Consider the following 55,620-nt stretch of genomic DNA (forward strand, 5'->3'; position numbering starts at 1 on the left):
GGCCCGGGTGCACGACCGGAGGCGCACCCGGAGGCACGGCCCGGCGCACGCCAGGGCGAGCCCCGGGCCGTGCCGGTCGGCACGGCCGCCCCGAGGGCGGCCCCCGCCGCCCCGCAGCAGATCCCCCCGGCGGCCGCCGACCGGAACGCGCGGCTGAGCTTCCGGGAGCGCCACGCCGCCGCCATCGCCGCGGGACGGAAGGCACCCGAATCCGCCGCGGCACCGCAGGACGGCGGCGTAGAATGGGACGACTCCTTCGTGCCCAGCTCGGACGACGAGGCGCTCGAGGACTCCACCCTCTACGGCCGCGCCGCGATCGAGCGGATCCTCGGCGGCATGCTGATCGAGGAGCGCGATCTCCACACCGGGGAGTGAGCCGGGACGCCCCACGCACCGGCACCCCGGTGACGCCGTGGCCGAGGACGAGCAGGAGGGCCGCGCACCGGCCCGGAAATCGAGGGAAACGTGTACGAAGGCGCCGTTCAGGATCTGATCGACGAGCTGGGCCGGCTGCCCGGCGTGGGACCGAAGTCCGCGCAGCGGATCGCGTTCCACCTCCTCGACGCCGACAAGGAGGAGGTCCGGCGCCTGGCCGACGCCATGACGGCCGTCAAGGACAAGGTGAAGTTCTGCCGGATCTGCGGCAACGTGTCCGAGCTCGACGAGTGCGCCATCTGCCGCGACGCCCGCCGCGACGACAGCGTCATCTGCGTGGTCGAGGAGTCGAAGGACGTCATGGCCATCGAGCGCACCCGCAGCTTCCGCGGCCGGTACCACGTCCTCGGCGGGGCCATCAGCCCCATCCAGGGCATCGGTCCCGACCAGCTGCGCATCCGGGAGCTCATGACCCGGCTCTCGGGCGACACCGTGCAGGAGGTGGTGCTCGCGACCGACCCGAACCTGGAGGGCGAGGCCACCGCCACCTACCTCTCCCGCATGCTCAAGACGCTCGGGATCCGCGTGACCCGCCTGGCCTCCGGGCTGCCCGTGGGCGGCGATCTCGAGTACGCCGACGAGGTGACCCTCGGCCGGGCCTTCGAGGGCCGGACGGTCGTCGCCTGAGCGGGTCGCGCTACCATGTCCTGGTGCCCTGCCGCGGGGAGCGGGCGCACGGACCGGGCCGACCGTCGGAGCCCGGCCACCCTCGACCACAGGAGTTGAACCCATGAGCCTGATCGTGCAGAAGTTCGGTGGATCCTCCGTCGCGGACGCCGACGGCATCCGCCGCGTTGCACGGCGGATCGTCGAGACGCGCAACCGGGGCCACGACGTCGTCGTCGTCGTCTCCGCGATGGGCGACACCACGGACGAGCTCCTCGACCTCGCCCACGAGGTCACCCGCAAGCCCCCGGCTCGTGAGCTCGACATGCTGCTCACCGCCGGCGAGCGCATCTCGATGGCGCTGCTGGCGATGGCGGTGTCCGGGATGGGCGCTCCCGCCCAGTCCTTCACCGGCTCGCAGGCGGGGATGGTCACGGACGGCGCCCACGGCGCGGCCCTGCTCGTGGAGGTGAACCCGCAGCGCGTGCGCGAGTCCCTCGACCAGGGCAACATCGCGATCATCGCCGGGTTCCAGGGCGTGCACCGCTCGACCAAGGACATCACCACCCTGGGCCGCGGCGGCTCGGACACCACCGCCGTGGCGCTGGCCGCCGCGCTGGACGCCGACGTGTGCGAGATCTACTCCGACGTGGACGGCGTGTTCACCGCCGACCCCCGCATCGCGCCCAAGGCGCGCAAGCTGGACGTGGTCAGCAGCGAGGAGATGCTCGAGCTCGCCGCCAACGGCGCGAAGATCCTGCACCTGCGCTGCGTCGAGTACGCCCGCCGCTTCGGCGTGAAGCTGCACGTCCGCTCGTCCTTCACCCAGAACGAGGGCACCTGGGTCATCCCGGGCCCCGAGGACGCTTCCCATCCCAAGAAGGAGATCCCGTTGGAACAGCCGCTCATCGCCGGCATCGCCCACGACCGCAGCCAGGCGAAGGTCACCGTCGTCGGGGTCCCCGACCGGCCCGGCATCGCCGCCCGGATCTTCCGGCTGCTCGCCGAGGCGAAGGTCAACGTGGACATGATCGTGCAGAACATCTCCACCGGGGACGACCCCCGGACGGACCTCTCGTTCACCCTGGACGAGAGCCAGGGCGACCTGGCCATGAGCCTGCTGCGCGCCGCCGAGGAGAAGATCGGCTACGCGGACCTCGAGTACGACGACCAGGTCGGCAAGCTCTCCCTGGTGGGCGCCGGCATGAAGTCGAACCCCGGCGTGACGTTCACGTTCTTCGAGGCGCTCGCGAACGCGGACATCAACATCGACATGATCTCCACCTCCGAGGTGCGGATCTCGGTGGTCACGGCCGCCGACCGGCTCGACGAGGCCGTGCGCGTGGTGCACAGCGCGTTCGGCCTGGACTCCGAGGAGGAGGCCACGGTCTACGCGGGAACCGGCCGCTGATCCCCGTGCCCCGCTCCACCGGCCTGTCGACGACGGGGCGGGTCCCGTGACCCGCCCCGTCGTCGTCCTGCCCCGCGAGGAGTGGGCAGCGCGGGCGGACGCCCACGAGCGGCGCGCGGCGCGCTACGCCGACCCCTTCGTGGCCCGTCGCCACCGCGGGCAGAAGCACCCGGTGGAGGACTTCCTGTTCACCTACTACACGCTCAAGCCCGCCCAGCTGAAGCGCTGGCACCCCGGGGCCGGCAGCGTGCTGCTGGAGGCCGCCGAGAGGGCCGGGGACAAGTTCTACCGGCCGCTCACCGGCCCCGAGCTCGAGGACCTCGGCCTCTCCGCCCGGGACGGGGCCGTGGCCGTCGACGACGACGCCGTCCGGGACCGGCGGGCCCCCGCGATCGACTTCGCCCGGGCGGTGCTGGGCGCGCACGCGACCAACCCGGGCTTCTTCGGCTGCTTCGGCCTCCACGAGTGGGCGATGGCCTACCGCTCGGAGGACAACGACATCCGCCACGAGCAGCTGGAGCTGCGGCTCGGGGCGGCGGGCACGGACGCCGTGGTGGAGTCGGCCAGGATCCGGTGCACCCACTTCGACGCGTTCCGGTTCTTCCAGCCGCAGGCCGTGCCGCTCAACGAGCTGCGGCCCACCCGGGAGTCCCAGCGCCGGATGGAGCAGCCGGGCTGCCTGCACGCCACCATGGACCTCTACAAGTGGGCGTACAAGCTGGTCCCGGCGATCCCGTCCGAGCTGCTGCTGGACTGCTTCGAGCTGGCGTGGGACGTGCGGGCGACGGACATGCAGGCCGCACCCTACGACCTCGCCGGGTGGGGCTACGAGCCCGTGCGGATCGAGACCCCGGAGGGCAAGGCCGAGTACGTGCGCCGGCAGCGGGAGTTCGCCCGCCGCGCGGAGCCGCTGCGCCGGCGGCTCGGCGCGGCGCTCGAGCGCCTGGACCCTGCCCGCACCACCGACGGCGCCGCGGCGTGAGCGGCCCCGGGGAGCCCACGGGCGGCTGGGAGCGGATCGTGGCGGCCTCCGCCGTGCCGGCACCGCACGACTTCGTGACGGCCCCCTCCAGCACGGGGCAGGTGCTCGTCACCCGTGACGCCGAGGGCGCCCTGCACGTGCTGCGCAACACCTGCACCCACCAGCAGGCCACCGTGTGCCGGGAGGCGGCCGGGCGCGCCGAGACGTTCGAGTGCCCCAACCACTTCTGGGTCTTCGCTCCGGACGGGCGGTTCGTGGGGTCCCGGCTGGCCCTCGCCGCCGGCCGGGAGGCCCCGCCGGATCCCGCCAAGGACCTCCCCGCGGCGTCGGTCGACGTGGTCGACGGCTGGGTCGTGGCCCGCTTCCGCTGAGCCGGGCCCGACCCGCGCCCGCCGCGGGGTGCACCCGCTCAGGAGCCGCGGTGCAATCCGTCCTCCAGCACCCGCCGCAGCGCCTCCAGGTCCTGGCGGTTGGCGCGGCGGATCTGCGCCGCGAGCACGCGCGCGCCCAGCCGCGCGAACCCGGCCGGCTCGCCGCTGTTGCGCAGGGTCATCCTGGTGCCGCCCGGGACGGGCTCCCACGTGTACGTGGTCTCCATGGGGAACGGTCCCTGCGCCGTCCGCATGACCAGCCGCTCCCCCGGGACCAGTTCGACGACCTCGTACTCGTACTCGAGCCGCCGGCCGAGGAAGTGGGCCACGAAGCCCGCCCTCGCCCCCGGCCGGAGCCCGGGTCCGGTCCTCAGCTCCACGGAGTCGATGTTCCGGTACCAGTCCGGGGCGTGGGCCGGGTCCGCGGCGTAGGCGGACACGACGTCGACGGGCCGGGCGATGACGACCTCGGTCAGCACGTCGACGCGCGCGCCGCCGGCCCGGTCGTGGCCGCTCACGGCTGCTCCGGCGCGGGCGCGCCGTCGTCGTCGCGCCGCTGCCGCCCCGCGAGCCAGGCCTCGACGTCCGAGCGCCGGACCCGGCGGTGGCTGCCCCGGTACTGCACGGGCAGGACGCCCTCCGTGGTGAGGTTGCGCAGATAGGTGGCCGAGATCCCGGCGAGCGCCGCCGCCTGCGAGGTGGTCAGCAGGTCCGCCGGGGAGGTGGCGGCAGACCCGTCCTCGCCCTGGCGCGCGAGCCAGGCCTGGACGTCCGAGCGCCGGATCCGGCGGTGGCTGCCCCGGTACTGCACGGGCAGGACGCCCTCGGAGGTGAGGTTGCGCAGATAGGTGTGGGAGATCCCGGCGAGCGCGGCCGCCTGGGAGGTGGTCAGCAGCTCCTCGGAGCCGGTCGGCGGCACGACGGCGGACGTCACCGTGACGGCCTCCCCGCGGGTCAGCCGGGACAGGAGGTCCACGACGGCGTCGCGCGCCCCCTCCGGCAGGCGCAGGGAGGTGCCGTCCACGAAGATCGTCACGTCCCAGGACGCGAGGGCGTCCGCCAGTCGCTCGGCCTCCCGGCCGCTGAGTCCGGGGGTGGTCGTCGGAGGGTGCTGGTTCATGGGCCCATTGTTCCAGCACCGCCCGAGGTCCTCCCGCCCCTCCGCCGAACTCACCGCGACGCCCCGACCCGGCGGCGTGAAGGCGCCTCCCTCGGGCAGGCCCGGTGGGTTCGGCGTGGAGCGGTGCGCTCGGGGAGGAGCGGTGCGCTCAGGGAGGGGCGGCGCGCTCGGGGAGGCCGCGGACGGTGGACCGCTCAGGCCGCTCCGTGCCGCCAGCGCAGGACGGCGAGCCAGAGCAGCACCCCGGCCAGGCCCATCGTCGCGGGCACGAGCACGGGAGACGGTCCGACGGCTCCGGTGGTCGCCGCCCACAGCTGGGCCGCGCCCGGCATCGAGTCCCAGACCCCGTCGTACCGCGGGTCCACCGGACCGGCCCGCAGGTTCGCCAGGACGTGCTCGTAGACGCCGTAGGCGCTGCCGAGCACGGAGACGACCGCGGCGACCCGCACGGTGCGGGCCGTCCCGGCGGTGCGCCGCACCAGCCAGGCCACGGCGCCGACCAGGAGCACGGCCAGCACCGCCCACGGGACCAGCTGGGCGGGTCCCTGCCAGTGCCGCAGCATCGCCAGCTCGGTCAGCGCACCGAGGACGGTGCCGATCCCCACCAGCGTCAGGACCCGGCGGTAGACCGACACCAGCCGCGCGTCGTCGGAGGGGGCGTTGGAGGTGTGGGACACGCTGCTCATGCTCCTCATGGGACCACGACCGCCCGGGACGTGCCTGCATTCGGCCTGGGACGTCCCCGACCGGCCGAACTCACCGCGTCGGCCCGAGAGCCGGAGGTCCATGCCCCGGTCTCGGGTCGACGCGGTGAGTTCGGCGTCGTGCGGGGGCGGGATCCTTCCGCGGCGGTGACTCCTACCACACCCGGCGGGCGGTCCGGGCCCGGCGCGACCGGTGTGCCCGAACCGATAGAATGGCTGACGTTCGCCGGATCCCGGCCCGCTGCTCGACCCTCAGGAGTTCCCCGATGGCCCGCATTGTTGTCGACGTCATGCCCAAGCCCGAGATCCTTGACCCGCAGGGCAAGGCGATCGCCAACGAACTGCCCCGCATCGGCCTGGACGGCTTCGCCGGTGTCCGGCAGGGCAAGCGCTTCGAGCTGACCGTCGACGGCGAGGCCACCGAGGACGCGCTGGCACAGGCCCGTGAGGCCGCCGAGAAGCTGCTCTCCAACCCCGTCATCGAGGACGTCGTGCGCGTGGCCGTCCTCGACGAGACCGAGGAGAACTGAGCATGCCCGGCCTCGAGACCCCTCTGATCGCGGACCTCTCCGGCCCCGCGCCGGACGCCGCGCTCGCCGGCGCCCGCGTCGGCGTCGTGACCTTCCCCGGCACCCTCGACGACCGCGACGCCGCACGGGCCGTGACGCTGGCCGGCGGCACCCCGGTGTCCCTCTGGTACGCCGACGAGGACCTGCAGGACGTCGACGCCGTGATCCTGCCCGGCGGCTTCTCCTACGGCGACTACCTGCGCGCCGGGGCCATCGCCCGGTTCGCCCCGATCATGGACCGGATCATCGCGGGCGCGAACGCCGCGGGCACCTCCGGGTCCGCTCCGCTGCCGGTCCTGGGGATCTGCAACGGCTTCCAGATGCTCACCGAGTCGCACCTGCTGCCGGGCTCGATGATCAAGAACGAGCGCCTGAAGTTCCTCTGCCGGGACCAGCGCCTGCGCGTGGAGAACAACGCGACCGTGTGGACCACGGAGTTCGAGCAGGGTCAGGAGATCGTGGTCCCGCTCAAGAACCAGGACGGCCAGTACGTGGCGGACGAGCGGACCCTCGACGCCCTCGAGGCCGAGGGCCGCGTGGTGTTCCGCTACGTCGGGGGCAACCCCAACGGCTCCCGCCGGGACATCGCCGGGATCTGCAACGGACGCGGCAACGTGGTGGGCCTCATGCCGCACCCGGAGCACGCGGTCGAGCCGGGCTTCGGCGCGGACTCCTCCGCCTTCGGCGAGGTCGGCATGCGCGACGGCACGGACGGGCTGGGCCTGTTCGTCTCCGCCCTCAAGGCACTGGTCAAGTAAGGGACACAGAACACTCCATGAGCGAGAAGCACTTCAACCTGGACACCGTCGAGCACGCGACGGCCACCCCCGACACCGAGCTGCCCTGGGCCGAGCTGGGCCTCAAGGACAACGAGTTCGAGGAGATCAAGAAGATCCTCGGCCGCCGGCCCACGGCCGCGGAGCTGGCGATGTACTCGGTCATGTGGTCCGAGCACTGCTCCTACAAGTCCTCCAAGGTCCACCTGCGCCAGTTCGGCGAGAAGGTCACCGAGGAGATGAAGAAGGACCTGCTGGTCGGCATCGGCGAGAACGCCGGCGTCACCGACCTCGGGGACGGCTGGGCCGTGACCTTCAAGATCGAGTCCCACAACCACCCGTCCTACGTGGAGCCCTACCAGGGGGCCGCCACGGGCGTGGGCGGGATCGTGCGCGACATCATCTCGATGGGCGCCCGGCCCGTGGCCGTCATGGACCCGCTGCGCTTCGGGGCGGTCGACCACCCGGACACCGCGCGCGTGGTGCACGGCGTGGTGGCGGGCGTGGGCGGCTACGGCAACTCCCTGGGCCTGCCCAACGTGGGCGGGGAGGTCGTCTTCGACTCCTGCTACCAGGGCAACCCGCTCGTCAACGCGCTCGCCGTGGGCGTGATGCGCCACGAGGACATCCGCCTCGCCAACGCCTCCGGCGTGGGCAACAAGGTGGTGCTGTTCGGCGCCCGCACCGGCGGCGACGGCATCGGCGGCGCCTCCGTGCTCGCCTCGGAGTCCTTCGACGACGCCAAGCCGTCCAAGCGGCCGGCCGTGCAGGTGGGCGACCCGTTCGCGGAGAAGGTGCTCATCGAGTGCTGCCTCGAGCTGTTCAAGGGCTCCCTCGTGGAGGGCATCCAGGACCTGGGGGCGGCGGGCATCTCGTGCGCCACCTCGGAGCTGGCCTCCAACGGCGAGGGCGGCATGCACGTGGACCTCACCCAGGTGCTCCTGCGGGACCCGACCCTGACGCCGGGCGAGATCCTCATGTCGGAGTCCCAGGAGCGCATGATGGCGGTCGTGACCCCCGAGAAGGTCGAGGCCTTCGAGGCCGTGATGGACAAGTGGGACGTCGAGCACTCCTGGATCGGCGAGGTCACCGGCACCGGCCGGCTCGTGATCGAGTGGGACGACGAGGTCATCGTCGACGTCGACCCCCGCACCGTCGCCCACGAGGGCCCCGTCTACGACCGCCCCTATCACCGCCCCGCGGACCAGGACCGGCTCCAGTCGGACCGCTTCACCGGCTCGCCCGCCGACGCCTCCCGCCCCTCGGGGGCGGAGCTGCGCAACGCCGTCCTCGAGCTCATGGCCTCCCCGAACCTGTGCGCCAAGGACTGGGTCACCGACCAGTACGACCGCTACGTGCAGGGCAACACCGCGATGGCCATGCCCGACGACGCCGGGGTGGTCCGCGTGGACGAGGAGACCGGCCTCGGCGTGGCCCTGTCCACCGACTGCAACGGCCGCTACGCCTACCTCGACCCGTACGCCGGCGCGCAGCTGGCCCTGGCCGAGGCCTACCGCAACGTGGCGACCTCCGGCGCCCGCCCCGCGGCCGTCTCCGACTGCCTGAACTTCGGCTCCCCCGAGGACCCGGAGACCATGTGGCAGTTCGCCGAGGCCGTGCGCGGGCTCGCCGACGGCTGCCAGCAGCTGGGGGTGCCCGTGACGGGCGGCAACGTGTCCCTCTACAACCAGACCGGCGGGGTGGCCATCCACCCGACGCCCGTGGTGGCGATGCTGGGCGTGCTCGACGACGTCCGGCGGCGCACGCCGTCGGGCTGGCGCGAGGACGGCCAGGCGATCTACCTGCTCGGGACCACCCAGGACGAGCTGGACGGCTCCGAGTGGGCGAACCTGCGCGGGCACCTCGGCGGGCTCCCCCCGGCCGTGGACCTCGCCCAGGAGAAGCTGCTCGGGGACCTGCTGATCAACATGTCCCGCGACGGCATGATCGACGCCGCGCACGACGTCGCCGAGGGCGGCCTCGCGGCGACCCTCGCCGAGATGGCGCTGCGCTTCGACACCGGCGCGCGCATCGGACTGGGCGAGGTCTGCGAGCGGGACGGCGTGGACCTGTTCACCATGCTCTTCTCCGAGACCCAGGGACGGGCCGTGGTGGCCGTGCCGCGCAGCGAGGAAGTACGGTTCAAGGACATGTGCACCATGCGCGCCTATCCGCACACGCGGATCGGCGTGGTGGACACCGAGAACCGTGCGCTGGACGTGCAGAGCGAGTTCGGCATCGGCCTGGACGAGCTCCGCACGGCGCACCAGGGCACGCTGCCGAAGTACTTCGGCTGATCCACCGGGGGCGGCGGGGAGCCGCCCCCGGGCACACCGTTCCGCCCGGATCCCATCCGTCCATCGCCGGCACCCGCGCCTCCCGCGCACGCAGAAAGCAGCACCAGCATGACTGAGGACCTCGAGGCCCTGCGCCCCGCACCCGTCCTGGAGACGGAACGACTCGTGCTCCGCCCCTTCACCGCCGAGGAGCTCGACGCCGTGGCCGCCGGCGAGCAGACGCCCCACTTCGCCCACGGCTTCCCGACCGCCGAGGACATGGACTTCGCCCGCGAGTCCCTCATGGCCGGGGGCTACTTCTTCACGGAGTCCGTGTACGCGCGGATGGCCGTCGTGGAGAAGTCGACCGGGGAGATCGTCGGCACGGCCGGATTCGTGGGCCCCCCGATCGACGCCGAGCTCGAGATCGTGGGGTCCCTCGCCGCGGACCGCCGCAACCGTGGCTATGCCCAGGAGGGCATCACCGCGCTGCTCGGGGTCGCGTTCACGGACCCCACCGTCACGGCGGTGCGCGCCAGCGTGCCCGGGGACAACGCCCCGGCCGAGCAGGTGCTCATCGCCGCGGGCTTCGTCCGCCGGGAGACCCCCGGCCCGGAGACGGACTACTTCCGGCCGCGCCCCGCGTAGGCCGCGCCCCTGCGCGCGGCGGCGGATATCTAGACTGGCGAGGTGACCCCGGCCGTGTTCCCGCTCAGCAGTGTCGCGGACCTCCTCCCGGAGCCCGCGACGCTCATCGTCCTGGTGCTCGGTCTGCTCATCAACGTGGTGGCCCTGGGCTGGATCCCCCACAACCGGCGGCCCTCCGTGGCCCTGGCCTGGTTGCTCGCGATCTTCCTGCTGCCGTACGTGGGGGTCGTGCTGTTCCTCGCCATCGGCTCCGCGAAGCTGCCGAAGAAGCGGATGGCCATGCAGGCGAAGATGAACGACGTCATCCGCGAGAACACCCCCGACTCCCACATCATGGGCAACACGGACGAGCGGCTGCCCGAGTGGGTCGACTCCACCGCGGCCCTGAACTACAAGCTCGGCGCCCTGCCCATGGTCGGCGGCAACTCCTTCGAGATCCTCACCGACAACCACGAGGCGATGCGGATCATGGCGGACGCGGTGGACCGGTCCCAGGACTACGTCCACTTCGAGTTCTACATCGTGGCCATCGACGACGCCTCACGCCCCCTGCTGGAGTCCCTCGTGCGGGCCCACCGTCGGGGCGTGCGGGTGCGGGTGCTCATCGACCACCTCGGCTCCGTGGGCTACCCGGGGTACCGGCAGATGATCAAGCGCTTCGACGAGGCCGGGCTGCCGTGGCAGCGCATGCTGCCCGTGCGCCCGTGGAAGGGCGAGTGGCAGCGGCCCGACCTGCGCAACCACCGCAAGATCCTCGTGGTCGACGGCACCCTCGCCTGGACCGGCTCGCAGAACATCATCCACCGCTCCTACAACAAGCGCCGGAACCGCCGGAAGGGCCTCGAGTGGAAGGACCTGATGCTCGAGTGCACCGGTCCCGTGGTCGCCGAGCTCAACGCCCTCTTCACGAGCGACTGGTACTCCGAGACCGGTGACCTCCTGCTCGACGAGGCCACCCGCGACCTCCCGGACATCGAGGGTCCGGTCTTCGCCCAGGTCGTGCCCTCCGGCCCCGGGTTCGAGACGGAGAACAACCTGCGCCTGTTCAACCACCTGATCTACAACGCCAACGAGCAGATCATCATCGCCAGCCCGTACTTCGTCCCGGACGAGTCGCTGATGCACGCGCTGACCACCGAGGCCCAGTCCGGGGTGGACGTGCAGCTGTTCGTGGGCGAGACCTCGGACCACTTCCTCGCCTACCACGCCCAGAACTCCTACTACCAGGAGCTCGTCGAGGCCGGCGTGAAGATCTACCGGTACCGCTCCCCCACCGTGCTGCACGCCAAGTTCGTGCTCGTGGACGACTACGTCTCCGTGATCGGCTCGTCCAACATGGACGAGCGCTCGTTCGCCCTGGACCTCGAGGTCTCCGTGTACATCGCGGACCGGGACTTCCGGCGGCGGATGGACGCCGTGGTCGCCGAGTTCCACGAGGCCAGCACCCTGCTGGACTTCGACGCGTGGAACCGGCGGCCGCTGTGGCACAAGTACGCCGACAACGTGGCCCGGCTGACCTCGGCCCTGCTCTGAGGGAACCGGCCCGCGCTCAGGCCTCCAGGACGCCGCGCACGATCGAGTCCCCCGAGTGCGTCGGGTCGCCGTCGATCGGCTCGTTCGAGACGTCCACGACAGGGAACTCCCCAACGTCCAGGTTCTCGGGCAGCACGAACACGGCCTCGTCCCCGGCCATCACCCCGAGGCTGACCATCCGCTGCGCGTCGGGGGCGAGCAGCCAGACCTCCTTGAACCCGTCCACGTCGGCGGGGTCGGTCCGCACCACCAGCTGACGCGTCCCGTCCGGCCGCTCGTCCACCTCGGCCGAGCCGCGGGCGGTGTAGCCGGCCAGGGGCTCCAGCTCGGCGGTGGCCAGCACCGTGGGATCCGGCTCCAGGCCCAGCCGCTGCGCGCCCCAGACCGAGACGCCGCCCAGGACCAGGGCCGCGGCGGCGGCGGCCGCGGCCAGCGGGTACGGCACCCCGCGCCGGGGCCTGTTCCGGCGGGCATCGAGGTCGACGACGGTCGCCCCGCCGCGCCCTGCGCCGTCGCCGGCCGGCGTGCCGGTCCCGTGCCCCGTGGCGTCCTCGGGTGCGTCGTCCGAGGTGTCCTCCGCCGTGTCGTCCGGGGCGTCCTCGGGGGCGCAGTCCCGGGAGTCGGCGAGCGGGTCCGCCGCGACGTCGGCGGACAGGCCCAGCTCGGCGTGGATCGCGGCCCAGACCCCGGGGCCGGGGGCCGTCAGGGCAGGCTGCTCGGCCCGGCCGGCGCGCACGACGCGCTCCAGGGACGCGAGCTCGGCCGCGCAGTCCGGGCAGGCGGCGACATGCTGCTGGTCCTGGGGGTCGACGGCGTCACCCAGAGCCAGGAGCGTCAGCGTCTCCTCACTCAGGTGTGCCATGACCGTCTCCCAATCGTGTTCGTAGGTTCGTGAGGCCGCGCCTCAGGTGACTCTTGACCGTGCCGAGGGGCAGGTCCAGGTGCTGTGCGATCTGCTGGTGCGTGAGCTCCTCGTAGAAGGCCAGCGCCATGATCGTCGACTTCGGGGGCCCGAGCCGCTCGACCTCGGCCCGCACCACGAGCCGGTCCACCAGCAGGTCCGACTCCTCGTGCCGCGGCTCCCGGTCGGTGCGCACCGCGTCCGCCTGGCGCCGCTCCGCCTCGCGGCCGGCGGTCCGCGCGGCGTCGGCGATGCAGTTGCGCGCGATGCCGATGAGCCAGGCGGGGGCCGAGGAGTGCTCGGGCCGGTAGCCGGAGCGGTACTTCCAGGCCCGGATGAAGACCTCCTGCACCACGTCGTCCGCGCCCGCGTCGTCGCGCAGGGCCCGGACGGCGAGACCCCGGATGACCCCGGCGCAGTGCCGGTACGCGGCACTCAGGGCCTGCTCGTCCCCCGCGGCGAACGCGGTGTCGAGCTCGGGTCCCCAGTCCGGGGGCGGCGTCGGCATCGTGGGCGGGCTCCTCGTGGGCCGGAGGTCATGGTGGCGGGCGGTCGAGCGGGGTGCGGGCGTCCGCATCGTGCCCAGCCTAGTGGACACCGGCCATCCGGTCATGCGCCTCTCGCCTCCCTCCGCCGCTCAGGGCACCGGGACCGCCCGCAGCACCACGTTGTCCTCGTAGTCCCCGATCTCCTCGAGCCACTCCCCGCCGCACGTCACGAGGTGGAGCACCGGCTCGCCGGTCCGGCGGAACAGGTCCGCGTCCGCGAGGGACTTCTTGCGGACGTGCTGGACGGACTCGGTGCGGTAGCGCTGGACGCTGCCGTCCGCGCGCTCCACCCGGACCTCCGCCCCGACCGGCACGTCCTTCAGCTGCGCCATCGGCGTGACCTCGGTGAGGGTGTCGACGTGGCCTGCGACGACCGCGGCGCCCTCGTCCGCCCCGGGGGACGGACCGTACCGGTACCAGCCCAGCTCCACGTGGTTGTCCGGTATGGTCATGGCGCCGTTGTCCTCGACCCCCACCGGGACCACCGGCATGTCGATCGGCGATCCGTCCACGACCACCCGGACCGGTGCGGGGATCTTCTCGGCGGGCGCCTGGGTGGCGGGAGCCACCGGGATCTCCGCGGGGGCCGCGGTGGACTGCGCCGCGCCCCCCGCGGGGACCGGACGGTCGGGGCCGGCGAGCGCCGGGACCGCGTCCTCGCCCGGGTAGGGCCCTGCCGCCAGGGAGTACGCGGTCGGCGACCCCCCGTTCTCCGGGAGAGCGGTGACGGCCGCTGCCGCGAGCAGGGACACCGAGGCGACCGCCCCGGCACCCACCGCCGCCAGACGACGACGGGTGCCGGGAGCTGTTGGTCCGGGTGCGCGGTGGGCCGCAGCCCGCCGCGCACCCGGACCGGGCCTGTCAGGACGGCTCACTACCGGCGGTTCCCCGCGAGCACCCGGCGGGCGCCGTACGCCGCGCCGATCAGCCCGAGCGCACCGGCGGCCGCGAGGCCGGCGGTCAGCATCGTGCGCTGCTCCTGGGCCGCGAGACCGGACTGGCCGCCCGGCACGGCCTCGGGCGCCTGCTCCATGCCCTCCAGGGTCTGGACGGCGAGGGCCAGGTTCCCGGCCTCGAGGGAGCCCCACGCGTACACGATGTTGTGGGTGCCCTCGGCCAGCTCGAGGTCGGCCGGGCCGATGACCGGCTCGGTGGTGCCCGCGGCGGCCACGGACGCCGAGACCGTGCCCGCGTCGACCGGCAGGGTCTCCTCGTTCGGGTTCTCGAGCCCGGTGATGACCGGCTGGCCGCCCGCGAGGACGTCCACGGCCGGGGCCGCGGCCACGTGCCGCACGGTGAGGCGCGACTTCCCGGCCTCGATCTCGGACATGTCGTTGGTGAACAGGGCGGCGGTGGGGTTGCCCTCGGCGTCCAGGTGGGCCGCGGCCGTGTAGCTCATCCCGGTCTGCAGGTCCGCGGTGACGGGCCCGATGATCGGCTCCGAGGCGTCGGCGGCGTCGGGGGCCGTGATGGCCAGGTCGTAGCTGCCGGCGGGCAGCTCCAGCGGTCCGGCCAGGGTGCCCGGCTCGAAGTCGTCGAGGGTCAGCTCGCCGTTGACGTACACGTCCACGACGGTGTCGGGCACGCCGTGGAGCACGGACAGCTCGGCGTGCTCGGCGGCGAACGCCGGGCTCATGCTGAGGGCACCGGCACCGAGGCCGAGGACTGCTGCGGCGGAAAGGGTCTTGCGCATGGTAACTGCTCCTTGAACGGGCTCCCTGGCGGAAGCGGAATCGACCTTGCACCCGTACTACCGGCGTGGACCCCTCCGTGGATGCAGCAGGTCACATTTTTTTCGGGAAGTTCTTCCGGGCCCGTTCCGCACCACAATGAAGAGGGCGGCGCCGCGGCTCGCGCGGCCCGCCGGAGCACCCCGTCGGATCTCCAGGAGGAACCGTGGACACCCAGCGCTTCACCGGCCGGACCGCCGTCGTGACCGGGGCGGGGTCGGGCATCGGGCGCGCCACCGCGCTGCGGCTGGCCGCCGAGGGCGCCACCGTGGTGGTGGTCGACCTGTCGGCGCGCCGGCTGGAGACCCTGGTGGCGGCGGAGCCCCGCCTGCCGCTCTTCCCCGTGGTCGCGGACCTCACGGACGAGGACGCGGTGGGCCGCGTGCTGGCCGCGGCCGAGGGGCGGCTCGACGTGCTGGTCAACAACGCCGGGATCATGGACCGCTTCGAGTCCGTCGCCGAGGTCGACGACGCGACGTGGGACCGGGTCTTCGCCGTCAACGTCGGCTCCGTGATGCGGCTGACCCGCGCGGCGATCCCGCTGCTGCGGGTCTCCGGCAGAGGGGCGATCGTCAACGTGGCGTCCGAGGCGTCGCTGCGCGGCTCCGCCGCGGGCGCGGCCTACACCGCCTCCAAGCACGCGGTGGCCGGGCTGACGAAGAGCACGGCCCTCATGCACGCGGCGGACGGCATCCGCACCAACGCGGTGGCCCCGGGGGCGACCGCCACGGCGATCGAGGCGCCCATGGGCTCGGACCTGTTCCCGGGCCGGATGGCGGCGTTCATGCAGAACATCCCCTACACGGCCACTGCGGAGCAGGTGGCCGCCGTGATCGTCTTCCTCGCGAGCGACGACGCCTCCAATGTCAACGGCGTGATCATGCCCTCGGACGGGGGCTGGTCCGCCGTGTGACGCCCGCGCGAGGGCGTGCGCCCTCGCGCGAGCCCCGGCTCACTCCTCCTCGAGCGTGGACGTCTCCTGCGGCTCGTCGAGGACGACCTCCTGGTCCTGCTCCACGAGGTCGTCGGGATTCGCCTCGAGGGAGGACGCCTCCGAGCGGTCGTGCTCGTGCGCCGGAGCCTCGTCGTCCTGGTCGTCCAGCTCCGGCCGCTCGGCGTCCATCGACTGCTCGAGCCGGTCGGCCTCGTCGTACTCGGGGACGTCGCTCATGCCTGCCTCCTGCGTCGTGGGACCAACGGGACCACCGGTCGCGCGACCGGTCGTGTGCCTCCGACCCTACTCGTTCGGCCGTCTGTTCCCAGCCCCCTGACGGTCGGATAACGTGGTCTGTACCACAGGAAGCACCGCTCAACAGCAGGAGTTGTCCACCATGACGAGCCGATTCCACCGCTACGCCGAACTGTTCAAGAGCAAGGGCCCCTGGTGCACCGTCTACACGGACATCAGCACGGGGACCGTCGACTCGTTGCACGCCATCGACGTCCTTCCCGAGAACATCTGCCGAGAGCTGGAGCGCCAGGGCGCGAGCAAGGCCGACCTCACCGCCGTGGAGGCCGCCGTGCGGCCGGCCGAGGGCGTGCCGGACCCGGTGTGCCGGTACCTGCTGGTGCGGGGCGGCACCGTGGAGATCGACGAGGTCCTTCCCGGCCCCCGCGCCGGCCGCGGTGTCATCCAGGTGGAGGAGGTCCCCGACCTCACTCCCCTGTTCCGCCACCGCCCGGACGACTTCCCCTACGTGGTCGCCGAGGTGGGCCGGGACGGCGGCGAGATCTGCCTGCAGTACGCCAGCCGTGTCCGTGCCACGGACGAGCAGCAGATCGAGGGCGAGACCGAGCACCTGAAGAAGTTCCCCGGCGGCGGCTGGTCGCAGGGACGCTGGCAGCGGCACACCGAGGACGTGTGGCGGCGCAACACCGAGCAGGTGGCCGACCAGATCGACAAAGTCGTCGCCGAGAGCGGGGCGCAGCTCGTGGTCCTGGCGGGGGACATGCGGGCCCGGGGTCTGGTCGAGGAGCAGCTGTCCAAGGCGAGCCGGGCGATGCTGAGCGTCGTCGACGCGAACACCCGCGCAGAGGGCAGCCAGTCCGCCGACTTCGACCACCAGGTCGAGGACCGCGTGGCGGAGGTCGTGGCCCACCGCCAGCAGGAGCTGCTCGAGCGGCTCGCGGAGCAGCAGGGGCGGCCCGATCCCACCGCCGTCTCGGGGATGGGACCCGTCGTCTCGGCCCTGCAGCAGGCGCAGGCGGAGACGCTGCTCATCGACGACACCCACCTGGACACGGAGCAGGAGCTCATCGCCCTGGACGCCGAGCCGTGGATCGCCGTGCAGGAGTCGGAGGCCGTGGGCGCCGGCGTGCTCGGCCGGGTCTCCGCCGACGCCGCGCTGGTGCGCGCCGCCGTGCTGACCGACGCCCGCCCCGTCTTCGTGCCGCCGGGGGCGCTGCCCCACGGCACGGACGTGGCGGCCCTGCTGCGCTGGGGCGCCACGCCGGCGTCCTGACCAGGACCGGACGAGGGGCCCCCGCCGGCGCGGGGGCCCCTCGTCCGTGCCCGGCCCCGGAGCGGGCACCGTGGCGCCGGCAGGGCTCCGGGGTCACGGCCCCCGGTTCAGGTACAGGGGCCGTGGCTCAGGAGATCAGTTCGCGGGCCGGAGTGTCCGCGGCGGAGGGCTTGCCCGCGTAGGCGCCGCGGTACGCGGCGGCCGGGTGGGTGCCGAGCACCTTGGTCTGCCCGGCGCCGTAGAGGTTCTCGCGCAGCGTGGTGCCCTCGTACCCGGTCCGGTAGCGGCCGCGCTTCTGCAGCTCCGGCACGACCCACTCCACGAAGTCCTCGAACGAGCCCGGGGACACGTGGTAGGCGAGGTTGATGCCGTCCAGTCCGCCGTCGTCGATCCACCGCTCGAGCTCGTCGGCCACGGTCTGCGGGGAGCCGACGATCGGCACGCCCATGCCGCCCATCGAGATGTGCTTGGCGACCTCCTTGACCGTCCACTTCTTGTGCGGGTCCGCCGTGGTGAAGGGGGTGAGGAAGGACTGGATCGAGTCGGTCTTGATGTACTCCAGCACGTCGTTCTCGTCGTAGCGGCCCAGGTCCACCCCGGACCAGCCGCCCACGAGGCCCAGCGCGCCGTCGGTGTCCGCGTACCGCTCGTAGTCGCGGCGCTTCTGCTCGGCCTTCGCGTCGGTCTCGTCGACGATCACGTGCAGCATGGCGAAGATCTTGAGGTCGTCCCGGCCCCGGCCCTGGGCCTCGGCCTCGTCGCGCAGCTTGTCGGTGACCACGCGGGTGAGGTCCGGGCGGATGCCGCCCACGAACACCGCCTCGGCGTGGCGGCCGGCGAACGCGCGCCCGCGGGACGAGGCCCCGGCCTGGAAGATCAGCGGCGTGCGCTGCGGGGAGGGCTCGGTCAGCCCGATGCCCGGGACGTCGAAGTACTTGCCGTGGTGCTGGATGGGGTGGACGAGTGCCGGGTCGGCGAAGACCCCGTTGACCCGGTCGCGCTTGACCGCGCCGTCCTCCCACGAGCCCTCCCAGAGCTTGTAGCAGACCTCCATGAACTCCTCGGCGATCTCGTAGCGCTCGTCGTGGGAGATCTGCTCCGTCAGCCCGTGGTTCTCGGCCGCGGACTTCAGGTAGGACGTGACCACGTTGAAGCCCATCCGGCCCTTCGTCAGGTGGTCCAGGGTCGCGAACTTCCGGGCCAGCGGGTACGGCTGCTCGTAGGTGATCGCGCTGGTCACGCCGAAGCCGAGGTGCTTCGTCACGGCCGCCATCGCGGAGATCTGCATGAAGGGGTCGTTGACCGGGATCTGGGTGGCGTCCCGGATCACCGGGGCCGCGGAGTTCTGGTAGACGTCGTAGTAGCCGACGACGTCCGCGAGGAACAGCGCGTCGAAGAGCCCCTTCTCCAGGACCTGGGCGACGTCCGTCCAGTACTCGAGGGTGTTGTACTCGTCCGCCCGGGAGCGGGGGTGCTTCCACAGGCCGGGGGCCTGGTGGCCCACGCAGGTCATGTCGAAGGCGTTCAGGGCGATGCGCTTGCTCATGGGTGTTCCTCCCGGGTCGATGCCGACCCGCGCCCGTGCGTCGTGGAGACCTGCTCGCGGGTCCGACGCACTGCTGGGCGCCGTACTTGCCGCGGAGCGTGTGCACCCGCGGCCCGATGTTCATCTGGGGCACCCCGCTACGGGAGAGGGTTGCCGCCCGACCAGCCAGAGCTTCGCGTCGGGACTCGTCATCGTCGTCGGGGAACAGCTTAGCGGGTCGCCCCGGACCCGGCGCAAGCCTGTCCGCCCAGGCCGGTGCCGGCCCGGGCGGGCGGCTCAGGCGGGCGGGGCGAGCGGCGGGGTGCGGCTCGGGTCCAGGGTCCAGCCCCTCCGGAGCAGGGCGCGGAGCTCGATCAGGGGGCAGGTGTCCATGACCACGTCGAGGCCGGCCCGCTCCGCCCGGGCGGCCGCGTCCTCGTCGACGACGCCCAGCTGCAGCCACACCGCCGCGGCGCCCGCGGCGATGGCCTGGTCCACGACCGCACCCACGCGGCGGGAGTTGACGAAGCAGTCCACCACGTCGATCGGTCCCGGGACCTCGGCGAGCGTGCGGAAGCCGGGCTCACCGTGCACCGGCTCGCCCTTCGGGTTCACCGGGACGATCGTCATGCCGAGGTCGTCCCGGATCTGCTTCGCGACCGAGTGCGCCGGACGGGTCGTGGTGCCGGTCAGTCCCACCACGGCCCACCGGCCGGGCCGGGTCATGAGGCGCTCGATGACGGCGGGGTCGTTGCGGGTCATGGCACCAGCCTGGCACGGACCCCGTTCCTCCGCACGGCCCCTCCCCCCTTCCGCCCCGAAGTCGCACGTGTCGGCGACCTCGGGCGAGGTCGCCGACACGTGCAACGTCGCGGGAAGAAAGCGTCACGGGAAGAAACAGCGGAGAGAGAGCAGAGGGTCAGGAGAAGAGGGGCAGGAGGTCCGCGTGCGCACCCAGCTCCGCGCGCTCCTGGGCGGTCAGCTCCGCCCGGCCGGTGCCCACGCGCGCGAAGTGCTCGTCGCTCCAGTGCTCGAGCGGTTCCCGCTCCCACAGGTCGGTGAGGACCCGGCGGACCTCGGCGAGCCCGTCCACGGCGGGGCCCGGGGAGCCGTCCAGGTGCTGGATCAGGTCCAGGTGGTGCACCGTGGCCTCCACCGTGAGGGTGCTCAGCAGGTCCTCGACGCGCAGCACGTGCCCCTCGGTGCGGACCGCACCGCCGCCGCCGCAGTGCTGCGCCGCGTGCACGAGGGCCCGGGAGGTCTCACGGTAGAGCTCGCGCACCGGCTCCCAGTCCAGGACCATGGACGCGGCCACGCGGGCGCGGCGCCGCTCCTCGGCCGCCTCCACGGGGTCGCCGCCCCAGTCCGTCCAGTAGGTCGCGGCGTCCCGGTCGGGGCGGGCGGTCGTGGGCGTGTGCAGGGCGACCAGCCCCCGCAGCGCGTCCGTCGTGCAGTGATGGGTGAGGTCCCGGACCGACCACCCCGTGCACCCCGTGGCGGCCCAGGAGTCGTCGTCGCCGAGCCCGTCGAGGACCGCGCCGAACGCCGCGCAGGCGTCGCGCACCAGGTCCGCCCGGGCCGGGGGTCTGCGGCTCGTCATGGGTCCATGGTGAGGCACGAAGGGCTCCCGTGCCACCGATGTGTCGCCACGACCGCGGATGCGACGGATTTGCCAGGGAACAGGCCGAGGACGTTCAATGGGCGCGTAACCATCCGGAGCGGCTGAGAGACCTGGCTCGTCGACGTCGCAGCAACCGGCACGGATCCGTCTGATCCTCCGTGCGAGGTGCTAATGCCAGGACCGATGGAGTTGATCATGAGCACTTCTCAGCTGAGCCCTGCGCCGCCCACCGCCCCGGACACCTCGAAGCGCGCCTTCGCCGTGGCCTTCGAGCACGTCGGCAAGGCCTTCCCGGCCGGCCGCGAGACGCACCACGTCCTGCAGGACGTCGACGTCACGGCCCGGCCCGGCGAGGTCCTGGCGATCCTCGGGCCCTCGGGATGCGGCAAGTCCACCCTGCTGCGGGCCGCGGCGGGGCTCGACACCGCCTCGGCGGGCCGGGTGCTCATCGACGGCACCCCCGTGGCCGGGATCGACCCGCGCTGCGCGGTCGCGTTCCAGGAGCCCCGCCTGCTGCCGTGGCGCTCCGTGCGCGAGAACGTCCGGCTGGGCCTGCCCCGCGGACTCCCCCGGCCCGAGGGGGACGCCGCGATCGACGACCTGCTGCGCCTGGTCGGGCTCACCGCGCACGCGGACCACCGTCCGCGCGCGATCTCCGGCGGCATGGCCCAGCGCGCGTCCCTGGCCCGGGCGCTGGCCCGCAACCCCGGGGTCCTGCTGCTCGACGAGCCCTTCGGCGCGCTCGACGCCCTGACCCGCCTGCAGATGCAGGACCTCCTGCTCACGATCCACGCGGCCCAGCCCACCACCGTCCTGCTCGTCACCCACGACGTCGACGAGGCGCTGCAGCTCGCGGACCGGATCGTGGTCCTGGGCCGGACCGGGCCCACCGCTCCCGCCTCGATCAGCACGGTCCTCGCCGTCCCCGGCGAACGCCCCCGGGACCGGGCCTCCGAGGTCCTCGCCGAGCTGCGCGTGCAGCTCCTCGGCCACCTGGGCGTCGACGCCCACCACCCCGCGACCCGCTGACGCGGCCCGCAACCGTCCTCCTCCCGCTCCGACCACCGGAGCGGTGGCGGCACCCGCCCGCGCCGCCCGGCCCCGTCCGCTCACCACGAAAGGCTCCTCCATGCCCCTGTCCCACCGTTCCGTCCGCACGATCCCCGCGCTCGCCGCCGTCCTGGCCCTCGGCCTGACCGGGTGCATGGCCGGTGAGGGCTCCGGCGAGGCCCCCGCCGAGGCCGCCGGTGGCGGCACCGTCCGCGTGGACTGGGCCACCTACAACCCGCTCTCCGTGGTGATCAAGGAGAAGGGCTGGCTCGAGGCCGCGTTCGCCGAGGAGGGCACCGAGGTGGAGTGGGTGCAGTCCGCCGGGTCGAACAAGGCCAACGAGGCGCTGCGCGCGGAGGCGGTCGACATCGGCTCCACCGCGGGCTCCGCGGCGCTGCTGACCCGCAGCAACGGCACCCCGATCCAGGTGATCGACCTCTACTCGCAGCCGGAGTGGTCCGCCCTGGTCACCACCCCCGGCACCGGGGTGCAGGAGGTCACGGACCTCGAGGGCCGCACCGTGGCCGCGACCAAGGGCACCGACCCGTACTTCTTCCTGCTCCAGGCCCTCGACGAGGCCGGGGTGCCCGCCGAGGACGTCACGATCCAGAACCTGCAGCACGCCGACGGCCGCGCCGCCCTGGAGAACGGCCAGGTGGACGCCTGGGCCGGGCTCGACCCGATCATGGCCGCCGCGGAGGAGAACGGCGCGGAGCTGTTCTACCGCAACGTCGACTTCAACACCTACGGCTTCCTGAACGCCCACGAGAGCTTCCTCGAGGAGCGGCCCGAGGCCGCCCAGACCGTGGTGGACGTCTACGCCTATGCCCGGGAGTGGGCGCAGGAGAACACCGCGGAGACCGCGCAGCTGCTGTCCGAGGCGGCCGGGATCGAGCTGTCCGTGGCCGAGGCGGTGCTCGAGCGCACCAACCTGGACATCAACCACGTGCCCGGCGACCAGCAGCTGACGGTCCTCGAGAAGGTCGGTCCGATCTTCGTCGAGTCCGACGACGTCGCCGACCAGGAGCAGATCGACGAGGCGCTCGCGAGCATCGTGGAGAGCTCCTACGCGGAGAACGCCGACGCGTCCCGCGGGGCCGAGCTGGTCGGGGGCCAGGAGTGAGGCAGCCGCTGCCCCCCGCCGAGGAGGCGGAGCGCGCCGACGGCGCGCCCGCCCCCGCCGTGGCGGCGCCCCGGCGGCGGCCGCTGCTGCGCGCCGTGCTGGGCCTGCTGCTGCCCGCGGCGCTGCTGGTGCTGTGGCACGTGCTGTCCACCGCCGGGGTCTTCAGCGCCGTGCAGCTCCCGGCCCCGCTCGCGGTGCTCGAGGCCGGGATCGGCCTGCTGGCCGGCGGGGACCTCTGGACCCACGTGGGCATCTCGACCCAGCGGGTGCTGATCGGCTTCGTGGTCGGCGCCGGGCTCGGACTCGTGGCCGGGTCCTTCATCGGCCTCTCCCGCTGGGGCTCCACGCTGGTGGGCCCCACGATCGGGGCGTTCCGCGCGGTGCCGTCCCTGGCGTGGGTGCCGCTGCTGCTGCTGTGGATCGGTCTCGGCGAGGACTCGAAGGTCACGCTGGTGGCCATCGGCGCGTTCTTCCCCGTCTACACCACCGTCTCCGCGGCCCTGCAGCACGTGGACCGCAACCTCATCGAGGCGGCGCGGGCCTTCGGGCTCCACGGGCTGCGGCTGCTCACCACGGTGCAGCTGCCGGCCGTCATGCCGTCGGTCATCTCGGGGCTGCGCCTGGCCCTGGCCCAGGCGTGGCTGTTCCTCGTGGCCGCCGAGCTGCTGGGGGCCTCCATGGGTCTGGGCTGGCTGCTCACCGACTCGCAGAACAACGGTCGCACCGACCGCCTGCTGCTGGCGATCGTCCTGCTGGCGGTGCTCGGCAAGATCTCGGACGCGCTGCTGGGCGTGTTCGAGAAGTGGGCCGTGAAGAAATGGGCCTGACACGTGCGCCTGGCACAGTGGACCCGTCGTCCGTGCCGGCAGGAAAGGACCGCAGCACCGTGAGCTTCAGCTGGAGCAACCCCTTCTCCCCCACCCCCGACCCCGCACTGGTCTCCGACGAGGCCCGGATCGCGTTCTGGGAGGGTCAGGCCTCCCGGTTGGACTGGGCCGCGCCGTGGACGACGGCCCACCGTTTCGAGAAGCCGCGGCGGATCGGCGAGGACGAGGAGCGCAACCCCACCTGGTCGGTCCCCGAGATCGCGTGGTTCGAGGGCGGGAAGCTCAACGTGGCCCACAACTGCGTGGACCGCCACGTCGAGGCCGGCCGCGGCGCCCACGTGGCCCTGTACTTCGAGGGCGAGCCCGGGGACCAGCTGGTCTACACCTACGCCGACCTGCAGCGGGAGGTCTCCCGCGCCGCCAACGCCCTGCTCGCGCTGGGGGTGGAGCAGGGCGACCGGGTGGTGATCTACCTCCCCGTCATCCCGGAGACCGTCATCATCACGCTGGCCTGCGCCCGCATCGGCGCCGTGCACTCGCTGGTCTTCGGCGGGTTCTCCGCCGAGGCGCTGAGGTTCCGCGTCGAGGACACCGGCGCCAAGGTCCTCGTGACCACGGACGGGCAGCACCGGCGCGGGGCCGTGGTGCCCGTGAAGGCCGTGGCCGACGAGGCCTGCGGCGGCGACAACGCGATCGAGCACGTCGTCGTCGTGCGCCGCACCTCCCGGCCCGGCCGCACGGACCTGCCCCGGGGCACCCGGGGAACGCATTCCAAGGACGAGGACGCGGTCCCGTGGACCCGCGGGCGCGACGTGTGGTGGCACGAGCTGATCGCCGAGCAGTCCGACGTGCACGTGGCGCAGGCGTTCGACGCCGAGACGCCGCTGTTCATCATCTACACCTCCGGGACCACGGGGAGGCCCAAGGGCCTGGTGCACACGATGGGCGGCTACCTCGTGCAGACCGCGTACACGCACGCCCTGCTCTTCGACCTGCTGCCCGACGTCGAGGACGCGGACGGCGAGCTGCGCCCCGACGAGCTGGCCACCGTCAACGACCCCGCGAAGGTGGACTCGACCGTCCACTGGTGCACCGCCGACCTCGCGTGGGTCACCGCGCACACCTACGAGATCTACGGTCCCCTGGTCAACGGCGTCTCCGAGGTGATCTACGAGGGCACCCCGAACACCCCGCACTGGGGCCGGCACTTCGAGGTGATCGAGCGCTACGGCGTCACCACCTACTACACGGCGCCCACGCTGATCCGCTCCCTCATGGGCGCGTTCCCGAAGGGTGTCCCGCCGCTCTACAACCTCAACTCCATCCGGCTGCTCGGCTCCGTGGGCGAGTCGATCAACCCCGAGGCCTGGCGCTGGCTGCGCGCGCAGCTGGGCCGGGACGAGGTCCCGTTCGTGGACACGTGGTGGCAGTCCGAGACCGGCGCCACCGTGATGTCCCCGCGTCCGCACGACCCCCAGTTCGCGCCCCCGGGGACGTTCGACGACGGAGCCCCGCGCACCGCGCTCAAGCCCGGCTGCGCGACCCGGGCGGTCCCGGGGATCTCCACCCGCGTGGTGGACGAGGCCGGGGAGACGGTCCCGCCCGGGGTGCAGGGCTTCGTGGTGGTGGACCGGACCGGCCCCTCGATGGCCCGCACCGTGTGGGGCGACCCGCAGCGCTACCTCTCCTCCTACTGGCAGGCCTACGCCGAGCAGGGCTGGTTCCTGGCCGGGGACGGCGCCCGCTACGACGAGGAGGGGGACATCTACATCCTGGGGCGGGTCGACGACGTCATCAACGTCTCCGGGCACCGGCTGTCCACCATCGAGATCGAGTCGGCGCTCGTCACCCACCCGTGGGTCCTGGAGGCCGGCGCGGCGCCCGTGCGCGACGAGCTGACCGGGCACGCGGTGCTCGCCTGCGTGGTGCTGACCCCCGAGGCCGCGCGGGTCCCGGCGGAGGAGCTGACCGCGGCGCTGCGCGAGCACGTGGCGCACGAGATCGGCCCCATCGCCAAGCCGCGGGCGGTCGTGGCGGTCCCGGACCTGCCGAAGACCCGGTCGGGGAAGATCACCCGGCGCCTGCTCGCGCAGCTGTGGGAGGGCACCCCCCTCGGTGACCGGTCCTCGCTGCAGAACGAGGAGGCGCTGGAGCACATCGCCGCGGTCCTGGCCGCGCGGCGGTAGACCCCGCCGCGAGGGGTCGCTTCCGGTCGGAATGAGCTGCTCACACCGGCGGGAAACGACCCCTCGCACCGGCGAGGAGGCCGGCGCGGAGGCCGGTGAAGGCCGAGAACGACCCCTCGGCGCGGCTCCGTGACGGTCCGCAACCCCCTCCGCAAGGACGTTGAGACTTGTGACGTCCCAGTCCGCACCGCCCCTAGGATGAATGCCGTGAACGTGTCCCCCCGCCCCGCCGGCACCGCCCGCCCCGCGCCGGACGGGCTGCTGCCTGCCCTGCCGAACACCGACCTCAAGCTCGCGATGGCCGGCTCCGGCGCCCTGTTCTCGGGCTACGTGCTGGTGCACCTGCTCGGGAACCTGAAGGTCTACCAGGGCGAGGAGAAGTTCGACGCCTACGCCGCGTTCCTCCGCACCGCCGGCGCGCCCGTGCTGCCGCACGGCACGGTGCTCTGGACGGCACGCGGCGTGCTCGCCACCGGCCTGGTCGTCCACGCGGGCGCCGCCGCGGTGCTCACCGCGCGGTCCTGGGCGGCGAACGGGACGCTGCTGCCGCGCACCGGCCGTCGCCCGCGGGGGCGCCGGCGCTCCCCGTGGGAGGTGGCGAAACGCTCGATGCGCAGCACGGGCGGCGTGCTCGGACTGTTCACGGTCTTCCACGTCCTGGACCTGACCCTGGGCGCCCGGCCCGCCGCGGCCCGGGGGTTCGAGCACGGCAGCGCCTACGCCAACCTCGTGGCCAGCCTCTCCCGGCCGCCCGTGGCCGCGGCCTACGCCGTCTCCATGGCGGCGCTGGCCGCCCACTTGGTGCACGGCATCCCGGAGATCGCCAACGACGTCGGCGTGAGCGGCGACCAGCGGTTCCAGCGGCGGCTGCGGGTCGCCGCGAACGCCTTCGGCGCCGCGGTGGCCGCCGGCAACACCACGATCCCGGTGGCCGTGCTGACCCGCGCGGTGCGCTGACCCCGTGGTGGCCCTCCCCCGGCGTCGGGACGGCCGTCCTCCGGACGACCTGCTGCGGGCCGGCCTTCTGCGAGACGACATCCTGCGAGACGACCTTCTGCGAGCCGACATTCTTCGAGACGACAAGGACCCGAGCGAGTGAGCACCTTCTCCCTGACCGTGGACGTGTGGCGCCAGCCCTCCCCGGAGGAGCCCGGGGACTTCACGGCCTACGACGTCCCGGACGCGAGCCCGGAGATGACCGTGCTCGAGCTGCTCGACCGGATCAACGCGCAGCTGGCGGCCGCCGGCGAGGGCCCGGTGGTCTTCGACGACGGCTGCCGCGAGGGGATCTGCGGCAAGTGCGGAGTGACGGTCGACGGCGTGGCGCACGGCCCCGAGCGCAACGCCGCGAGCTGCATGCAGCACCTGGGGGCCTACCGGGACGGGGACCGGGTGCGCATCGAGCCGCTGCGGGCCTCGTCCTTCCCGGTCAAGCAGGACCTCTCGGTGGACAAGAAGGCGCTGCGCATGGTGACGAAGGCGGCCAAGTTCCCGGTGGGCATGAAGGCCCTCGCCAACGGCGGCTGCATCAGCTGCGGGGCGTGCGTGGCCTCCTGCCCCAACGGCTCCGGCCAGCTCTTCGTGGGCACCCTGCTCAAGGAGCTGCCCCCGCTGGCCACGGACGACGCCGAGCGCCGGGAGCGTTCCGCCAAGGTGATCGACGCGGCCGAGGAGCAGTTCGGGCCCTGCTCCCTGCTCGGCGACTGCGTGGAGGTCTGCCCCGCCGGGCTGCCGATCGAGAACCTCTCCGCGGTGGCGCGGGAGAACCTGCGCAACCGCTTCCCGCGCCGGAGCGGGGACACGCCGCGCCCGCAGTGACTCCGCCCGGCGTACCTTGCCGCCCGGGGGCGTGACTGCTACTTTTCGGGCACGTCCTACAGACCCGTGAGGTGGATCACATGAACGAGCGCCCCGGCAGGATCGTCCCGGAGCAGGGCGAGTTCGACTACGAGCCGGAGGACCGCGAACCCCCCCGTCCCGCGGGGAAGACCTGGCTCTTCCGCGGCCTCGGCGTGCTCCTGGCCCTGCTCGTCTGGTTCCTGCTCGGCGGCGCGGACGTCTCGGCCGACGCCCGCGTGGTGGGCGCGGTCGCCGCGCTGATGGCGGTCTGGTGGATGACGGAGGCGGTGCCGCTGTCCATCACCTCGCTGCTGCCGATCGTGCTCTTCCCGGTGCTCACCGCGCTCGAGGTGTCCGAGGTCACGGCGCCCTACGCCAATCCGATCGTCTTCCTGTTCCTCGGCGGCTTCCTGATCGCGATCGCCATGCAGAAGTGGAACCTGCACCGCCGGATCGCGCTGCTGACCCTGCGCCGCGTGGGCACCCACCCGCGGCAGATCATCCTGGGCCTGATGATCTCCACGGCCTTCCTCTCGATGTGGGTGTCCAACACCGCGACCACGCTGATGATGCTGCCCATCGGGCTGTCCGTGCTGACCCTGGTGGTCGAGAACAGCCGCAACGCCGGCACCCGGGCGGAGACCGAGACCATGGGCGACGACATCCGCTCCGGCAAGGCCATCAGCGACGTCATCGACGACCGCGACGTGCGCCTGTTCGGCGTGGCCCTGGTCCTGGCGATCGCCTGGGCCGCCACCATCGGCGGTCTGGGCACCCTGCTCGGCAGCCCACCCAACGCCATCGTGGCCGGCTACATCAGCGAGGAGCTGGGCCGCACCGTGGGCTTCGCGCAGTGGATGATGCTCGGCGTGCCCATCGTGATCGTCTTCATCGGGCTCGCGTGGCTGATCATCACCCGCGTGGTCTTCCGGTTCCACCTGGACGAGGTGCCGGGCGGCAAGGAGCTCATCAATGAGGAGATCGCCGCCCTGGGGCCGATGAGCAAGGGCGAGAAGACGGTCCTCGCCGTGTTCGTCACCGCGGCGTTCTTCTGGATCGTCCCGGGACTGCTCGCCGGCATCGGCGACATCGGCGAGCAGCTGCCCTGGCTGGACCTCTTCGACGACACGGTGGTCGCCATCGGCGCCGGCGTGCTGCTCTTCCTGCTCCCCGGCGACAAGCAGGGGAACATGACCCTGGAGTGGAACGACGCCGAGGAGGGCCTGCCCTGGGGCGTGCTCCTGCTCTTCGGCGGCGGTCTGTCCCTGGCCGCCGCCGTGGCCGGCACCGGTCTCGACGCCTGGTTCGGCGCACAGGTCAGCGGACTCGGCGCCCTGCCGATCGTCCTGCTCCTGGCCGCGGTCGTGCTGATCGTCCTGCTCCTGACCGAGATCACGTCCAACACCGCCACGGCCGCCACGTTCATCCCGATCCTGGGCGGGGTCGCCGTCGGGATCGGGGTGGACCCCATGACCTTGCTCATCCCGGCGGCGCTCGCGGCCACCTGCGCGTTCATGCTCCCCGTGGGCACCCCGCCCAACGCCATCGTCTTCGCCACCGGCCAGGTCAAGATCGCCGAGATGGTGCGCGGCGGCGTCGTGCTCAACATCGTGGGCGTCATCCTGATCACGATCTTCACCGTGCTCATCGGGCCGTTCGCGCTGGGCCTGGTGATCTAGCGGGCCCTCCGGCGCCGGGACCAGCGGCGGACGAGCTTCTCCGCCTCCACGACGACCAGCACGCTGGAGCCGACCAGCACGGCGAGCAGCCATTCGGAGGCGTCCAGGGGCGCCAGCCCCATGAGCCCGGCCGAGACCGGCCACGCCAGGACGCCCCAGTGCAGCGCCAGGGCGGCGAACGAGGTGAGCACCAGGGGCTTGTTGCCCAGCAGGTCGAGCTGGAACAGGGACTTGTGCTCGGCACGGGCACTCATGACCTGGAAGAAGCTGAACAGCACGAACGTGGTCAGGGCGAGGGACCGGGCGTGGACCTCGTCGGCGCCGGTCCCCAGTGCCGCGCCGAAGACGGCCAGCACGCCCAGCGCCATCCACACGGCGGTGATGCCCGCCCGGAACCACAGGGTGCGGGACAGCACGCCCTCGGACCGGGGCCGGGGCGGCCGGGCCAGCTCGTCGCCCTCCGCGGCTTCGAGGGTGAGCGCGATGTCCTGCACCCCGTTCGTGACGAGGTTGATCCACAGCAGCTGGACGGGCAGGAAGAGCAGCGGCTGGTCGACCACCACGCTCAGCGACACCGCGAGCAGCGCCGCGGCCCCCGTGGAGAGCAGGAAGAACGTGGCCTTGCGGATGGCCGCGAACGTGACCCTGCCCTGCCGCACGGCGTGGACGATGGTGACGAAGTTGTCGTCGGTCAGCACGAGGTCGGCTGCCTCCCGGGCCACGTCGGTCCCGGACCTGCCCATGGCCACGCCGATGGAGGCGGCCTTCAGGGCGGGGGCGTCGTTGACCCCGTCGCCGGTCACGGCCACGACGTGGTCCCGGTCCTGCAGGACCTGGACGATGCGCAGCTTGTCCTGCGGGGCGACCCGGGCCGCCACGCTGGTCTGCTCCAGCCGGGCGGCGAGCCCGTGGTCGTCGAGCCCCGCCATCTCGGCTCCGGTCAGGGCGGCGGCGTCGGTGGGCAGCCCCAGCCGCTCGGCCACGGCCATCGCCGTCACGGGGTGGTCCCCGGTGATCATCTTCACCTGGATCCCGGCCCGCAGGCACTCCGCGATGGCCTCCGCCACCCCCGGGCGCGGCGGATCCGCCATGCCCTCCATGCCCAGCAGCAGCAGCCCGCTCGGCGGCGGCAGGGGATCGAGCAGCTCCTCGTCGTCGTCGAGGACGCGGACGCCGGTCGCGATGACCCGCAGCCCGTCGCGGCCCATCTCCTCGTTGGCGGCCAGGACCAGGTCCTCGTCCAGCGGCCCCGGCCCCCCGGCCCGGGCGAGCGCCACCGAGTGCTCCAGGACGGCCTCGGGGGAACCCTTGACGTGCAGGATCCGCCGGCCCTGCGCGTCGCGGCGGACCGTCTGGCAGTACCGCAGGTGCGGTTCGTACGGCTGGTGCGCCACGGGCGGCGTCCCCCGCTCCTCCTCGGTGAGCGCGCCGAGGGACACGGCGACCGCGGCCATGGCGGCGTCGACCGCGTCCCCGACGTACGCGGAGCCGCCGTCCCCGTCCGCGGCCCCGGCCCGGGGCACGGCCTCGTTGGTCAGCGCCCCGGTCCGCAGCACGGCGCGGAGCAGGTCGGAGTCCACCCCTCCGGGTTCCTCCTCGACGAGGTCGGCCCCCGCGTCCGCGGCCCAGAGCCGTTCCACGGTGAGCCGGTTCTGGGTCAGGGTGCCGGTCTTGTCGGAGCCGATCGTGCTCGTGGAGCCCAGCGTCTCCACCGCCGGCAGCGTGCGGACGATGGCGTGGTGCCGGGCCATCCGGGAGACCCCGACGCTCATCGCCACGGTCAGCACGATCGGCAGCGACTCCGGGACCGTGGCCACCGCCAGCGCCACCGCGGTGCGGAACATCTGCGACGGCTCGTTGCCCAGGAGCAGCCCCACCAGGAAGACCACGACCACGGACACCAGGACCACCAGCCCGATCCGGCGCTCCAGCGAGTGGGTGAGCACCTGCAGCGGGCTCTGCCCGGAGGGCCCCTGCACGAGCTCGTTGATGGCCCCCAGCTCGGTCCGTTGCCCGGTGGCGACGACCACGCCCCGGCCGCGGCCGCTGGTGACGAAGGTGCCGCTGAACGCCATGTCCGTCCGGTCCGCCGTTCCGGCGGCCTCCGGCACCGGCTCCGTCCGCTTGGTCGCGGCGTGGGACTCCCCGGTGAGCATGGACTCGTCGACCTGCAGGCCGTTGGCCTCCAGCAGCCGCAGATCGGCCGGCACCCGTTCACCGCTCTCCAGCAGCACGACGTCCCCGGGCACGACGTCCGGGCCGGGCACCGTGTGCTCCTGCCCGTCCCGCAGCGCACGGCAGGACGGGGTGGACAGCGAGCGCAGGGCGCGCACGTCCCGCTCCGCCTTGCGCTCCTGGTAGAACCCCAGGGACGCGTTGACCAGCAGCACCACGAAGATGGCGCCCGCGTCCACCCAGTGCCGCTGGACCGCGGTGACGGCCCCGGCGAGCAGGAGCACGACGATGATGGGGCTCACGAACTGGCGCAGCAGGACCGCCCACCACGGCGCCGCCTCGGTGACGGGCAGGACGTTGGGCCCGAACTCGGCCAGCCTCCCGGCCGCCTGCCCCGCGCTGAGTCCGCCGGCCGGGGCCGACAGGCCCTCCAGGACCTCGCGGGCGCTCAGCGCGTGCCACGGAGCGCTCCGCGGCGTGCCCGTCCTGGCCGGTCGTGGGGCGGAGCGCATGACGGACCTTCTCGTCGTCGGGGAGGCTGTCCTCCCAGTCTAGAGACGCCACGCCCGGTTGGCGCGGGGCGGCCCGGGGCAGCACAATGGGAGGCAGCCATCCCGAGCGGCCGAGAGACCTGGATCGACGACGCCGCAGCAACCGTGGTCGACGTCGCAGACCGCACGGTGCTACCGCCAGGACCGATGGAGCAGCGCACCCCCGGCCCGCTCGCCCGGGTCCGTCTCCGCCCGGGACCGTCCAGCGGCACCACTCGCACGAGGAGTTCTCCCCATGGCCGACCACCAGTTCGGGTTCCGCACCCGCGCCCTGCACGCCGGGGGCACCCCCGACGCCGAGCACGGCGCCCGCGCGGTGCCGATCTACCAGAGCACCTCGTTCGTCTTCAAGGACGCCGACGACGCCGCCAACCTGTTCGCCCTGCAGAAGTACGGCAACATCTACTCCCGCATCGGCAACCCGACGGTCGCGGCGTTCGAGGAGCGCATCGCCTCCCTCGAGGGCGGCATCGGCGCCGTGGCCACCGCCTCCGGGATGTCCGCCGAGTTCCTCGTGTTCGCCGCGCTCGCCCAGGCCGGGGACCACATCGTGGCCTCTGCCCAGCTCTACGGGGGGACGGTCACCCAGCTGGACGTCACCCTCCGCCGCTTCGGGATCGAGACCACGTTCGTGCCCGGCACCGACCCCGCCGACTACCGGGCCGCGGTGCGCCCGGGTACCAAGGCCGTCTACACGGAGGTCGTGGCCAACCCGTCCGGGGAGATCGCCGACCTGGAGGGCCTCGCCGCGGTCGCGCACGAGGCCGGCGTCCCGCTGGTCGTCGACTCGACCATGACCCCGCCGTACCTGATCCGTCCGTTCGAGCACGGGGCGGACATCGTCATCCACTCCGCCACCAAGTTCCTGGGCGGCCACGGCACCACCCTGGGCGGCGTCGTCGTCGAGTCCGGCCGTTTCGACTGGGCGAACGGCAACTTCCCGTCCATGACGGAGCCGGTGCCGACGTACAACGACGTCACCTGGTGGGGGAACTTCGGGGAGTACGGGTTCCTGACCCGGCTGCGCACCGAGCAGCTGCGGGACATCGGCCCCGCCCTGGCCCCCCAGTCCGCGTGGAACCTGCTCCAGGGCGTCGAGACGCTGCCGCAGCGCATGGACGCGCACCTGGCCAACGCGCAGGTCGTCGCGCGGTGGCTCGAGGAGGACCCGCGCGTCTCCTACGTCAACTACGCGGGCCTGCCGAGCCACCCCCACCACGACCGGGCGCGGAAGTACCTGCCCCTCGGCCCGGGCGCCGTGTTCGCGTTCGGGGTCTCCCCCACGGAGCGGCTCGGAGGGCGGGAGGTCGGCGCCCGCTTCATCGAGAACCTGCAGCTGGCCAGCCACCTCGCCAACATCGGCGACGCCCGCACCCTCGTCCTGCACCCGGCCTCGACCACCCACCAGCAGCTGTCAGCCGAGCAGCTGCTCCGGGCCGGGGTCCGGGAGGACCTCATCCGCCTGTCGGTGGGCCTCGAGGACGCCGAGGACATCCTCTGGGACCTGGACCAGGCCCTCACCGCGGCGACCGGGCTCACCCGGGAGTCCGCCCCGACCGTCGAAGGAGCGCTCCGATGACCGCCGAGACCCGCACCTGGACGGGGCCGAGCGCGCCCGAGCGGCTGCGCATCCTGCACGGCACCGAGTCGATCGCCATCGTGGGCGCGTCCGACAAGCCGTCCCGCGCCTCCTACTTCGTCTCGACCTACCTGCTGTCCTCCTCGCCGTACCGGGTGTACTTCGTCAACCCGGTGCTGGACGAGATCATGGGCCGGCCCGTCTACCCGTCCCTCGCGGACCTGCCGGAGGTCCCCGACCTCGTCGACGCGTTCCGGCGCCACGAGGACCTCCCCGGTGTGGCCCGCGACGCCGTGGCCGTCGGGGCGAGGACCCTGTGGCTGCAGCTGGGCTCCTGGCACGAGGAGGCCGCCGGAATCGCCGAGGAGGGCGGGCTCGACGTGGTCATGGACCGCTGCGTGAAGATCGAGCACGCCCGCTTCCACGGCGGTCTCCACCTGGCCGGCTTCAACACCGGGGTCATCTCGGCGAAGCGGCAGGTCCTGGCCTGACCCGGGGGAACGGCCCCGGAAGCCTGGGCTTCCGGGGCCGTTGCCCGTCCTGAGCAGCAGGTCGCTACATGCGCTCGAGGACGAACTTCACGTCGGCCTTCAGGCTCTGGCTGACCACGCAGTACCGCTCCGTGGCTCGCGCGAGGCGCCCCAGGGCGGTGTCGTCGAGGTCCGCGTCCACCCGGGCGGTCACGACGACGTCCTGGACCCCGACGGGCACGGACCGGTCGACGCCCAGGGTGCCGCGGGCGTCGAACATGCCGTCGGCGGTCAGCTCGGCCGAGCGAACCTCCACGCCCATGGCGGTGGCGACGCTGCGCAGGGTCACCCCGGCGCAGGCCAGGAGCGCGTCGAGGAGCATGTCCCCGGAGCAGGCGTCGCTGCCGTCACCGCCGGTGGCGGAGTGCGGACCGCCCCGCACGGGGCCCGCCCAGCTGTCGACCGTGCAGGTCAGTCCGGGGTCCCGGAAGTCGCCGTGGGAGTGCAGGGGCGTGCGGGCCGCCTCCGGGTCCTCCCGGTAGCGGTCCTTGAGGGGCGCCTGGAGCTGTCGGAGTTCCGTGGCGGTCATCTGGGTGCGAGATTCCATGGTGTCACTGTAGGACGTCCGGCGGGCACGGCACCACGCGGGGCGCCCGGAGCGGGCCGTTCAGCGGGCGCGCTCGGCCACCTGCTCCTCCCAGTAGGCGCGGGTGGTCACCACGTCCGTGCCGTCCCACGCGCCGAGCCCGGACAGGCCCGGGACGTCGCCGCTGTGGAAGATCGGCTCGACGCCCTGCTTGCGCTGGGCCTCGTAGTTCTTGAGCACCCGGACGGCCACACCGGAGAGCAGGACCAGGGCCACCAGGTTGATGGTGGCCATGACCGCCATGAACAGGTCGGCCAGGGACCAGACGAGGTCCAGGGCCAGCACCGCGCCGCCGAAGACGAACACCAGCACGAGCACGCGGTAGCCGGTCATCGCCGCGGGCGAGCCCGTGAGGAAGCGGATGTTGGACTCGCCGTAGTAGTAGTTCCCGATCACGGACGTGAACGCGAACAGGAAGATCGCCACGGTCAGGAAGTGCACCGCCCAGCCGCCCAGCTGCAGGGCCAGCGCGGACTGGGTCAGGGACGCCCCCTCCCGGCCGCCGAACTCGGGGTCGGAGAGGAGCACGATGAACGCGGTGATCGAGCAGATCAGCCAGGTGTCGAAGTACACGCCGAGCGCCTGCAGGAAGCCCTGCTTGGCGGGGTGGGACACGGACGCGGTGGCGCCGGCGTTGGGGGCCGAGCCCATCCCCGCCTCGTTGGAGAACAGGCCGCGCTTCATGCCCTGGATGATGACGCCGATCAGCCCGCCGGTGACGAACTCGCGGATGCCGAAGGCGCCTTCCAGGATCTGGCCGAGCACCGTGGGGACCTCGCCGACGTTCAGGACGACCACGAGCAGGCCGAGCAGGACGTAGAGCACCGCCATGACCGGGACGACGATCTCGGAGACCGCAGAGATCCTGCGGATGCCCCCGAAGATGATCGCCGCGGTCAGCCCGACGAGCACGGCGCCGACCAGGATCCGGAACCACAGCGCCTCCGCGGCGGCGATGTCCACGCCGAGCGAGCCGCCCAGCGCGTCGACGATCGAGTTGGACTGCACGGAGTTGAACACGAACCCGTAGGTCAGGGTGATGACGACCGCGAAGAGCAGCCCCATCCAGCGCGCGCCGATGCCGCGCTCCATGTAGTAGGCGGGACCGCCCACGTATCCGGTGGGGGCCTTGATCTTGTACAGCTGGCCCAGCAGGGACTCCGTGAACGCGCTCGCGGCGCCGATGCCGGCGATCACCCACATCCAGAACACGGCGCCCGGCCCGCCCAGGCTGATGGCGATCGCGACGCCGGCGATGTTGCCGGTGCCCACGCGGGACGCGGCGGAGACGGTGAAGGCCCGGAACGCGGAGATGCCCTTCTTGCCGTCCTCGGCCATGCCGGGCTTGTCGTTGAGCACCCGGAACATCTCCGGGACCAGCCGCAGCTGCACCACGCCGGTGCGGACGGTCAGGTAGAGGCCGACCCCGATGAGGATGGCGAAGACCACGTTCCACACCCAGCCGCCGAGGGTGCCGACGAGATCGGTGACGAGTTCCATTGCAGCTCCGAACTGTGACGGACGCGGGTCCCCGGCAGGGGGTCTCTGCGGGGCCCGCGTGAACGACCGGGCGCAGCGGTCGCGCGCCCTGACGGAACTCTAGTGGAGGTGACCGGCGTCTCGTTCCCCTCCGGGTGCGCCGAGGTCGCTGCCGACGGCGACCGGACGGTGCCCGGGCGCCGTCGGCCGCGACCTCGCGGAACGGACGGACCGGGTCAGATCACGCGCACGGCGCCCTTGTCCGCGGAGGTGACCATCGAGGCGTAGGCCCGCAGCGCCTTGGAGACCTGGCGCTCGCGCGGCTTCACGGGGTACCAGGGCGCCGGGCCCATGGCCTGCCGGCGGGCGGCGAGCGTGGCGTCGTCCACGTTGACGCGCAGCACGCGCCGGGCGACGTCGATCTCGATCTCATCGCCGGTCTCGACGAGGCCCACGGCGCCGCCGGCGGCGGCCTCCGGGGAGATGTGCCCGATGGAGAGGCCCGAGGTGCCGCCGGAGAAGCGGCCGTCGGTGATGAGCGCGCACTCCCGCCCGAGGCCGAGGCCCTTGAGGTAGGAGGTCGGGTAGAGCATCTCCTGCATGCCCGGGCCGCCCTTGGGGCCCTCGTGGGTGATGACCACGATGTCGCCGGGCTGCACGTTCTTGGAGAGGATCTCGAACACGGCCTCGTCCTGGGACTCGACCACGAAGGCCCTGCCCACGAAGTGGAACAGCTCCTCGTCGATGCCGGCGGTCTTGATGACCGCCCCGTCCTCGGCGATGTTGCCGTAGAGGATCGCGAGACCCCCGTCCTGCGTGTAGGCGTGCTCCACGGAGCGGATGCAGCCGTCCTCGCCGTCGAGGTCGAGGGACTCGAACGTGTTGGCCGTGGAGAACGCCTGCGTGGTGCGCACGCCGCCGGGCGCGGCGTGGAAGAGCATCCGGGCGCGCTCCGAGGACCGGCCGCTGCGGACGTCCCACTCATCCAGCCACGTGGCCAGGTCCGGGGCGTGCACCGCGTGCACGTCCTCGTTGAGCAGGCCCGCGCGGCGCAGCTCGCCGAGGAGCGCGGGGATGCCGCCGGCGCGGTGCACGTGCTCGATGTGGAACCGCGTGGAGTTCGGCGCGACCTTGCACAGGCAGGGCACCCGGCGGGACAGGGCGTCGATGTCCGGGAGGGTGAAGTCCACCTCGCCCTCCTGGGCGGCGGCGAGGATGTGCAGGATCGTGTTGGTGGACCCGCCCATGGCGATGTCGAGGGCCATGGCGTTCTCGAACGCCGCCTTGGTGGCGATGTTGCGCGGCAGCACGGACTCGTCGTCCTGCTCGTAGTAGCGGCAGCACAGGTCCACCACCCGGCGGCCGGCCTCGAGGAAGAGCTCCTTGCGGGCCACCTGGGTGGCCAGCGTGGTGCCGTTGCCGGGCAGGGACAGGCCGAGGGCCTCGGTGAGGCAGTTCATGGAGTTGGCGGTGAACATGCCCGAGCAGGACCCGCAGGTGGGGCAGGCGTTGCGCTCGATCTGGCCCAGCTGCTCGTCGGTGACGGACTCGTCGACGGCCATGGACATCGCGTCCACGAGGTCCAGGCGGTGCTCCACGACGCCCTCGACGGCCTCGCCGGACTCCATGGGCCCGCCGGAGACGAAGACCACCGGGATGTTGAGCCGCAGCGCGGCCAGCAGCATGCCCGGCGTGATCTTGTCGCAGTTGGAGATGCAGACCAGGGCATCGGCCCGGTGGGCGTTGACCATGTACTCCACGGAGTCCGCGATGATGTCGCGGGAGGGCAGCGAGTAGAGCATGCCGTCGTGGCCCATCGCGATGCCGTCGTCCACCGCGATGGTGTTGAACTCCTTCGCCACGCCCCCGGCCTCCTGCACCGCGGAGGCCACGAGGTCGCCCATGTCCTTGAGGTGCACGTGGCCCGGCACGAACTGCGTGTAGGAGTTCGCGATCGCGACGATCGGCTTCCCGAAATCGTCGTCGCCCATGCCGGTGGCCCGCCACAGGGCGCGGGCGCCGGCCATGTTGCGGCCGTGGGTCGAGGTGCGGGAGCGGAGGTGGGGCATGACGGAGCTGCGTCTCCTTGGTCGAGGAAGTCCGGAGTGGAAGTCCGGGGTTGGATTTCCGGGGTGGAAGTCCGGTGGCGGGGCGGGCGGCCCGTGGGGGGCGGAGCACCCGGGTCGACCGCCGGCGGTCCGCCGTCCAGAATACGCTTCTCCCCCGCAACGTCCTGATGGGCGGACTCGCGTCTCAGCATGTGACCCTCCGGAGCGGCACGCTCCTACACTGGGGCCACGACACGACCCGCCGGAGGATGGGCCCATGAGCAAGCACTCGACACCCCCGCGTCCGGACGACGGCGCCGACTTCAGCGTGGACCTGCAGGACGCCGTCGACCCGCTGGTGATGGCCCTCGACGTCGGCTCGACGGGCAGCCGGGGCGGTCTGCACGACGCCACGGGGACCCCGGTGCTCGGCTACCGGCACAAGATCGAGCACCAGTTCCGCACGGCGGCCGACGGCACCTCCGTGATCGACCCCGACCAGGTCACCGAGGAGCTGGCGAGGATCCTCGACCTCGTCCTGGCCGACCCCGCGCTGGCCGGCCGGGTGACCGGGGTGGCCCTGGACACCTTCGCGTCCTCGCTCGTGGGCGTCGGGGCCGACGACGAGGCTGTCACCCCCTGCTTCACCTACGCCGATTCCCGGTGCGCCGAACAGCTGGCCGGGCTGCGCGCCGAGCTCGACGAGCCCGCCGCCCTGCAGCGCACCGGCGCCCGCCTGCACACCTCGTACCTGGCCCCGCGGCTGCGCTGGATCCGGGAGACGGACCCGCGGACGTGGGAGCGGGCCCGGCGGTGGATGTCCCTCGGCGAGTACGTGCACCTGCGCCTGCTCGGCACCGCACGCGCCGGGACCGCCACGGCCGCCTGGACCGGCATGCTGGACCGGCGCACGGGCCGGTGGGACGAGCCGCTGCTGCTGGCCTGCGGCCTGGACGCCGGGCAGCTCAGCCCCGTCCTCGACCCGCACGAGCCGATCCCGGACGTCGCGGCCTCCGTGGCCGAGCGGTGGCCCGCCCTCGAGGGGGCGCACTGGTTCGCGCCCGTGGCCGACGGGCTGAGCGCCAGCCTGGGCTCCGGCGGCGCCGACGCCTCGACTCTGGTGGTCTCGGCCGCCACCTCCGGCGCCGCGCGCGTGCTGCTGCACGAGAGCCCGGAGCGGGTGCCGAGCGGACTGTGGTGCTACCGCATCGACGCGCAACGGTGCCTGCTGGGCGGGGCCCTCAACGACGTCGGACGGGCGATCAGCTGGCTCGAGCACACGGTCGCCCTGCCGGAGGGCACCACGCTGCAGGACGTCGCCGAGGCCGAGGTCGCCGAGGGCACCCCGGTGGTGCTGCCGTTCTTCACCGGTGAGCGCTCGACCGGCTGGGCGGGCGGGGCCCGGGCGGTGCTGGCCGACGTGACCGCCTCCTCCACCGGCGCGGACCTGGCGCGGGGCGTGCTGGAGGGCGTCGCGGCCTCCTACGCGCGCGTGGCCGACCAACTCGAGGGCGTCGCGGGCGGCGTGGAGCGCGTGGTGGCCTCGGGCAGCGCGTCCCAGGACGTGCCCGGGCTGATGCAGATCCTGGCCGACACCCTGGGCAGGCCCGTGGCGCGGGCGGAGTTCAAGCGCGCGACGCTGCGCGGCACGGCGCTGCTCGCCCTCGAGACGCTGGCCCCGGACGTCGAGCGGGCCCGCCCGCCCTACGGGCCCGCGCACGAGCCGGTGCCCGGGCGCGCGGAGCACTACCGCACCGTCCGCGCCCGCTTCGAGGAGCTCTACGGAGCGCTCCTCGCCCCCTGACCGCCGAACTCACCGCTCCCGCCCGAGATGCCCGGACATGTCGCCCGGTCTCGGGCGGGAGCGGTGAGTTCGGCGCGGGCAGGGCGCCGTCGTGCGGAGGGGGCTCGGTGGCACCTGGGAGCGAGCCGGACGTTTCCTCACACGGAGACACAATGGTGTACCTCCGCTAATAGCGTGGCTCCGGCGCGGCCGCTTTCCTAGCGTGGAGCCCGTGGGGAGGGGTGCACGCTCCGCCCGGTGCACGAGCACCCGGTCCCACGCCCCCGCACCGCACGGAAGGAACCACGATGGACGACTCCCTGGGCCGGGAACAGGCCGTCAGACTGCACCAGGCGCTCGAGCGGGCGTCGATCAAGCACCGCCGGCTCTGGGTCCGCTACCTCAGCCTCGGCGGTAGGGCCGACGAGCTCGAGGTCGGCGCGTACCTGCACCAGTGCCTGGAGCTGCCCCCGCGGGAGCGGGACCTGCTGTCCTGGGCGGCCAACACCCTGCTCGACCGCCGCTACCACCCGCACGTGCCCTCGAGCGCCGACCTGCTGCGCCCGGGCAGCGACCGCGGCGTCCCGGAGCGCACCGCGTGAGCGGCCGGCCCGCCGGGCGCGGCAGGGGTCAGTCGCGGTAGAGCAGCAGCGCCTCGCCCTGGCCGCCGCCGCCGCACAGGGAGACCGCGGCCTTGCCGGACCCGCGGCGGGAGAGCTCGAACGCCGCGTGCAGCGCCAGGCGCGCCCCGGAGGCACCGATCGGGTGGCCGACGGCCACGGCGCCGCCGTGGATGTTGGCCTTCTCCACCGGGTAGTCGAGGTCCCGCAGCGACTGGATCAGCACGGACGCGAACGCCTCGTTGATCTCGATGAAGTCCAGGTCCTGCACGGACCAGCCGGCCTTCTCGAGGGCGGCCTCGATCGCCCGGGACGGCTGGGAGTGCAGCGAGGTGTCGGGCCCGGCCACCTGGCCGGGGGATCCGACCACGGCCAGGTACTCGAGGCCGTGGCGCTCGGCGTACTCCCGGCTGGTCAGGACCACGGCGGCCGCGCCGTCCGACAGCGGTGAGGAGTTGCCGGCCGTGATGGTGCCGTCCTTCGCGAAGGCCGGGCGCAGCCTCGCCATCGACTCCGCCGTGGACTCCGGCCGGACGCCCTGGTCGGTGTCGACGACCAGCGGCTCGCCCTTGCGCTGCGGGACGGTGACCGGGGCGATCTCGTCGCGGAAGACGCCGTCCTCCGCGGCGCGGGCCGCGCGCTGGTGGCTCTGGGCGGCGACCTGGTCCTGCTCCTCCCGGGAGATCGAGCGCTCGCCGTTGCCGGACTCTGTGAGGGAGCCCATGGACACGCACGCGGCGACGTCGACGAGCCCGTCCTTGGCCACGGCGTCCTCGAGCTTGAGGTCGCCGTAGCTCTTGCCCTGCCGCACGCCCATCGCGAGGTGCGGGGTGTTGGTCATGGACTCCTGGCCGCCGGCCACGACGATCTCGGCCTCGCCCGCGCGGATCATGCGGGCGGCGTTGGTGATGGCCACGAGCCCGGAGAGGCAGACCTTGTTGACGGTCTCGGCGGGCACGTCCAGCGGGATGCCCGCGGTGACGGCGGCCTGGCGGGCCGGGTTCTGCCCGGCGCCGGCCTGCAGGACGTGGCCCATGACCACGTAGTCCACCTGCTCGGGGGCGATCCCGGCGCGCTCGAGCGCGGCCCGGATGGCGTGGGCGCCCAGTTCGGCCGCGGTGAAGGACGCCAGGTGGCCCAGGATCTTGCCCTGGGGCGTGCGGGCGCCGGACAGGACGACGACGTCGGTGGCGGTGCTCATCGGTTCTCCTCAGCGCCGCCGGGGACGGCGGCGGTCTCGGTGGGGACGGTGTCGGGGGTGACGTCCTGCAGGTCGGTGCGGAAGGACGCCTCGGTCTTCTCCCGGATCTCCTCCTCGGTGACCCCGGGGGCGAGGCTGCGCAGCACGAGGCCGCCGTCCTCGACGTCGAAGACGCACAGGTCCGTGACGATGCGGTCGACCACGCGCACGCCGGTGAGCGGGAGGTCGCACTCGATCTTGATCTTGGCGGAGCCGTCCTTGGTCACGTGTTCGGTCAGCACGACGACGCGCGGGGTGCCGGCCACCAGGTCCATGGCGCCGCCCATCCCCTTGACCATCTTGCCGGGGATCATCCAGTTGGCGAGGTCGCCGGTGCCGGAGACCTGCATGGCGCCGAGGATCGCGATCTTGACGTGGCCGCCGCGGATCATCCCGAAGGACGTGGCGGAGTCGAAGATCGAGGCCCCGGGCAGCAGCGTGATGGTCTGCTTGCCGGCGTTGATGAGGTCCGGGTCCTCGTCGCCCTCGTAGGGGAACGGGCCCATGCCGAGCACGCCGTTCTCGGACTGCAGCACCACGTTCACGCCCTCGGGCAGGTTGTTGGCCACGAGGGTGGGGATGCCGATGCCGAGGTTGACGTAGTCGCCGTCGGAGAGCTCGACGGCGGCGATCGCCGCCATCTCGTCGCGGGTCCAGCTCATGCCTGGTCTCCGTTCTGCTGGTCGGCCCGCCCGGCCGGGCGGGGGCGGACGGTGCGCTGCTCGATGTCCTTGGGCGCGCCGCTGTACTGCGCGACGTGCTGGACGTAGACGCCCGGGGTCACGACGTGGTCCGGGTGGATCTGCCCGACCTCCACGAGGTGCTCGACCTCGGCGAAGGTGACCTTCCCGGCGGTCGCGACGATCGGGTTGAAGTTGCGCGCGGTGTAGCGGTACACGAGGTTGCCGTCGGAGTCGCCGGTGTGGGCGTGGACCAGGGCGATGTCGGCGACGATGCCGCGCTCCTGCACGTAGGTCTCGCCGTCGAACTCGGCGTGCGGCTTGCCCTCGGCCACGAGGGTGCCGACCCCGGTCCTCGTGTAGAAGGCGGGGATGCCCGCGCCGCCGGCCCGGAGCCGCTCGGCCAGGGTGCCCTGCGGGTTGAACTCGACCTCGAGCTCGCCGTCCAGGTACTGCTGGGCGAACAGCTTGTTCTCGCCCACGTAGGAGGCGAGGACCTTCTTGACCTGGCGGTTCTCGAGCAGGACGCCGAGGCCCTTGCCGTCCACGCCCATGTTGTTGGAGACCACCGTGAGGTCCGTGACCCCGGAGTCCCGCACCGCGTCGATGAGATCCCGCGGGATCCCGCTGAGCCCGAACCCGCCCACGGCGAGCGTCATGCCGTCCCGCAGGCTCTCCGCCAGCAGCTCGGCGGCGTTGTCCCTGACCTTGGACACCCTTGTCCCTTTCTCTCGTGCGACTGTGACTCAGACCTCAATCTAAGGAGCCTCCACATGTCGGTCAACAGAACCGGCGGAACGCCAGTACTTCTCCTCAGCATCCGGCCATTCGTGCGCCGAGTGTCCATATAGTGGAGCCATGGGACAGGAGCGGACGGCGGGTTCGGGCACCCAGGTGGTCCACCGGGTGGCGCGGCTGCTGCGCGCCGTGGCCGGACAGGAGCAGGGCAGCACCGTGGCGGAGCTCGCGGCCGAGACCGGACTGACCCGCCCCACCGTGCACCGGCTGCTCACGGGCCTGGCCGAGGAGGGTCTCGTGGACCGCGCCGCGGGGACGGGGACCTGGCAGCTGGGCCCCGAGCTGTACGTGCTGGGCGCGGTCGCGGCCCACCGCTATCCGATCCGCGAGCTGGCCGGGCCCTCGCTGCGCCGGCTGGCGGAGGCCACCGGCGAGAGCGCGTTCCTGTCGGTCCGCCGCGGGCTCGAGACCGTCTGCCTGGCGCGCGTGGAGGGTGCGTTCCCGATCCGCTCCCACGTCCTCTACGAGGGGCTGCGGCTGCCGCTGGGCGTGGCCTCGGCGGGGCTGGCGATCCTGGCCCACCTCCCGGACGCTGAGGTGGAGCGGGTCCTCGCGGCCACGACCGGGGCCCGCGCCGGCTGGGGTCCGGGTCACACGCCCGAGCGGATCCGGGACCTGCTCGCGGACGTCCGGCGGGAGGGCTTCGCCGTGAACCCCGGGCTGATCGTCGAGGGCAGCTGGGGCATGGCCGCCGCGGTCTTCGACGCGACGGGGGCGCCGGTCTACGCGCTGAGCCTCACGGGCATCGAGCCCCGGTTCACCGGCGAGCGCCGGCAGCCCCTGGGGCGGGCCCTGCTCACGGAGGCCCACCGGCTCTCCCGGGAGCTGGGCCACCGCTGAGCGGCCCGGGCCGGCGGCAGACCGTCCGGGCGGCCGGGCCCGTCCGGACCGGCAGCGGGCGGTCCGGGCCGCCGGGCTGTCCGGACGCGGCACCGCAGCCCACCGCCGCGGCGTGGGGCGGGCTCAGCGCGCCGTCCAGCCGCCGTCCATCGTGTAGGAGGCCCCGGTGACCATGGACGCATGCGGTCCGGCCAGCCACGCGACCAGGCTGCCGACGTCCTCCGGGTCCACGAGCTTCTTGATCGGCGTCTCGCCGAGCATGATCCGCTCCACCACCTCGGACTCGGGGATCCCGTGCACCCTCGCCTGGTCGGTGATCTGCTTCTCGACGAGCGGAGTGCGCACGTAGCCGGGGTTGATGCAGTTGCTCGTCACCCCGTGGGCCGCGCCCTCGACCGCGACGGTCTTGGACAGCCCCTCCAGGCCGTGCTTCGCCGAGACGTAGGCGCTCTTGTAGGGGGACGCCCGCAGCCCGTGCACGGAGGAGACGTTGATGACGCGCCCCCAGCCCCTCTCGTACATGTGCGGCAGCGCGGCGCGCACCAGCAGGAACGGGGACTCCAGCATCAGCACCAGGATCCGGTGGAAGTCCGCGGGGTCGAACTCCTGGAGGGGGGCGACCTTCTGGATGCCGGCGTTGTTGACCAGCACGTCGACCTCGAGACTCAGCTCGGCGAGCGCCGCGGTGTCGAGCAGGTCGACGGCCCACGCGCGGCCGCCGAGCTCGTCCGCGATGCGCCGCGCCCCGGCCTCGTCGACGTCGGCCACGACCACGTGCGCGCCGGAGCCGGCGAGGGCCCGGGCGGCGGCCAGGCCGATGCCGCTCGCGCCACCGGTGACGAGCGCCGTGCGGCCCTCGAGGTCCTGCTGCTGGGGCGTCGGGGACATGGGGGTCCTTCCTCTGGTCCGTCGTGCCCGCGGGGTGAGGGGCACGGATCACCGCCACGGTATGTGATCCAGGCCATGTTCGCGAAGGACAGAGCCGCCCGGGAGCGCGCGCCGGGTCGTGTCACACGGCGTCATGTCCGTCATCCGGGCGCCGAATGGCGCAGCGCGCACGGGTGCGCTTGGATGACAGGGTCACCATCCAGAGCGGCCGAGAGATCTGGCTCGACGACGCCGCAGCAACCCGGGCGACGGTTCCCCGTCCCGCCTCCGGTGCTACCGCCAGGACCGATGGAAAGGACGTACGACCCGTGCTGCACAGCGCCGACCGCATCCGCACGACCCACGCCGGATCCCTCCCCCGGACGCCCGCCCTGCTCGAGGCGAACCGGGCGAAGGGCGGCGTCCCGGAGGCCGAGTACGACCGGCTCCTGCAGGACTCGGTGATCGACGTGGTCCGCCGGCAGGACGAGCTCGTGGCCGACCGGATCGAGCGCTTCGCCCGCCAGGTGGGCCGCGAGAACGTCATCGCCTCCACCGACTGCGGGCTGGGCGGGCGGATCCACCCGCAGATCGCGTGGGCCGAGCTCGAGACCCTCGCCCGCGGCGCCGAGCTCGCCTCCCGCCGGCTCTGGCTTTGACCGGCACCGGCCCCCTCCGGCGCTCCCCGACCTTCCCGCCGTTCCCGCCGTCCCCGCCGTCCCCGCCGTCCCCGCCGTCCCCGCCGTCCCCGAGGAGGACACCCATGACCATGCAGAACACCGACCACGTGCAGACCACCCACGTGGGCTCCCTGCCGCGCACCCCGCGGCTGCTCGAGGCCAACCAGCAGCACGCCGACGGCGCCATCACGTTCGAGCAGCTCACCGCCGAGCTCGCCACGGGCGTCGAGGACGTGGTGCGCCGGCAGCGCGAGATCGGCCTGGACGTCGTCAACGACGGCGAGTACGGGCACACCATGTCCAGCGCGGTCGACTACGGCGCGTGGTGGAACTACTCCTTCTCCCGCCTCGGCGGCCTCACCCCCTCCGACGAGGACCGCTGGGCGTCGACGGAGAAGAAGCGCTCCTCGCCCGGCCACATCGTGCTCACCAGCTTCCCGGACCGCCGGGACCGCGAGCGCTTCCGGGAGGCGTACGAGGACCCGGCGTCGGGCATCCTCACCGGGCGCTCCTCGACCAAGCAACCCAAGATCACCGGGCCGCTCCGCTACACCGGCCAGGAGGCGGTGGCCTCGGACGTCCGCAACCTCCGGGCCGCCCTGGAGGCCACCGGGGCGGAGACCGGATTCGTCGCCGCCCTGTCCCCCGGCTCCGCGGCGCGGGTGACGAACGAGTACTACGGGACCGACGAGGAGCTCGTGTACGCGTGCGCCGACGCGATGCGCGAGGAGTACCTGGCGATCACGGACGGCGGGCTGACCGTGCAGATCGACGACCCCTCCATCGCGGAGTCCTGGGACCAGATCAACCCCGAGCCCACGGTCGAGGACTACCTGGCGTTCACGCGGCTGCGCGTCGAGGCGCTCAACCACGCGCTGCGCGGGATCCCCGAGGAGCAGGTCCGGTTCCACCTGTGCTGGGGCTCCTGGCACGGCCCGCACACCACGGACCTCGAGCTGAAGCACTTCGTGGACCTGATGCTGACCATCAACGCCGGCGGCTACACCTTCGAGGGCGCCTCGGCCCGGCACGCCCACGAGTGGAAGGTCTGGAAGGACCACGAGCTGCCCGAGGGCCGGGTCATCATCCCCGGGGTGGTCTCGCACTCGACGAACGTCGTGGAGCACCCCGAGCTCGTCGCGGACCGGATCGAGCAGTTCGCCTCGGTCGTGGGCCGCGAGAACGTCATCGCGTCGACCGACTGCGGGCTGGGCGGGCGCCTGCACCCGCAGATCGCGTGGGCCAAGCTCGAGTCCCTCGTCGAAGGCGCCCGCCTGGCCTCGGAGCGGCTCTACCGCTGAGCCGTCGCTGTCGACACCCCCGCCGCACCGCCGGGCCCGGTCCTCTTCGAGGGCCGGGCCCGGCGGCGTTCCGGCGGGCGCGGTCCCGGCAGGCGCGGCTCCGAGCGGTCCGCGGCGGGCGTCCGCCGCCGGGCCCCCACAGGTGCGGTGCGTCACATTGACGACGGACGAGTTGATCGTTCCGCACGGATGGTGACAGGTATCACTTTCATCCGTAGTATCGTCCTGAACTACCGAACGTTCGGTCATAATCCGTTCGGTTCCGCCGAGGACGTCGCCGTCCCCGACCACACTGGAGATCCCATGGCGCACACTTCATCCGCCCCGGCCGGGCGGCACGAGATGTCACGCGAGGAGCGCAAGGTCCTCGCCGGCACCCTCGTGGGCACCACCATCGAGTGGTACGACTTCTTCATCTACGCCCAGGCCGCGGCCTTCGTCCTGGCCCCGCTGTACTTCGCGCCGCTGTCCGAGGAGAACGCCGGCCTCGCCCAGGTCGTCGCGTGGGCCTCCCTGGGCATCAGCTTCCTGTTCCGCCCGCTCGGCGCGGTGGTCGCCGGCCACCTCGGCGACAAGTACGGCCGCAAGATCGTCCTGGTCCTCACCCTCGTGGGCATGGGCACGGCGACGATGCTGATCGGCCTGCTGCCCACCTACGCCACGATCGGCATCTGGGCCCCCGTCTTCCTGGTGCTCCTGCGCATCATGCAGGGCTTCTCGGCGGGCGGTGAGTGGGGCGGCGCGGCTTTGATGTCCGTCGAGCACGCTCCGCGGAACAAGCGCGGGCTCTTCGGCGCCTACCCGCAGATCGGCGTGCCGCTGGGCATGCTGCTCGCCACGGGCTTCATGTTCGCCGTCACCTCCGCCATGTCGCCCGAGGACTTCCAGGCCTGGGGCTGGCGCATCCCGTTCATCTCCTCCGTGGTGCTCATCGTGGTCGGCTACCTGATCCGCAAGACCGTGGACGAGTCCCCGGTGTTCAAGGAGATGCAGCTGCGCAAGAAGGAGTCCTCCGCTCCCCTGGGCCAGCTGTTCAAGCACAACTCCAAGGAGGTCACCCTCGCGGCCCTGATCTTCGCCGCCAACAACGCCGCCGGCTACCTGGTCATCGCGTTCTTCGCCTCCTATGGCTCCAACGTGCTGGGGATGCCCCGGTCCCAGACCCTCGTCGCCTCCCTCATCGGCGGCGTGGGCTGGCTCGTGTTCACGATGTTCGGCGGCTGGATCTCGGACAAGATCGGGCGCGTGCGCACCTTCCAGATCGGCTACGGGATCATCATCCTGTGGGCCGTGCCGATGTGGTTCCTGCTCGACACCGCGTCCCTGCCGCTGTTCGCCCTGTCCATCGTGATCCTCACCGTGGGCCTCGGCCCGTCCTACGGCCCGCAGTCGGCGCTCTACGCCGAGATGTTCCCGGCCCGGGTGCGCTACTCGGGCGTCTCGATCGGCTACGCGTTCGGCTCCATCATCGGCGGCGCGTTCGCCCCGATGATCGCCCAGCTGCTGCTCAACGAGACCGGGATGTCCTGGACCATCGGCGTCTACATCGCCGGCATCGCGATCGTCTCCTTCATCGCCGTGTCCATGGTCCCGAAGGACATCCAGGAGATCGACCTGCACGTCCAGGACGTGCACGAGGACTACGTCTCCGAGCACCCCGAGGCCGCGGAGATCCTCGCCGCCGCGGAGGCCGCCGAGAAGCAGCGCGACTGACCTCGGCCCCGGCACGCACGACCGAGCCGCCCGCCGGCACCCACGGGTGCCGGCGGGCGGCTCCGCCCGTGCCGGACCCGCCCCGAGCACACCCCGCTCCCACCCCGGGGGCTCTCACCGGAGCCCCACCGAAAGGACTCCTCCATGACCACCGACACGACCACCGGCACGACCACCGACCACCTGCTCCCCACGGTCTCGACGGCGGTGGCGGACGTGCTGGCCGAGCGCACCGAGCACCTGTTCGGGCTGATGGGCAACGGCAACGCGCACCTCATCAGCTCGCTGACCTCCCGCGGCTTCGGCTTCACCTCCGCCCGGCACGAGGCCGCCACCGTCGCCATGGCCGACGCCTACCACCGGGCCACCGGCCGGACCGGGGCCGCGACGACCACCTACGGGGCCGGGTTCACCAACACCTACACCGCCCTGGCCGAGGCCCGGATGGCCCGCATCCCCCTGGTCCTCGTCGTGGGCGACGCCCCCACCACGGGCGCCCGCGCCTTCGACATCGACCAGACCGGAGCGGCCGCCGCCGTGGGGGTCACCACCCTCGTCGCCGGCCCCGACAACGCCGCCGCGATCACCCACCGGGCCTTCGACCTGGCCGCCCAGACGGTCCAGCCCGTGGTGCTGGCGATCCCCTACGACCACGCCACCGCCGCACTGGTGGACCCGGTGGAGCTGGACCCGCTGCCGGGCAAGCCGGCCTGGCACGCCCCGGCCGAGGACCTCGACCGCATCGCCGCCCTGCTGCGCGGCGCCGCCCGCCCGCTGATCCTGGCCGGGCGCGGGGTGCTGCTGGCCGGGGCCGCCACCGCCCTCACCGAGCTCGGGGACCGCCTCGGGGCGCTGTTCATGACCTCGGCGATGGCCACCGGGATCTTCGACTCCCCCTGGGACCTGGGCATCGCCGGGGGCTTCACCCGCGCCCACCGCCTGGACCTGGCCCGGCAGGCCGACCTCGTGCTGGTCGCCGGGGCCTCGCTGAACGCCTTCCAGCTGCGCTACGGCACCCTCTTCGGCGAGGGCACCCGGGTGATCCGCATCGACAACGAGCCCGAGGACCGCACGCCCCCGGTCACCGACTACGTTCGCGCGGACCTGGGCCCGGCCCTGGAGGCCCTCACCGGCCGGATCCCGGCCGCCGACCCGCAGCGCACCTGGCGGGCGGCCGCCCCCGAGGTCGCCACCGAGGACTTCCGCGGCTCCGCCCCCGTGGAGGACCCGGCCGAGTTCGGCCCCGACGGCCGGCTCAACCCCCGCGCCGTCGTCGCGGCCCTCGAGCACATCCTGCCGGAGGAACGCTCGGTGGTGATGGACGGGGGCCACTTCATCGGCTGGGCCCCCATGTACCTGAGCGTGCCCGACCCGCAGGCCATGGTCCTGGTCGGCACCGCCTTCCAGTCCATCGGCCTGGGCTTCGGCTCCGCCGCCGGGGTCTCGGTCGCCCGCCCCGAGCGCACCACCGTGTTCGTCTCCGGTGACGGGGGCGGGCTGATGGGTCTGGCCGACCTCGAGACCTTCCTGCGCGCCACCCGTCACGGGGTGATCGTGGTGCTCAACGACTCCGCCTACGGCGCCGAGCTGCACCAGTACGCCTCCAAGGGCCTGGACCCCACCGCGATGCTCATCGACGAGGTCGACTTCGCCGCCCTGGGCCGGGCCATGGGCGCGGCCGGGACCAAGGCCACCACCCTGGCCGACCTCCAGCACCTGCAGGACTGGCTGGACACCCACGACGAGGGCGTCTTCGTCCTCGACGTGGCCATCTCCCAGCAGGTCGTCGCCGAGTTCATGTCCGCCTCCCTCACCGCCGGCCGCCGGCTCTGAACCCGGCGGGCTCCGCCCGGTTCAGGAGGCGGCCCCGGCCCGCCGCTCCACCTCCCGCACGAAGTCCGCGCACCGCCGCGGCCACTCGGCCAGCTCTCCGGGACTGCCGGCCACGTACAGGGCGGCCCCGGGGAGGGCCTCGCGCAGCGCCTCGGCCGTGGACAGCGGGTGCGCGTCGTCACCGGCCCATGCCAGCAGCAGGGTCGGCACGCCGATCCGGGTCAGCTCCTCGAGCGGCGGGAGATCGGTGGCGGCGGCACCGCGCAGCACGGCGGGCAGCAGCCGGGGGTCGACGCGCGGCGGGTGCGGAGGGCGGTCCGCCACCGCCGGCGGCCGGGTCGCGGCCCGGCCGGCCCGGAGGTAGGCCTCGAGTCCGCGGCGCTCCACGAGCTCCGCGCTCCCCCGGTACGTCCTCGCCTGGGCGCGGCGGGAGTCCCAGGCCGTCGACGGCACGCACAGCGTGAGCGAGCGGAACCGCCCGGGCCGGGCCAGGGCGGCGTGCAGCAGCGTGGCCGCGCCCATGGACGGGCCGATGCCGTGCACCGGTTCGCCGGGGGCCACGGCGTCCAGCAGGTGCAGCAGGTCCTCGGCCAGTCGCGGCCAGGCCCAGTCCCCGGGCGCCGGCTCCGCCGAGGAGCGGCCGTGCCCGCGGGCGTCGTAGCGCACCGTCCGGTGCCCGGTCAGCCCGGACGCCAGGTCCAGGCCGCCGGCGGTGTTGGCGTCCCGGTCGGAGAGCAGCCCGTGCAGCTGGACGACCGGCGGGCCCGAGCCGGTCACGTCGTAGGACAGTCGGCAGCGGGGCAGGTCGAGCGTCGGCATGCCGCCACGGTACGCGTAGATTGTGACCACCGGTGGACCGGGCGCGTCCTCGGCGGCCGGACCGCTCCCCGCCCGACCAGGAGATGCGCATGCGGCTGACCAGCATCACGCACGCCCGGCTGCCCGAGGGCCGCCTGTCCAGCTGCACGGTCCCCGCCACGGGCACCGGCCGTCCGCTGCCGGTGTCCTTCGACCAGGGCATGCACGTCGGCGCCGGCGCCCGCCCGGGGTCCTGGATGGCGGTGGCCGTGGAGCTCTCCGCGCCGGTGACCGGCGCGGAGCTCGGAGCGGCCTGGGCCGGGGTCGTGGAACGGCACCACACGCTGCGCACCGTGTTCTCCGCCGGCGAGGACGGCCGCGTCCGGCTGCACGAGATCGCCGACCCCGTGCAGCCGGTGTGGACCCGTCACGAGGTCGGCGCCGAGGGCACCCGGGCGGCTCTGCAGACCGTGGCCGACGACGCCTGCTCCCCGCTGGCCCGGCCCTCGCACCGGCTGTGCCTGATCGAGCCCGCGGACGGGCCCGTCGTCGTCGTGCTCGCGGCCGACCACGCCCACGTGGACGCCTGGTCCCTGCCCCTGCTCGCCCGGGACCTGCTCGACGGGCTGGACGACCTCCGCGCCGGCCGCCCGGTCGGTGCGGACCGGGCGCCCGCGGCGTCCTTCGCCGAGCACACGCGGGAGCTCGCGGCGCGCCCCGCGGCCCCGCCGCACGTCGCGCGACGCTGGGCGCGGATCCTCGCGGACGGCGGCGGCGCGATGCCCGTCTTCCCCCTCCCCCTGGGCGACCTCGGCGACCCGGGGCCCGAGACGGTGACCACGCGCGACGTCCTCGACGCCGACGGCCTCGCCCGCCTGGAGGCCCGGGCCGACGCGCTCCGCGTCCGGCTGCTGGTCCTGGTGGTCTCGGTGCTGACCCGTGCGACCGCCGAGCTGGCCGCCCGGCCCCTGCGCGCGGTGCTGCCCGTGCACAGCCGCACCGAGCCGCGCTGGCGCGACGCCGTGGGCTGGTTCATCACCAACTCGGTGCTCGAGTGCTCGGACCCCGATCCCCGGGTCTGCCGGGCCGCCGTGCGCGAGACCCTGGAGCTCGGCTCGCACGCCCTGGAACCGATCCTGCGTCCCCACGGGGGCATGCCCGTCCCGCCGGGCATGTTCATGCTCTCCTACCTCGACTACCGGCGGCTGCCCGCCACGCTGGCGCCCGAGCTGCGGGCGCAGCACATCTCCGCCTCGGCGCCGACGACCGGGGTGCAGGTGTGGTTCGTGGTGGGCGAGGGCGGTCTGCACCTGCGCGCCCGCTGTCCGGGCACCGAGGAAGCCCGCCGGTCGGTGCGGGCGTGGCTGGACGCCGTCGCCGCGGGGCTGCGCGCCGCGGCGCGCCCGTAGCCGCGGCGCGGACCGCGGTCCCTGCGGCCCAGGCCGCAGACGGGGGCTCCGCCCGTGTCCCCGGGCGGCCCGCCTCCGGCCCGGGCCCGCGGCTATCCTGGTGGCAGCGGGCAGAAGGGGTCAGATGGACGATCGGACGGTCGCCAGGACGCAGGCCAGGATGATCCGCACCGCGCTGACGAGCTCCGGGCTGGGAGCCCGCGACCTGTGGCTGCGGTACGTCCACCTGGGCGGCGAGGTCGGGGAGCTGGAGCTCGACGCCTACCTGCACCACGCCCTGTACCTGCCGCCCCGGCACCGGGACGGCCTCGCGCGGGCCGCCAACCAGCTGGCGCCCGGCCACCGCGTGCCGTGCAGCCGTGACCTGCGCCCGGAGGAGTACCCGCCCGAGGTCTGACCGCCCGGACGGGACCCGGCAGGCAGGCCCTACCCGGCCCGCTCGGGCAGCGGAGCGGACGGCTCGTGCACCTTCTGCCACGGCCACCGCCCCGTGATCTCGAGCTCGAGGGACCAGCTGAGGAACGTGCGCACGAGCACGATGAGCGCCAGCACCCCCACCGACTCGAACGTGGGGGTGATGGCCACGGTCTTGATGATGTCCGCGGCCACGAGCAGCTCCAGGCCCAGCAGGATCGAGCGGCCGAGCCGCTGCCGGTAGCTCTCGTAGGTGTCGCGGTCCCCGCCCCGGCGGCCCAGCAGCTCCCTGAGGGCCAGGAGGCTCGCCACCACCGTCCCGATGACGATGGCGACGACGCCGGCGACGTCGACGGCCTCCCCGACGAGCTCCATGGACTCCTGGAACGACATCCTGCACCTCCGGTGACCCCGGCGGACGCGCCGGCTCGTGTCTGCGATGAGGACGCCAGGATCTCACGGGCCCGCGGTCCGGCGACGGCTTCCTGGGAGACGGCGTCCGGCCCGGAGCCCCCGGCTCCTGCTCCTGCTCCTGCTCCTGGGAGCACACCACGGGCCATTGCGGCGGCGCGCTCTGTTGACCCCGCGGGCGCCCGCGTGGGAAGGTTTGATGAACGATCGGTCAGTAAATTCGGGCGACGATGCCCGGACGCAGGCCGCTCCCCGTCGCGACAGGAGCCCACCCATGCCCTCAACCCCTCAGGCCCTCCTCGTCGGCGGGGCCCGCACCCCGGTGGGCCGCTACGGCGGCGCGCTGGCGAGCGTGCGCCCCGACGACCTCGCCGCCCTCGTGGTCAAGCACGCGGTGACCGACGCCGGGATCGACCCCCACGACGTCGACGAGGTGATCCTCGGCAACGCCAACGGCGCCGGCGAGGAGAACCGCAACGTCGCCCGCATGGCCTGGCTGCTCGCCGGCTTCCCCGACACCGTCCCCGGCATCACCGTCAACCGGCTGTGCGCCTCCGGGCTCTCGGCCATCATCATGGCCTCGCACATGATCAAGGCCGGGGCCGCGGACATCGTCGTCGCCGGCGGAGTGGAGTCCATGTCCCGCGCCCCCTGGGTGATGGAAAAGCCGGCCAAGGCGTACGCGAAGCCCGGGGACGTCTTCGACACCTCCATCGGCTGGCGCTTCACCAACCCCGAGTTCAAGAAGCACGACAAGATGACCTACTCGATGCCGGAGACGGCCGAGGAGGTCGCGATCGTCGACAGCATCTCGCGCGAGGACGCCGACGCCTTCGCCGTGGCCTCCCACGAGAAGGCGATCGCCGCGATCGACGCCGGGCGCTTCGCCCCCGAGATCGTCCCCGTGACCATCACGGGCCGCAAGGGTGCGACGACCGTCGTGGACACCGACGAGGGCCCCCGCCCGGGCACCACGATGGACGCCCTCGCCAAGCTGCGCCCCGTGGTCGACCACGGCACGGTCGTCACCGCCGGCAACGCCTCCTCCCTCAACGACGGCGCCTCGGCGATCCTCGTGGTCTCCGAGCGCGCCGCCGAGAAGTACGGACTGACCCCCCGGGCCCGGATCGTCGACGGCGCCTCCGCCGGCGTGCCCCCGGAGATCATGGGCATCGGTCCCGTCCCCGCCACCCAGAAGGTGCTCGGGCGCACCGGGTGGGGCGTCGGCGACCTCGGGGCGGTCGAGCTCAACGAGGCGTTCGCCAGCCAGTCGCTCGCCTGCATCCGCCGCCTCGGCCTCGACGCGGGCACCGTGAACAACGACGGCGGGGCCATCGCGCTCGGCCACCCGCTGGGCTCCTCTGGCTCCCGCCTGGTCGTGACGCTGCTGGGCCGGATGGAGCGCGAGAGCGCCGACCGCGGCCTCGCCACCATGTGCGTGGGCGTGGGCCAGGGCACCGCGATGCTCGTGGAGAAGCTCTGATGGTGGGCCCCAGCGAGATCCTGGGCGGGGAGTTCGCTGCGCTGCGGCTCGAGGAGCGAGAGGACCGCCTGCACGTGGTCCTGGACCGCCCCGCCGTGCGCAACGCCATCGACGCGACCATGGTCGAGGAGCTGCACACCGTGTGCGGCTACCTGGAGCACCACCCCAAGGTCCTGATCGTCTCCGGCACCGAGGTGAACGGCAAGGGAGTCTTCGCCTCCGGCGCCGACATCGCGCAGCTGCGCGAGCGCCGCCGTGACGACGCCCTGGCCGGGATCAACTCCCAGATCTTCGATCGGATCCACAAGCTGCCCATGCCCGTGATCGCCGCGATCGACGGCTACGCCCTGGGCGGCGGCGCGGAGCTGGCCTACGCGGCCGACTTCCGCATCGCCACCCCGCACCTGAGGATCGGCCAGCCGGAGACGAACCTGGGGATCATCGCCGCCGCCGGCGGGCTGTGGCGGCTCAAGGAGCTGGTCGGCGAGGCGGTCGCCCTGGACATCCTGCTCGCCGGCCGGATCCTCGACGCGGACGAGGCCCTGGCCCTGCATCTCGTCACCGAGCTGCACGAGCCCGCGGAGCTCGTCGGCGCCGCGCACGCGCTCGCCGACCGGATCGGCGCCCAGGACCCCCTGGCCGTGCGGATCTCCAAGCGGGTCTTCGCCGCCCCGCCGTCCGCCCACCCGCACATTGACGAGCTGGCCCAGGCCGTGCTCTTCGAGTCGCAGGCGAAGTTCGACCGCATGCAGGCCTTCCTGGACCGCAAGAAGAACAAGAAGTAGGAGCACCCCGACCATGACCGAGAAGCACGCACTGGCCGTTCCCGCCGTCGTCGGCGTCCTGGGCGGAGGCCGCATGGGCGCGGGCATCGCCCACG

At 73.1% G+C, this 55,620-nt stretch carries 52 protein-coding genes, 2 pseudogenes and 3 riboswitches (1 of these 57 only partly in view); of the genes and pseudogenes, 33 read left to right on the top strand and 21 right to left on the bottom strand.

Translation table 11 applies throughout. From position 1 onward, the window contains the following. The 5 genes and pseudogenes from Q0817_RS14615 to Q0817_RS14635 form a co-directional block, all read left to right on the top strand. Positions 1-375 (top strand): annotated as a pseudogene (locus Q0817_RS14615) (DNA polymerase III subunit gamma and tau); the annotation flags it as partial. Between the two features lie 90 nt (positions 376-465). Beyond that, on the top strand, positions 466-1,062 hold the full coding sequence (recR, locus tag Q0817_RS14620) for a recombination mediator RecR (protein ID WP_298589693.1): 597 nt from the start codon (positions 466-468) through the stop codon (positions 1,060-1,062). Between the two features lie 103 nt (positions 1,063-1,165). Beyond that, positions 1,166-2,452, top strand: a complete 1,287-nt coding sequence (locus Q0817_RS14625) for an aspartate kinase (protein ID WP_298589695.1) — start codon at positions 1,166-1,168, stop codon at positions 2,450-2,452. Positions 2,453-2,498: 46 nt separating this feature from the next. Next, entirely contained in the window at positions 2,499-3,434 is a 936-nt protein-coding gene (locus Q0817_RS14630; protein ID WP_298589698.1) for a 3-methyladenine DNA glycosylase, read from the top strand. Beyond that, on the top strand, positions 3,431-3,805 hold the full coding sequence (locus Q0817_RS14635) for a Rieske 2Fe-2S domain-containing protein (protein WP_298589701.1): 375 nt from the start codon (positions 3,431-3,433) through the stop codon (positions 3,803-3,805). The genes Q0817_RS14630 and Q0817_RS14635 overlap by 4 nt, the downstream gene beginning before the upstream one ends. Before the next feature lie 38 nt (positions 3,806-3,843). Here the strand turns inward: Q0817_RS14635 and Q0817_RS14640 are convergent, their stop codons facing one another. From Q0817_RS14640 to Q0817_RS14650, 3 genes are all read right to left on the bottom strand, one after another. Further along, complete coding sequence (locus Q0817_RS14640; RefSeq protein ID WP_298589704.1) at positions 3,844-4,323, bottom strand: SRPBCC family protein; 480 nt, start codon at positions 4,321-4,323, stop codon at positions 3,844-3,846. Continuing rightward, positions 4,320-4,925, bottom strand: a complete 606-nt coding sequence (locus tag Q0817_RS14645; RefSeq protein ID WP_298589707.1) for a helix-turn-helix domain-containing protein — start codon at positions 4,923-4,925, stop codon at positions 4,320-4,322. The genes Q0817_RS14640 and Q0817_RS14645 overlap by 4 nt, the downstream gene beginning before the upstream one ends. Positions 4,926-5,119: 194 nt before the next feature. Further along, positions 5,120-5,611, bottom strand: coding sequence for a hypothetical protein (locus Q0817_RS14650; RefSeq protein WP_298589710.1), 492 nt, complete (start codon positions 5,609-5,611; stop codon positions 5,120-5,122). Positions 5,612-5,895: 284 nt separating this feature from the next. On the opposite strand from Q0817_RS14650, the gene purS reads away from it, so the two are divergent. The 5 genes from purS to cls all read left to right on the top strand — a co-directional run bounded on the left by purS (position 5,896) and on the right by cls (position 11,431). Continuing rightward, entirely contained in the window at positions 5,896-6,159 is a 264-nt protein-coding gene (gene purS, locus Q0817_RS14655; RefSeq protein ID WP_031283211.1) for a phosphoribosylformylglycinamidine synthase subunit PurS, read from the top strand. Positions 6,160-6,161: 2 nt separating this feature from the next. Continuing rightward, positions 6,162-6,956: a phosphoribosylformylglycinamidine synthase subunit PurQ gene (gene purQ / locus Q0817_RS14660; RefSeq protein ID WP_298589716.1), complete on the top strand. Its 795-nt coding sequence runs from the start codon at positions 6,162-6,164 to the stop codon at positions 6,954-6,956. 17 nt (positions 6,957-6,973) lie between these two features. Further along, on the top strand, positions 6,974-9,271 hold the full coding sequence (gene purL / locus Q0817_RS14665; RefSeq protein ID WP_298589718.1) for a phosphoribosylformylglycinamidine synthase subunit PurL: 2,298 nt from the start codon (positions 6,974-6,976) through the stop codon (positions 9,269-9,271). 108 nt (positions 9,272-9,379) lie between these two features. Next, positions 9,380-9,898 (top strand): GNAT family N-acetyltransferase, encoded by a 519-nt coding sequence (locus Q0817_RS14670; protein ID WP_298589721.1) that lies wholly within the window; start codon positions 9,380-9,382, stop codon positions 9,896-9,898. 42 nt (positions 9,899-9,940) lie between these two features. Further along, the gene (gene cls, locus Q0817_RS14675) at positions 9,941-11,431 is read left to right on the top strand and encodes a cardiolipin synthase (protein WP_298589725.1); all 1,491 of its coding nucleotides are present in this window, start codon (positions 9,941-9,943) and stop codon (positions 11,429-11,431) included. Positions 11,432-11,447: 16 nt separating this feature from the next. On the opposite strand, the gene Q0817_RS14680 is transcribed toward cls, so the two are convergent. The 4 genes from Q0817_RS14680 to Q0817_RS14695 form a co-directional block, all read right to left on the bottom strand. Continuing rightward, positions 11,448-12,293 carry an anti-sigma factor gene (locus Q0817_RS14680; protein ID WP_298589728.1) on the bottom strand — a complete coding sequence of 282 codons (846 nt, stop codon included), beginning with the start codon at positions 12,291-12,293 and terminating at the stop codon, positions 11,448-11,450. Further along, a complete protein-coding gene (locus tag Q0817_RS14685) occupies positions 12,277-12,840 on the bottom strand; it encodes an RNA polymerase sigma factor (protein WP_298589731.1) in 564 nt (187 codons plus the stop codon). Before Q0817_RS14685 ends, Q0817_RS14680 begins: the two co-directional genes overlap by 17 nt. A 129-nt stretch (positions 12,841-12,969) precedes the next feature. Further along, positions 12,970-13,656, bottom strand: a complete 687-nt coding sequence (locus tag Q0817_RS14690; protein ID WP_298589734.1) for a class F sortase — start codon at positions 13,654-13,656, stop codon at positions 12,970-12,972. A 98-nt stretch (positions 13,657-13,754) separates the two neighbouring features. After that, a complete protein-coding gene (locus Q0817_RS14695; RefSeq protein ID WP_298589737.1) occupies positions 13,755-14,573 on the bottom strand; it encodes a DUF4397 domain-containing protein in 819 nt (272 codons plus the stop codon). A gap of 203 nt (positions 14,574-14,776) precedes the next feature. On the opposite strand from Q0817_RS14695, the gene Q0817_RS14700 reads away from it, so the two are divergent. Beyond that, positions 14,777-15,523 (top strand): SDR family NAD(P)-dependent oxidoreductase, encoded by a 747-nt coding sequence (locus Q0817_RS14700; protein ID WP_298589740.1) that lies wholly within the window; start codon positions 14,777-14,779, stop codon positions 15,521-15,523. 39 nt (positions 15,524-15,562) lie between these two features. Here the strand turns inward: Q0817_RS14700 and Q0817_RS14705 are convergent, their stop codons facing one another. Continuing rightward, a complete protein-coding gene (locus Q0817_RS14705; protein WP_298589743.1) occupies positions 15,563-15,781 on the bottom strand; it encodes a hypothetical protein in 219 nt (72 codons plus the stop codon). 160 nt (positions 15,782-15,941) lie between these two features. On the opposite strand from Q0817_RS14705, the gene Q0817_RS14710 reads away from it, so the two are divergent. Beyond that, the gene (locus tag Q0817_RS14710; RefSeq protein ID WP_298589746.1) at positions 15,942-17,072 is read left to right on the top strand and encodes a Vms1/Ankzf1 family peptidyl-tRNA hydrolase; all 1,131 of its coding nucleotides are present in this window, start codon (positions 15,942-15,944) and stop codon (positions 17,070-17,072) included. Between the two features lie 127 nt (positions 17,073-17,199). On the opposite strand, the gene Q0817_RS14715 is transcribed toward Q0817_RS14710, so the two are convergent. From Q0817_RS14715 to Q0817_RS14725, 3 genes are all read right to left on the bottom strand, one after another. Further along, entirely contained in the window at positions 17,200-18,618 is a 1,419-nt protein-coding gene (locus Q0817_RS14715; protein ID WP_298589749.1) for an LLM class flavin-dependent oxidoreductase, read from the bottom strand. A gap of 77 nt (positions 18,619-18,695) precedes the next feature. Then, a riboswitch (SAM riboswitch) is annotated at positions 18,696-18,811 on the bottom strand. 83 nt (positions 18,812-18,894) lie between these two features. Continuing rightward, complete coding sequence (locus tag Q0817_RS14720) at positions 18,895-19,359, bottom strand: CoA-binding protein (protein ID WP_298589752.1); 465 nt, start codon at positions 19,357-19,359, stop codon at positions 18,895-18,897. Positions 19,360-19,516: 157 nt separating this feature from the next. Next, complete coding sequence (locus Q0817_RS14725; RefSeq protein WP_298589755.1) at positions 19,517-20,197, bottom strand: maleylpyruvate isomerase N-terminal domain-containing protein; 681 nt, start codon at positions 20,195-20,197, stop codon at positions 19,517-19,519. A 106-nt stretch (positions 20,198-20,303) separates the two neighbouring features. After that, a riboswitch (SAM riboswitch) is annotated at positions 20,304-20,408 on the top strand. Between the two features lie 5 nt (positions 20,409-20,413). On the opposite strand from Q0817_RS14725, the gene Q0817_RS14730 reads away from it, so the two are divergent. The 7 genes from Q0817_RS14730 to Q0817_RS14760 all read left to right on the top strand — a co-directional run bounded on the left by Q0817_RS14730 (position 20,414) and on the right by Q0817_RS14760 (position 28,922). Further along, positions 20,414-21,247, top strand: a complete 834-nt coding sequence (locus tag Q0817_RS14730) for an ABC transporter ATP-binding protein (RefSeq protein ID WP_298589758.1) — start codon at positions 20,414-20,416, stop codon at positions 21,245-21,247. A 100-nt stretch (positions 21,248-21,347) separates the two neighbouring features. Further along, on the top strand, positions 21,348-22,391 hold the full coding sequence (locus Q0817_RS14735; RefSeq protein WP_298589761.1) for an aliphatic sulfonate ABC transporter substrate-binding protein: 1,044 nt from the start codon (positions 21,348-21,350) through the stop codon (positions 22,389-22,391). A gap of 59 nt (positions 22,392-22,450) precedes the next feature. Further along, positions 22,451-23,218, top strand: a complete 768-nt coding sequence (locus Q0817_RS14740) for an ABC transporter permease (RefSeq protein ID WP_298589879.1) — start codon at positions 22,451-22,453, stop codon at positions 23,216-23,218. A gap of 59 nt (positions 23,219-23,277) precedes the next feature. Further along, positions 23,278-25,404, top strand: coding sequence for an AMP-binding protein (locus tag Q0817_RS14745; protein ID WP_298589764.1), 2,127 nt, complete (start codon positions 23,278-23,280; stop codon positions 25,402-25,404). A 198-nt stretch (positions 25,405-25,602) separates the two neighbouring features. After that, positions 25,603-26,361, top strand: a complete 759-nt coding sequence (locus Q0817_RS14750; RefSeq protein ID WP_298589767.1) for a succinate dehydrogenase — start codon at positions 25,603-25,605, stop codon at positions 26,359-26,361. Positions 26,362-26,499: 138 nt separating this feature from the next. After that, positions 26,500-27,222 (top strand): 2Fe-2S iron-sulfur cluster-binding protein, encoded by a 723-nt coding sequence (locus Q0817_RS14755; RefSeq protein WP_298589770.1) that lies wholly within the window; start codon positions 26,500-26,502, stop codon positions 27,220-27,222. Positions 27,223-27,302: 80 nt separating this feature from the next. Beyond that, positions 27,303-28,922: an SLC13 family permease gene (locus Q0817_RS14760; RefSeq protein WP_298589773.1), complete on the top strand. Its 1,620-nt coding sequence runs from the start codon at positions 27,303-27,305 to the stop codon at positions 28,920-28,922. Here Q0817_RS14760 and Q0817_RS14765 read toward each other — a convergent pair. After that, entirely contained in the window at positions 28,919-31,609 is a 2,691-nt protein-coding gene (locus tag Q0817_RS14765; protein ID WP_298589776.1) for an HAD-IC family P-type ATPase, read from the bottom strand. The genes Q0817_RS14760 and Q0817_RS14765 overlap by 4 nt on opposite strands. Before the next feature lie 274 nt (positions 31,610-31,883). On the opposite strand from Q0817_RS14765, the gene Q0817_RS14770 reads away from it, so the two are divergent. Together Q0817_RS14770 and Q0817_RS14775 are read left to right on the top strand one after the other, a co-directional pair. Beyond that, positions 31,884-33,227, top strand: coding sequence for an O-acetylhomoserine aminocarboxypropyltransferase/cysteine synthase family protein (locus Q0817_RS14770; protein ID WP_298589779.1), 1,344 nt, complete (start codon positions 31,884-31,886; stop codon positions 33,225-33,227). Then, positions 33,224-33,718 (top strand): CoA-binding protein, encoded by a 495-nt coding sequence (locus tag Q0817_RS14775; RefSeq protein WP_298589782.1) that lies wholly within the window; start codon positions 33,224-33,226, stop codon positions 33,716-33,718. The genes Q0817_RS14770 and Q0817_RS14775 overlap by 4 nt, the downstream gene beginning before the upstream one ends. A 64-nt stretch (positions 33,719-33,782) precedes the next feature. Here the strand turns inward: Q0817_RS14775 and Q0817_RS14780 are convergent, their stop codons facing one another. The 3 genes from Q0817_RS14780 to ilvD form a co-directional block, all read right to left on the bottom strand. After that, on the bottom strand, positions 33,783-34,304 hold the full coding sequence (locus Q0817_RS14780; protein ID WP_298589785.1) for an OsmC family protein: 522 nt from the start codon (positions 34,302-34,304) through the stop codon (positions 33,783-33,785). A gap of 60 nt (positions 34,305-34,364) precedes the next feature. Then, a complete protein-coding gene (locus tag Q0817_RS14785; RefSeq protein ID WP_298589788.1) occupies positions 34,365-35,843 on the bottom strand; it encodes a sodium:alanine symporter family protein in 1,479 nt (492 codons plus the stop codon). Between the two features lie 215 nt (positions 35,844-36,058). Continuing rightward, positions 36,059-37,891, bottom strand: coding sequence for a dihydroxy-acid dehydratase (gene ilvD, locus Q0817_RS14790; protein WP_298589791.1), 1,833 nt, complete (start codon positions 37,889-37,891; stop codon positions 36,059-36,061). A 256-nt stretch (positions 37,892-38,147) separates the two neighbouring features. Between ilvD and Q0817_RS14795 the strand changes: the two genes are divergently transcribed. Both Q0817_RS14795 and Q0817_RS14800 read left to right on the top strand, forming a co-directional pair. Beyond that, positions 38,148-39,674, top strand: a complete 1,527-nt coding sequence (locus Q0817_RS14795; RefSeq protein ID WP_298589794.1) for a gluconokinase — start codon at positions 38,148-38,150, stop codon at positions 39,672-39,674. A 287-nt stretch (positions 39,675-39,961) separates the two neighbouring features. Continuing rightward, entirely contained in the window at positions 39,962-40,255 is a 294-nt protein-coding gene (locus Q0817_RS14800; protein ID WP_298589797.1) for a hypothetical protein, read from the top strand. Between the two features lie 28 nt (positions 40,256-40,283). Here the strand turns inward: Q0817_RS14800 and Q0817_RS14805 are convergent, their stop codons facing one another. Genes Q0817_RS14805 through Q0817_RS14815 form a run of 3 tightly spaced genes read right to left on the bottom strand, consistent with a single transcriptional unit; the run spans position 40,284 to position 42,909 of the window. Further along, positions 40,284-41,474 (bottom strand): acetyl-CoA C-acetyltransferase, encoded by a 1,191-nt coding sequence (locus Q0817_RS14805; protein WP_298589800.1) that lies wholly within the window; start codon positions 41,472-41,474, stop codon positions 40,284-40,286. Further along, positions 41,471-42,175 (bottom strand): CoA transferase subunit B, encoded by a 705-nt coding sequence (locus tag Q0817_RS14810; protein WP_298589803.1) that lies wholly within the window; start codon positions 42,173-42,175, stop codon positions 41,471-41,473. Before Q0817_RS14810 ends, Q0817_RS14805 begins: the two co-directional genes overlap by 4 nt. Continuing rightward, the gene (locus tag Q0817_RS14815) at positions 42,172-42,909 is read right to left on the bottom strand and encodes a CoA transferase subunit A (protein ID WP_298589806.1); all 738 of its coding nucleotides are present in this window, start codon (positions 42,907-42,909) and stop codon (positions 42,172-42,174) included. The genes Q0817_RS14810 and Q0817_RS14815 overlap by 4 nt, the downstream gene beginning before the upstream one ends. A 142-nt stretch (positions 42,910-43,051) precedes the next feature. Between Q0817_RS14815 and Q0817_RS14820 the strand changes: the two genes are divergently transcribed. Continuing rightward, positions 43,052-43,831, top strand: coding sequence for an IclR family transcriptional regulator (locus Q0817_RS14820; RefSeq protein ID WP_298589809.1), 780 nt, complete (start codon positions 43,052-43,054; stop codon positions 43,829-43,831). 123 nt (positions 43,832-43,954) lie between these two features. Here Q0817_RS14820 and Q0817_RS14825 read toward each other — a convergent pair whose 3' ends face one another. Continuing rightward, positions 43,955-44,719: a 3-hydroxybutyrate dehydrogenase gene (locus Q0817_RS14825; RefSeq protein WP_298589813.1), complete on the bottom strand. Its 765-nt coding sequence runs from the start codon at positions 44,717-44,719 to the stop codon at positions 43,955-43,957. A 192-nt stretch (positions 44,720-44,911) separates the two neighbouring features. After that, positions 44,912-45,014, top strand: a riboswitch (SAM riboswitch). 172 nt (positions 45,015-45,186) lie between these two features. Between Q0817_RS14825 and Q0817_RS14830 the strand changes: the two are divergent. From Q0817_RS14830 to Q0817_RS14845, 4 genes and pseudogenes are all read left to right on the top strand, one after another. Then, a pseudogene (locus Q0817_RS14830) lies at positions 45,187-45,357 on the top strand (epoxyalkane--coenzyme M transferase); the annotation flags it as partial. 104 nt (positions 45,358-45,461) lie between these two features. Beyond that, complete coding sequence (locus Q0817_RS14835; RefSeq protein ID WP_298589816.1) at positions 45,462-46,679, top strand: cobalamin-independent methionine synthase II family protein; 1,218 nt, start codon at positions 45,462-45,464, stop codon at positions 46,677-46,679. 303 nt (positions 46,680-46,982) lie between these two features. Then, positions 46,983-48,392 carry an MFS transporter gene (locus Q0817_RS14840; protein ID WP_298589819.1) on the top strand — a complete coding sequence of 470 codons (1,410 nt, stop codon included), beginning with the start codon at positions 46,983-46,985 and terminating at the stop codon, positions 48,390-48,392. A 144-nt stretch (positions 48,393-48,536) separates the two neighbouring features. Continuing rightward, positions 48,537-50,225: a thiamine pyrophosphate-binding protein gene (locus Q0817_RS14845; RefSeq protein ID WP_298589822.1), complete on the top strand. Its 1,689-nt coding sequence runs from the start codon at positions 48,537-48,539 to the stop codon at positions 50,223-50,225. 21 nt (positions 50,226-50,246) lie between these two features. On the opposite strand, the gene Q0817_RS14850 is transcribed toward Q0817_RS14845, so the two are convergent. After that, on the bottom strand, positions 50,247-51,044 hold the full coding sequence (locus tag Q0817_RS14850; protein WP_298589825.1) for an alpha/beta fold hydrolase: 798 nt from the start codon (positions 51,042-51,044) through the stop codon (positions 50,247-50,249). Between the two features lie 89 nt (positions 51,045-51,133). Here Q0817_RS14850 and Q0817_RS14855 point away from each other — a divergent pair, with 89 nt between their 5' ends. Together Q0817_RS14855 and Q0817_RS14860 are read left to right on the top strand one after the other, a co-directional pair. After that, the gene (locus Q0817_RS14855) at positions 51,134-52,432 is read left to right on the top strand and encodes a condensation domain-containing protein (RefSeq protein ID WP_298589828.1); all 1,299 of its coding nucleotides are present in this window, start codon (positions 51,134-51,136) and stop codon (positions 52,430-52,432) included. A gap of 124 nt (positions 52,433-52,556) precedes the next feature. After that, positions 52,557-52,829: a hypothetical protein gene (locus tag Q0817_RS14860; protein WP_298589831.1), complete on the top strand. Its 273-nt coding sequence runs from the start codon at positions 52,557-52,559 to the stop codon at positions 52,827-52,829. Positions 52,830-52,858: 29 nt separating this feature from the next. Here Q0817_RS14860 and Q0817_RS14865 read toward each other — a convergent pair whose 3' ends face one another. Further along, on the bottom strand, positions 52,859-53,239 hold the full coding sequence (locus tag Q0817_RS14865) for a DUF1622 domain-containing protein (RefSeq protein WP_298589834.1): 381 nt from the start codon (positions 53,237-53,239) through the stop codon (positions 52,859-52,861). 292 nt (positions 53,240-53,531) lie between these two features. Here Q0817_RS14865 and Q0817_RS14870 point away from each other — a divergent pair, with 292 nt between their 5' ends. The 3 genes in view from Q0817_RS14870 to Q0817_RS14880 are tightly spaced (at most 13 nt apart) and all read left to right on the top strand, a layout consistent with a single transcriptional unit that may run on beyond the window. Then, positions 53,532-54,740 (top strand): thiolase family protein, encoded by a 1,209-nt coding sequence (locus tag Q0817_RS14870; protein WP_298589837.1) that lies wholly within the window; start codon positions 53,532-53,534, stop codon positions 54,738-54,740. Continuing rightward, positions 54,740-55,525 carry an enoyl-CoA hydratase/isomerase family protein gene (locus Q0817_RS14875; RefSeq protein WP_298589840.1) on the top strand — a complete coding sequence of 262 codons (786 nt, stop codon included), beginning with the start codon at positions 54,740-54,742 and terminating at the stop codon, positions 55,523-55,525. Before Q0817_RS14870 ends, Q0817_RS14875 begins: the two co-directional genes overlap by 1 nt. Before the next feature lie 13 nt (positions 55,526-55,538). Further along, positions 55,539-55,620 carry the beginning of a 3-hydroxyacyl-CoA dehydrogenase family protein gene (locus Q0817_RS14880; protein WP_298589843.1) on the top strand. It continues 788 nt past the right edge of the window, so only the first 82 of its 870 coding nucleotides appear in the window; the start codon lies at positions 55,539-55,541; the stop codon falls past the right edge of the window.

The organism is uncultured Kocuria sp. (assembly GCF_947500125.1).
GTDB lineage: Bacteria > Actinomycetota > Actinomycetes > Actinomycetales > Micrococcaceae > Kocuria.

Bases quoted from the DNA above. Each gene is read 5' to 3' on its own strand.
- Q0817_RS14695 (WP_298589737.1), bottom strand. From the start codon at position 14,573: ATGCGCAAGACCCTTTCCGCCGCAGCAGTCCTCGGCCTCGGTGCCGGT.
- Q0817_RS14705 (WP_298589743.1), bottom strand. From the start codon at position 15,781: ATGAGCGACGTCCCCGAGTACGACGAGGCCGACCGGCTCGAGCAGTCG.
- Q0817_RS14810 (WP_298589803.1), bottom strand. From the start codon at position 42,175: ATGAGCTGGACCCGCGACGAGATGGCGGCGATCGCCGCCGTCGAGCTC.
- ilvD (WP_298589791.1), bottom strand. From the start codon at position 37,891: ATGCCCCACCTCCGCTCCCGCACCTCGACCCACGGCCGCAACATGGCC.
- Q0817_RS14625 (WP_298589695.1), top strand. From the start codon at position 1,166: ATGAGCCTGATCGTGCAGAAGTTCGGTGGATCCTCCGTCGCGGACGCC.
- Q0817_RS14825 (WP_298589813.1), bottom strand. From the start codon at position 44,719: ATGTCCCCGACGCCCCAGCAGCAGGACCTCGAGGGCCGCACGGCGCTC.
- Q0817_RS14650 (WP_298589710.1), bottom strand. From the start codon at position 5,611: ATGAGCAGCGTGTCCCACACCTCCAACGCCCCCTCCGACGACGCGCGG.
- Q0817_RS14735 (WP_298589761.1), top strand. From the start codon at position 21,348: ATGCCCCTGTCCCACCGTTCCGTCCGCACGATCCCCGCGCTCGCCGCC.
- Q0817_RS14840 (WP_298589819.1), top strand. From the start codon at position 46,983: ATGGCGCACACTTCATCCGCCCCGGCCGGGCGGCACGAGATGTCACGC.
- Q0817_RS14845 (WP_298589822.1), top strand. From the start codon at position 48,537: ATGACCACCGACACGACCACCGGCACGACCACCGACCACCTGCTCCCC.
- Q0817_RS14765 (WP_298589776.1), bottom strand. From the start codon at position 31,609: ATGCGCTCCGCCCCACGACCGGCCAGGACGGGCACGCCGCGGAGCGCT.
- purQ (WP_298589716.1), top strand. From the start codon at position 6,162: ATGCCCGGCCTCGAGACCCCTCTGATCGCGGACCTCTCCGGCCCCGCG.
- Q0817_RS14835 (WP_298589816.1), top strand. From the start codon at position 45,462: ATGACCATGCAGAACACCGACCACGTGCAGACCACCCACGTGGGCTCC.
- Q0817_RS14725 (WP_298589755.1), bottom strand. From the start codon at position 20,197: ATGACGAGCCGCAGACCCCCGGCCCGGGCGGACCTGGTGCGCGACGCC.
- Q0817_RS14875 (WP_298589840.1), top strand. From the start codon at position 54,740: ATGGTGGGCCCCAGCGAGATCCTGGGCGGGGAGTTCGCTGCGCTGCGG.
- Q0817_RS14860 (WP_298589831.1), top strand. From the start codon at position 52,557: ATGGACGATCGGACGGTCGCCAGGACGCAGGCCAGGATGATCCGCACC.
- Q0817_RS14850 (WP_298589825.1), bottom strand. From the start codon at position 51,044: ATGCCGACGCTCGACCTGCCCCGCTGCCGACTGTCCTACGACGTGACC.
- Q0817_RS14720 (WP_298589752.1), bottom strand. From the start codon at position 19,359: ATGACCCGCAACGACCCCGCCGTCATCGAGCGCCTCATGACCCGGCCC.
- purL (WP_298589718.1), top strand. From the start codon at position 6,974: ATGAGCGAGAAGCACTTCAACCTGGACACCGTCGAGCACGCGACGGCC.
- Q0817_RS14775 (WP_298589782.1), top strand. From the start codon at position 33,224: ATGACCGCCGAGACCCGCACCTGGACGGGGCCGAGCGCGCCCGAGCGG.
- Q0817_RS14645 (WP_298589707.1), bottom strand. From the start codon at position 4,925: ATGAACCAGCACCCTCCGACGACCACCCCCGGACTCAGCGGCCGGGAG.
- Q0817_RS14820 (WP_298589809.1), top strand. From the start codon at position 43,052: ATGGGACAGGAGCGGACGGCGGGTTCGGGCACCCAGGTGGTCCACCGG.
- Q0817_RS14795 (WP_298589794.1), top strand. From the start codon at position 38,148: ATGAGCAAGCACTCGACACCCCCGCGTCCGGACGACGGCGCCGACTTC.
- purS (WP_031283211.1), top strand. From the start codon at position 5,896: ATGGCCCGCATTGTTGTCGACGTCATGCCCAAGCCCGAGATCCTTGAC.
- Q0817_RS14770 (WP_298589779.1), top strand. From the start codon at position 31,884: ATGGCCGACCACCAGTTCGGGTTCCGCACCCGCGCCCTGCACGCCGGG.
- Q0817_RS14710 (WP_298589746.1), top strand. From the start codon at position 15,942: ATGACGAGCCGATTCCACCGCTACGCCGAACTGTTCAAGAGCAAGGGC.
- Q0817_RS14780 (WP_298589785.1), bottom strand. From the start codon at position 34,304: ATGGAATCTCGCACCCAGATGACCGCCACGGAACTCCGACAGCTCCAG.
- Q0817_RS14800 (WP_298589797.1), top strand. From the start codon at position 39,962: ATGGACGACTCCCTGGGCCGGGAACAGGCCGTCAGACTGCACCAGGCG.
- Q0817_RS14750 (WP_298589767.1), top strand. From the start codon at position 25,603: ATGAATGCCGTGAACGTGTCCCCCCGCCCCGCCGGCACCGCCCGCCCC.
- Q0817_RS14760 (WP_298589773.1), top strand. From the start codon at position 27,303: ATGAACGAGCGCCCCGGCAGGATCGTCCCGGAGCAGGGCGAGTTCGAC.
- Q0817_RS14855 (WP_298589828.1), top strand. From the start codon at position 51,134: ATGCGGCTGACCAGCATCACGCACGCCCGGCTGCCCGAGGGCCGCCTG.
- Q0817_RS14670 (WP_298589721.1), top strand. From the start codon at position 9,380: ATGACTGAGGACCTCGAGGCCCTGCGCCCCGCACCCGTCCTGGAGACG.
- Q0817_RS14870 (WP_298589837.1), top strand. From the start codon at position 53,532: ATGCCCTCAACCCCTCAGGCCCTCCTCGTCGGCGGGGCCCGCACCCCG.
- Q0817_RS14730 (WP_298589758.1), top strand. From the start codon at position 20,414: ATGAGCACTTCTCAGCTGAGCCCTGCGCCGCCCACCGCCCCGGACACC.
- Q0817_RS14865 (WP_298589834.1), bottom strand. From the start codon at position 53,239: ATGTCGTTCCAGGAGTCCATGGAGCTCGTCGGGGAGGCCGTCGACGTC.
- Q0817_RS14685 (WP_298589731.1), bottom strand. From the start codon at position 12,840: ATGCCGACGCCGCCCCCGGACTGGGGACCCGAGCTCGACACCGCGTTC.
- Q0817_RS14805 (WP_298589800.1), bottom strand. From the start codon at position 41,474: ATGAGCACCGCCACCGACGTCGTCGTCCTGTCCGGCGCCCGCACGCCC.
- Q0817_RS14680 (WP_298589728.1), bottom strand. From the start codon at position 12,293: ATGGCACACCTGAGTGAGGAGACGCTGACGCTCCTGGCTCTGGGTGAC.
- Q0817_RS14785 (WP_298589788.1), bottom strand. From the start codon at position 35,843: ATGGAACTCGTCACCGATCTCGTCGGCACCCTCGGCGGCTGGGTGTGG.
- Q0817_RS14715 (WP_298589749.1), bottom strand. From the start codon at position 18,618: ATGAGCAAGCGCATCGCCCTGAACGCCTTCGACATGACCTGCGTGGGC.